At 33.0% G+C, this 57,671-nt stretch carries 54 protein-coding genes and 1 tRNA gene (1 of these 55 running past the window's edge); 33 read left to right on the top strand and 22 right to left on the bottom strand.

From position 1 onward, the window contains the following. Positions 1–840 precede the first annotated feature (840 nt). Entirely contained in the window at positions 841–1,518 is a 678-nt protein-coding gene (locus tag QLS31_RS10645) for a DUF4294 domain-containing protein (RefSeq protein WP_099715420.1), read from the bottom strand. Positions 1,519–1,600: 82 nt separating this feature from the next. Between QLS31_RS10645 and QLS31_RS10650 the strand changes: the two genes are divergently transcribed. From QLS31_RS10650 to QLS31_RS10660, 3 genes are all read left to right on the top strand, one after another. Next, complete coding sequence (locus tag QLS31_RS10650; protein ID WP_282743845.1) at positions 1,601–2,689, top strand: M42 family metallopeptidase; 1,089 nt, start codon at positions 1,601–1,603, stop codon at positions 2,687–2,689. Between the two features lie 144 nt (positions 2,690–2,833). Beyond that, positions 2,834–3,295 (top strand): DUF1801 domain-containing protein, encoded by a 462-nt coding sequence (locus QLS31_RS10655; protein ID WP_282743846.1) that lies wholly within the window; start codon positions 2,834–2,836, stop codon positions 3,293–3,295. Positions 3,296–3,318: 23 nt separating this feature from the next. Next, entirely contained in the window at positions 3,319–3,858 is a 540-nt protein-coding gene (locus QLS31_RS10660) for an SRPBCC family protein (RefSeq protein ID WP_282743847.1), read from the top strand. A gap of 72 nt (positions 3,859–3,930) precedes the next feature. Here the strand turns inward: QLS31_RS10660 and QLS31_RS10665 are convergent, their stop codons facing one another. The 4 genes from QLS31_RS10665 to QLS31_RS10680 form a co-directional block, all read right to left on the bottom strand. Further along, positions 3,931–4,884 carry a phosphoribosylaminoimidazolesuccinocarboxamide synthase gene (locus QLS31_RS10665; protein WP_282743848.1) on the bottom strand — a complete coding sequence of 318 codons (954 nt, stop codon included), beginning with the start codon at positions 4,882–4,884 and terminating at the stop codon, positions 3,931–3,933. A gap of 103 nt (positions 4,885–4,987) precedes the next feature. Next, positions 4,988–7,336, bottom strand: coding sequence for a prolyl oligopeptidase family serine peptidase (locus tag QLS31_RS10670; RefSeq protein WP_282743849.1), 2,349 nt, complete (start codon positions 7,334–7,336; stop codon positions 4,988–4,990). Positions 7,337–7,400: 64 nt separating this feature from the next. Further along, positions 7,401–8,216 (bottom strand): Cof-type HAD-IIB family hydrolase, encoded by an 816-nt coding sequence (locus tag QLS31_RS10675; protein ID WP_121342119.1) that lies wholly within the window; start codon positions 8,214–8,216, stop codon positions 7,401–7,403. 203 nt (positions 8,217–8,419) lie between these two features. Beyond that, a complete protein-coding gene (locus QLS31_RS10680; RefSeq protein WP_099716327.1) occupies positions 8,420–9,370 on the bottom strand; it encodes a PhoH family protein in 951 nt (316 codons plus the stop codon). A gap of 183 nt (positions 9,371–9,553) precedes the next feature. Between QLS31_RS10680 and QLS31_RS10685 the strand changes: the two genes are divergently transcribed. The 6 genes from QLS31_RS10685 to dnaN all read left to right on the top strand — a co-directional run bounded on the left by QLS31_RS10685 (position 9,554) and on the right by dnaN (position 14,991). Further along, positions 9,554–10,381 carry an SAM-dependent chlorinase/fluorinase gene (locus tag QLS31_RS10685; RefSeq protein ID WP_282743851.1) on the top strand — a complete coding sequence of 276 codons (828 nt, stop codon included), beginning with the start codon at positions 9,554–9,556 and terminating at the stop codon, positions 10,379–10,381. Positions 10,382–10,441: 60 nt separating this feature from the next. Then, entirely contained in the window at positions 10,442–10,756 is a 315-nt protein-coding gene (locus tag QLS31_RS10690; protein ID WP_282743852.1) for a DUF1493 family protein, read from the top strand. A gap of 221 nt (positions 10,757–10,977) precedes the next feature. Further along, on the top strand, positions 10,978–11,274 hold the full coding sequence (locus QLS31_RS10695) for an antibiotic biosynthesis monooxygenase family protein (RefSeq protein WP_282743853.1): 297 nt from the start codon (positions 10,978–10,980) through the stop codon (positions 11,272–11,274). 84 nt (positions 11,275–11,358) lie between these two features. After that, complete coding sequence (gene gldF, locus QLS31_RS10700) at positions 11,359–12,084, top strand: gliding motility-associated ABC transporter permease subunit GldF (protein ID WP_282718625.1); 726 nt, start codon at positions 11,359–11,361, stop codon at positions 12,082–12,084. Continuing rightward, a complete protein-coding gene (gldG, locus tag QLS31_RS10705; protein WP_282743854.1) occupies positions 12,084–13,769 on the top strand; it encodes a gliding motility-associated ABC transporter substrate-binding protein GldG in 1,686 nt (561 codons plus the stop codon). The genes gldF and gldG overlap by 1 nt, the downstream gene beginning before the upstream one ends. Positions 13,770–13,872: 103 nt before the next feature. Next, on the top strand, positions 13,873–14,991 hold the full coding sequence (gene dnaN, locus QLS31_RS10710; protein WP_099715409.1) for a DNA polymerase III subunit beta: 1,119 nt from the start codon (positions 13,873–13,875) through the stop codon (positions 14,989–14,991). 277 nt (positions 14,992–15,268) lie between these two features. On the opposite strand, the gene QLS31_RS10715 is transcribed toward dnaN, so the two are convergent. The 3 genes from QLS31_RS10715 to QLS31_RS10725 all read right to left on the bottom strand — a co-directional run bounded on the left by QLS31_RS10715 (position 15,269) and on the right by QLS31_RS10725 (position 18,853). Beyond that, a complete protein-coding gene (locus QLS31_RS10715; RefSeq protein WP_282743855.1) occupies positions 15,269–16,924 on the bottom strand; it encodes a DNA mismatch repair protein in 1,656 nt (551 codons plus the stop codon). A gap of 181 nt (positions 16,925–17,105) precedes the next feature. Then, the gene (locus QLS31_RS10720; RefSeq protein ID WP_282713355.1) at positions 17,106–17,939 is read right to left on the bottom strand and encodes a universal stress protein; all 834 of its coding nucleotides are present in this window, start codon (positions 17,937–17,939) and stop codon (positions 17,106–17,108) included. A gap of 83 nt (positions 17,940–18,022) precedes the next feature. Then, positions 18,023–18,853 carry a universal stress protein gene (locus tag QLS31_RS10725; RefSeq protein WP_282743856.1) on the bottom strand — a complete coding sequence of 277 codons (831 nt, stop codon included), beginning with the start codon at positions 18,851–18,853 and terminating at the stop codon, positions 18,023–18,025. A gap of 178 nt (positions 18,854–19,031) precedes the next feature. Here QLS31_RS10725 and mnmE point away from each other — a divergent pair, with 178 nt between their 5' ends. The 4 genes from mnmE to QLS31_RS10745 all read left to right on the top strand — a co-directional run bounded on the left by mnmE (position 19,032) and on the right by QLS31_RS10745 (position 23,175). Beyond that, positions 19,032–20,420: a tRNA uridine-5-carboxymethylaminomethyl(34) synthesis GTPase MnmE gene (mnmE, locus tag QLS31_RS10730; RefSeq protein ID WP_282743857.1), complete on the top strand. Its 1,389-nt coding sequence runs from the start codon at positions 19,032–19,034 to the stop codon at positions 20,418–20,420. Between the two features lie 264 nt (positions 20,421–20,684). Next, positions 20,685–21,167: a hypothetical protein gene (locus QLS31_RS10735; RefSeq protein ID WP_282743858.1), complete on the top strand. Its 483-nt coding sequence runs from the start codon at positions 20,685–20,687 to the stop codon at positions 21,165–21,167. 294 nt (positions 21,168–21,461) lie between these two features. After that, positions 21,462–22,604, top strand: coding sequence for a saccharopine dehydrogenase C-terminal domain-containing protein (locus QLS31_RS10740; protein ID WP_282743859.1), 1,143 nt, complete (start codon positions 21,462–21,464; stop codon positions 22,602–22,604). A gap of 10 nt (positions 22,605–22,614) precedes the next feature. Next, positions 22,615–23,175 (top strand): 2'-5' RNA ligase family protein, encoded by a 561-nt coding sequence (locus QLS31_RS10745; protein ID WP_282743860.1) that lies wholly within the window; start codon positions 22,615–22,617, stop codon positions 23,173–23,175. 5 nt (positions 23,176–23,180) lie between these two features. Here QLS31_RS10745 and QLS31_RS10750 read toward each other — a convergent pair whose 3' ends face one another. The 6 genes from QLS31_RS10750 to QLS31_RS10775 all read right to left on the bottom strand — a co-directional run bounded on the left by QLS31_RS10750 (position 23,181) and on the right by QLS31_RS10775 (position 27,465). Then, entirely contained in the window at positions 23,181–23,774 is a 594-nt protein-coding gene (locus tag QLS31_RS10750; RefSeq protein ID WP_099715357.1) for a 2OG-Fe(II) oxygenase family protein, read from the bottom strand. A 169-nt stretch (positions 23,775–23,943) separates the two neighbouring features. Next, a complete protein-coding gene (locus QLS31_RS10755; protein WP_282743861.1) occupies positions 23,944–25,401 on the bottom strand; it encodes an AAA family ATPase in 1,458 nt (485 codons plus the stop codon). Positions 25,402–25,439: 38 nt separating this feature from the next. Beyond that, the gene (locus tag QLS31_RS10760; protein ID WP_282743862.1) at positions 25,440–26,558 is read right to left on the bottom strand and encodes a VWA domain-containing protein; all 1,119 of its coding nucleotides are present in this window, start codon (positions 26,556–26,558) and stop codon (positions 25,440–25,442) included. 107 nt (positions 26,559–26,665) lie between these two features. Then, the gene (locus tag QLS31_RS10765) at positions 26,666–27,049 is read right to left on the bottom strand and encodes a YchJ family metal-binding protein (RefSeq protein WP_282743863.1); all 384 of its coding nucleotides are present in this window, start codon (positions 27,047–27,049) and stop codon (positions 26,666–26,668) included. Between the two features lie 30 nt (positions 27,050–27,079). Continuing rightward, positions 27,080–27,310 carry a hypothetical protein gene (locus QLS31_RS10770; RefSeq protein WP_282743864.1) on the bottom strand — a complete coding sequence of 77 codons (231 nt, stop codon included), beginning with the start codon at positions 27,308–27,310 and terminating at the stop codon, positions 27,080–27,082. A gap of 2 nt (positions 27,311–27,312) precedes the next feature. After that, complete coding sequence (locus QLS31_RS10775) at positions 27,313–27,465, bottom strand: hypothetical protein (RefSeq protein ID WP_099715352.1); 153 nt, start codon at positions 27,463–27,465, stop codon at positions 27,313–27,315. A gap of 372 nt (positions 27,466–27,837) precedes the next feature. On the opposite strand from QLS31_RS10775, the gene QLS31_RS10780 reads away from it, so the two are divergent. Both QLS31_RS10780 and QLS31_RS10785 read left to right on the top strand, forming a co-directional pair. Then, a complete protein-coding gene (locus QLS31_RS10780; protein ID WP_282743865.1) occupies positions 27,838–30,678 on the top strand; it encodes a PAS domain S-box protein in 2,841 nt (946 codons plus the stop codon). Then, positions 30,675–31,082, top strand: a complete 408-nt coding sequence (locus QLS31_RS10785) for a response regulator (RefSeq protein ID WP_282743866.1) — start codon at positions 30,675–30,677, stop codon at positions 31,080–31,082. Before QLS31_RS10780 ends, QLS31_RS10785 begins: the two co-directional genes overlap by 4 nt. Before the next feature lie 33 nt (positions 31,083–31,115). Here the strand turns inward: QLS31_RS10785 and QLS31_RS10790 are convergent, their stop codons facing one another. After that, on the bottom strand, positions 31,116–31,661 hold the full coding sequence (locus QLS31_RS10790; RefSeq protein ID WP_282743867.1) for a hypothetical protein: 546 nt from the start codon (positions 31,659–31,661) through the stop codon (positions 31,116–31,118). Positions 31,662–31,752: 91 nt separating this feature from the next. Between QLS31_RS10790 and QLS31_RS10795 the strand changes: the two genes are divergently transcribed. The 4 genes from QLS31_RS10795 (at position 31,753) to QLS31_RS10810 (ending at position 34,346) form a co-directional block, all read left to right on the top strand. Further along, a complete protein-coding gene (locus QLS31_RS10795) occupies positions 31,753–31,998 on the top strand; it encodes a hypothetical protein (RefSeq protein ID WP_035672083.1) in 246 nt (81 codons plus the stop codon). Positions 31,999–32,171: 173 nt separating this feature from the next. Then, positions 32,172–32,612 (top strand): KTSC domain-containing protein, encoded by a 441-nt coding sequence (locus QLS31_RS10800; protein WP_099715348.1) that lies wholly within the window; start codon positions 32,172–32,174, stop codon positions 32,610–32,612. A gap of 306 nt (positions 32,613–32,918) precedes the next feature. Further along, positions 32,919–33,686: a DUF4369 domain-containing protein gene (locus tag QLS31_RS10805; RefSeq protein WP_099715347.1), complete on the top strand. Its 768-nt coding sequence runs from the start codon at positions 32,919–32,921 to the stop codon at positions 33,684–33,686. Between the two features lie 579 nt (positions 33,687–34,265). Continuing rightward, positions 34,266–34,346 (top strand) — tRNA-Tyr (locus QLS31_RS10810). Between the two features lie 223 nt (positions 34,347–34,569). Here QLS31_RS10810 and QLS31_RS10815 read toward each other — a convergent pair. Next, positions 34,570–35,259 (bottom strand): SIMPL domain-containing protein, encoded by a 690-nt coding sequence (locus QLS31_RS10815; RefSeq protein ID WP_282718613.1) that lies wholly within the window; start codon positions 35,257–35,259, stop codon positions 34,570–34,572. A 50-nt stretch (positions 35,260–35,309) separates the two neighbouring features. Beyond that, positions 35,310–35,948 carry a rhomboid family intramembrane serine protease gene (locus QLS31_RS10820; protein ID WP_282743868.1) on the bottom strand — a complete coding sequence of 213 codons (639 nt, stop codon included), beginning with the start codon at positions 35,946–35,948 and terminating at the stop codon, positions 35,310–35,312. Between the two features lie 115 nt (positions 35,949–36,063). Between QLS31_RS10820 and QLS31_RS10825 the strand changes: the two genes are divergently transcribed. Further along, positions 36,064–36,933: a lysophospholipid acyltransferase family protein gene (locus QLS31_RS10825; RefSeq protein WP_282743869.1), complete on the top strand. Its 870-nt coding sequence runs from the start codon at positions 36,064–36,066 to the stop codon at positions 36,931–36,933. 93 nt (positions 36,934–37,026) lie between these two features. Here QLS31_RS10825 and QLS31_RS10830 read toward each other — a convergent pair whose 3' ends face one another. Then, positions 37,027–38,514, bottom strand: a complete 1,488-nt coding sequence (locus QLS31_RS10830) for an aminotransferase class V-fold PLP-dependent enzyme (protein WP_282743870.1) — start codon at positions 38,512–38,514, stop codon at positions 37,027–37,029. A 174-nt stretch (positions 38,515–38,688) separates the two neighbouring features. Between QLS31_RS10830 and QLS31_RS10835 the strand changes: the two genes are divergently transcribed. Together QLS31_RS10835 and QLS31_RS10840 are read left to right on the top strand one after the other, a co-directional pair. Then, complete coding sequence (locus QLS31_RS10835; RefSeq protein ID WP_282743871.1) at positions 38,689–39,108, top strand: DM13 domain-containing protein; 420 nt, start codon at positions 38,689–38,691, stop codon at positions 39,106–39,108. Positions 39,109–39,118: 10 nt separating this feature from the next. Then, positions 39,119–40,015 carry a hypothetical protein gene (locus QLS31_RS10840; RefSeq protein WP_282743872.1) on the top strand — a complete coding sequence of 299 codons (897 nt, stop codon included), beginning with the start codon at positions 39,119–39,121 and terminating at the stop codon, positions 40,013–40,015. 92 nt (positions 40,016–40,107) lie between these two features. Here the strand turns inward: QLS31_RS10840 and QLS31_RS10845 are convergent, their stop codons facing one another. The 3 genes from QLS31_RS10845 to QLS31_RS10855 form a co-directional block, all read right to left on the bottom strand. Then, a complete protein-coding gene (locus tag QLS31_RS10845) occupies positions 40,108–40,689 on the bottom strand; it encodes a porin family protein (protein WP_282743874.1) in 582 nt (193 codons plus the stop codon). 32 nt (positions 40,690–40,721) lie between these two features. Next, positions 40,722–41,498: a membrane metalloprotease gene (locus tag QLS31_RS10850; RefSeq protein WP_099715340.1), complete on the bottom strand. Its 777-nt coding sequence runs from the start codon at positions 41,496–41,498 to the stop codon at positions 40,722–40,724. A gap of 88 nt (positions 41,499–41,586) precedes the next feature. Then, complete coding sequence (locus tag QLS31_RS10855; RefSeq protein ID WP_282743875.1) at positions 41,587–42,630, bottom strand: hypothetical protein; 1,044 nt, start codon at positions 42,628–42,630, stop codon at positions 41,587–41,589. A gap of 258 nt (positions 42,631–42,888) precedes the next feature. Here QLS31_RS10855 and QLS31_RS10860 point away from each other — a divergent pair, with 258 nt between their 5' ends. From QLS31_RS10860 to QLS31_RS10870, 3 genes are all read left to right on the top strand, one after another. Then, a complete protein-coding gene (locus tag QLS31_RS10860) occupies positions 42,889–43,404 on the top strand; it encodes an RNA polymerase sigma-70 factor (RefSeq protein ID WP_282713392.1) in 516 nt (171 codons plus the stop codon). 61 nt (positions 43,405–43,465) lie between these two features. Then, the gene (locus QLS31_RS10865) at positions 43,466–44,380 is read left to right on the top strand and encodes a FecR domain-containing protein (protein ID WP_282743876.1); all 915 of its coding nucleotides are present in this window, start codon (positions 43,466–43,468) and stop codon (positions 44,378–44,380) included. Further along, positions 44,367–46,901 carry a carboxypeptidase-like regulatory domain-containing protein gene (locus QLS31_RS10870; protein WP_282743878.1) on the top strand — a complete coding sequence of 845 codons (2,535 nt, stop codon included), beginning with the start codon at positions 44,367–44,369 and terminating at the stop codon, positions 46,899–46,901. The genes QLS31_RS10865 and QLS31_RS10870 overlap by 14 nt, the downstream gene beginning before the upstream one ends. Before the next feature lie 82 nt (positions 46,902–46,983). Here QLS31_RS10870 and glmM read toward each other — a convergent pair whose 3' ends face one another. After that, positions 46,984–48,372 (bottom strand): phosphoglucosamine mutase, encoded by a 1,389-nt coding sequence (gene glmM, locus QLS31_RS10875; protein WP_282713395.1) that lies wholly within the window; start codon positions 48,370–48,372, stop codon positions 46,984–46,986. Between the two features lie 119 nt (positions 48,373–48,491). Here glmM and QLS31_RS10880 point away from each other — a divergent pair, with 119 nt between their 5' ends. The 8 genes from QLS31_RS10880 to QLS31_RS10915 form a co-directional block, all read left to right on the top strand. Beyond that, positions 48,492–49,076: an acyl carrier protein phosphodiesterase gene (locus QLS31_RS10880; protein ID WP_282743879.1), complete on the top strand. Its 585-nt coding sequence runs from the start codon at positions 48,492–48,494 to the stop codon at positions 49,074–49,076. Next, positions 49,073–50,758 (top strand): gamma-glutamyltransferase, encoded by a 1,686-nt coding sequence (gene ggt / locus QLS31_RS10885; RefSeq protein ID WP_282743880.1) that lies wholly within the window; start codon positions 49,073–49,075, stop codon positions 50,756–50,758. The genes QLS31_RS10880 and ggt (QLS31_RS10885) overlap by 4 nt, the downstream gene beginning before the upstream one ends. Before the next feature lie 14 nt (positions 50,759–50,772). Continuing rightward, positions 50,773–52,458, top strand: coding sequence for a gamma-glutamyltransferase (ggt, locus tag QLS31_RS10890; protein WP_282743881.1), 1,686 nt, complete (start codon positions 50,773–50,775; stop codon positions 52,456–52,458). 40 nt (positions 52,459–52,498) lie between these two features. Continuing rightward, positions 52,499–53,167, top strand: a complete 669-nt coding sequence (locus QLS31_RS10895) for a DNA alkylation repair protein (RefSeq protein ID WP_282743882.1) — start codon at positions 52,499–52,501, stop codon at positions 53,165–53,167. Between the two features lie 43 nt (positions 53,168–53,210). Continuing rightward, positions 53,211–54,995, top strand: a complete 1,785-nt coding sequence (locus QLS31_RS10900) for a chloride channel protein (protein ID WP_282743883.1) — start codon at positions 53,211–53,213, stop codon at positions 54,993–54,995. 61 nt (positions 54,996–55,056) lie between these two features. Further along, entirely contained in the window at positions 55,057–56,010 is a 954-nt protein-coding gene (locus QLS31_RS10905) for a Fic family protein (RefSeq protein WP_282743884.1), read from the top strand. Between the two features lie 171 nt (positions 56,011–56,181). Continuing rightward, entirely contained in the window at positions 56,182–56,931 is a 750-nt protein-coding gene (locus tag QLS31_RS10910; protein WP_282743885.1) for a LytTR family DNA-binding domain-containing protein, read from the top strand. Beyond that, a protein-coding gene (locus QLS31_RS10915) for a histidine kinase (protein ID WP_282743886.1) crosses the window boundary here: on the top strand, positions 56,915–57,671 show its 5' end (the start). Its footprint extends 2,237 nt past the window's final position; 757 of the gene's 2,994 nt are visible here — the first part of the coding sequence; the start codon lies at positions 56,915–56,917; its stop codon lies beyond the right edge, outside the window. The genes QLS31_RS10910 and QLS31_RS10915 overlap by 17 nt, the downstream gene beginning before the upstream one ends.

Below are 57,671 nucleotides of genomic sequence, written 5' to 3' on the forward strand. Positions count from 1 at the left end.
ACAACTTCTTTTTTAACTGGCAAGAAAATTTTGAAGTTTTTTTTGGAAATTTTTATCTCCGTTTTACTACCGTTTTCTTATCAGCTTGTCAAGGAACTTTGAGCGTTTTGCGGGGTGCAAATGTAATAAGCTCTTTCTAATCTCACAAGCTTTTCTGAATCTTTTTTGAAAATAAATTCCCTCTCTCAATCCAGTTTACTTGTCAGTCTTCTAAAGAATGTCTGCGTCATTGCGGGTGCAAAAGTAGCACCTTTATTCGCTTTTACAAGCTTTTTTAAACCTTTTTTTCATGTTTTCGCAACCCAATCTTTAACTCCCTGAAAACATGATTCTTGAAACACAAAAGTTTTTTATGATAAACTGCCTTTTAACTTCCCATCAACACTTTTTACTCGCAAAAACCCCATTTTTGTATGGTGAGACCCCTGTAAATTGAATTTCCATTCTTTATAAAATCTTGGGGAATTCTGGTTCTTTATCTTTTATACAGCCTAACACTTCACTTTGCTCCTTGGAAACAGCTTACCTTACTAGTACGCTAACAAAAAAAATGCTCTGGATTAATAAAATGGTTTTATACTATACCTTTATAATAACAAACTTCTCTTTTCTATTCTCTCCTATATATAAGGTCACAAAATATACATCAAAACAACAAAAAGCTCTACTTATCCAAAGTTCGCGTTAGGGATAGCAGCGAATAGCCCACAGTACCGCCTTATTTTTTGGCGGGACGAGGACTTGTAGCGAATAGCCCGCCTCCTTAATATAAAGAAAGGCGACTCTCCACTAAGAGAATCGCCTTTCTTTATATTAAGGAGGAACGCACAAATTGTTTTATTATTTTTTCAGCTTCTCAGCTCTGGACTCCCAGGAATCAGTTAGATTACTATAATCAACCGGTTTTGCAGGATTCTGGTTTTGCAATCTTCCGGAATCAAATGCCCGTACTAATATAGTTTCTATCAAATAGTCTTCATTAACATCGAAAGGCGCATATTTTGTTTTTAAATTAATATCAAACATACTTGCAGCAGTATTAGACCAAAATGCTTTCCAGCCACTTTTAAGGTTTCTCACCAATTCATAGGTTGTAGTACCTGTTTGGCGATGAATTAACTTTACCAATATTTGACCTTGTTTACGAGAAAGCTTTTTAAGTTTAGCTTCGAACTCATCACTCAAATAATTTTCTACTATCTTAAAGTATCTTTTTTTCTCCTTATTTGTTTTAAGGTTTGCCATTCCTTTATTTAGATTTGACAGTCTCTCAGAAGCCAGCTTTGCATAAGGATAGGTTTTATAAACACGATTTTGAAGGATTAGGAATTGCTTTCTTGCTTCGGGATCCATTTTCTCCTTATATATTAAGACTTCCGGTAATTGGATCGTATCATTAAGAATAGATTCGTCATCTTCTAACTCATACCCCATCTTTGTGGTATCCTGAGGTATTACCTGCGCATTAACCGACAGAGTGACAAATAGACAAAACAACAAAAATTTAATTAGCTTCATATAGGAAAATTTAATTGCCAAAATTATACATTATATACACAACTGTAATGCCAAATTTATAATTTAGCAAAAAAATAATTTTATGAGCACTAAATCAATATTAAACAAGTCATCGCTTGAGTTTTTAGAAAACTATCTTAATAATGCATCACCTACCGGATATGAAAGTGGTGGACAGAAATTATGGATGGACTATTTAAAACCTTATGTGGATACTTTTATAACGGACACTTATGGTACTGCTGTTGGAATTATAAATCCGGATGCACCTTATAAGGTAGTGATCGAGGGGCATGCTGACGAAATTTCATGGTATGTAAACTATATCACTGATGATGGATTAATCTATGTGATTAGAAACGGTGGTTCAGATCACCAAATTGCACCTTCAAAACGTGTCAATATTCATACTAAAGCAGGAATTGTAAAAGGTGTTTTTGGTTGGCCGGCTATTCATACTCGCAATAGAGGAAAGGAAGAAGTGGCAAAAGTTGACAATCTATTTATTGACATTGGTTGCGAAACCAAAGAACAGGTTGATAAAATGGGTGTTCATGTAGGTTGTGTAATTACGTATCCTGATGAATTCATGATTTTGAACGATAACAAATTTGTTTGTCGCGCAATTGACAACCGTATGGGTGGTTTCATGATAGCCGAAGTAGCTCGTTTATTGCACGAAAACAAAATAAAACTTCCTTTTGGATTGTATATCACGAATTCGGTTCAGGAAGAAGTAGGTCTTCGCGGTGCCGAAATGATTACCAAAACCATCAAACCAAACGTAGCTATTGTTACTGATGTTTGTCATGACTCCACTACCCCAATGATCGAAAAGAAAATTGAAGGTGACACAAAAATTGGTAAAGGTCCTGTAGTAACGTACGCGCCTGCTGTTCAAAATAATTTGAGAGAATTGATTTTAGAAACTGCTATGGCAAAAGAAATTCCGTTCCAAAGATTGGCTTCGTCACGTGTTACGGGTACAGATACCGATGCTTTTGCTTACAGTAATGGTGGCGTGGCTTCGGCTTTGATATCCTTGCCGTTGCGTTATATGCATACCACGGTTGAAATGGTACATCGTGATGACGTTGAAAATGTGATTAAATTAATTTATGAAACCTTATTGAAATTAGAAACCGAAGAAACATTCTCTTATTTCAAATAGCTTTTGGAGCTAATCCCGCTATCCGTTATAATCTTTTCCTTTAAAAAAAAGGAAAAGGATTTCCACTTTTATCGGGGCTAAAAACCGCAGTTCAAATTATGGATTGCGGTTTTTTTATTAACTTTACTCAAACAATTCTTAAAAATGCAATCAACCGCCACCACAGTTTCCGCTTATTTAGAAGAGATCCCCGAAGAAAGAAAAGATGCTCTTAAAAAACTTAGAGAAACTATTCTAAAAAATATTCCAAAAGGATTTGTTGAACAAATGACATACGGCATGATTGGTTATGTTGTTCCACATTCCATTTACCCAAATGGCTATCATTGCAATCCTGAATTACCATTACCATTTATGAGTTTTGCTTCCCAGAAAAATTTCATCGCGATATATCATATGGGTATTTATGCTAATCCCGAATTACTGAATTGGTTTGTCACCGAATATCCAAAACACAGCACACAAAAATTAGACATGGGAAAAAGTTGCATCCGATTTAAGAAGGCAGATCAAATTCCATTTGAATTAATTGCTGAGCTCGCACAAAAAATGTCTGTTCAAGAATGGATTACCTGCTACGAATCTCAAATTATAAAATCAAAATAACCATTAACTTAACATTAAAAATCATGAACATCATCAAGAAAATTCTTTTAGGATTATTTGGAATCATTGTTTTGGCATTATTAATTGCTTTATTTCTGCCAAAAGAATATGCAGTAGAAAGAGAAATTACAATCAACAAGCCCAAGGACAGTGTTTTCAACTATATAAAATATTTGAAAAATCAAGATAATTTTAGCGTTTGGTCTTCAAAAGATCCTGCAATGAAGAAAACATTCACCGGAACTGACGGAACCGTTGGTGCTATTGCGGGTTGGGATAGCAAAGATAAAAATGTAGGTGTTGGCGAACAGGAAATCAAAAAAATCGTTGAAGGCAAACGCATCGATTTTGAACTGCGTTTCAAAGTTCCTTTTGAGTCTAACGATAATGCGTATATGATAACCGAAGCTATTTCTGCAAATCAAACCAAAGTAAAATGGGGTTTTGAAGGAAAAATGCCTTATCCAATGAATTTAATGTTGCCAATAATGAATATGGAAGAAATGCTTGGAAAAGATTTGCAAGATGGATTGAATAACCTAAAAGCAGTTTTAGAAGAATAACCGTATTTTCAATAAAAACAAAAACCGTCTCGTTTTTAAAACGAGACGGTTTTTTTATTTGCAAAAAGTATATTATCTGTTGGCTAGATATTCCAAAACATTTTTCTCTATTCTTTCATCTATATTGGTGATATCTGCTTTTACAAATTTCTCTCCTAAAATATTTTCGTATAATTCGATGTATCTTTCAGAAACAGTTTCAATGTATTCGTCAGTCATATCTGGAATTTGTTGTCCTTCCAATCCTTGAAAACCATTTTCGATTAACCAACGACGAACAAACTCTTTAGACAATTGCTTTTGTTCTTCACCATTATTTTGTCTTTCTTGGTATCCTTCAGCATAAAAATAACGAGAAGAATCTGGTGTGTGTATTTCGTCAATCAAGACAATTACGCCTTCTTTAGTTTTACCGAATTCATATTTGGTGTCAACCAAAATCAAACCACGGCTTGCTGCAATTTCAGTTCCTCTTTGAAATAAATCTCTTGTAAATTTTTCTAAAACTATATAATCTTCTTCAGTAACGATTCCTTTCGATAAAATATCCTCACGAGAAATATCCGCATCGTGTTCTCCATTATCAGCTTTGGTTGTTGGCGTAATAATAGGTTCCGGGAATTTATCATTTTCTTTCAAATAGTCAGGCATTGTCACTCCACAAATTTCTCTTTTGCCAAGCGCATATTCACGTGCGGCATGACCTGAAACATAACCACGGATTACCATTTCTACCTTAAAAGGCTCACATAAATGCCCCACAGCTACATTAGGATCAGGAGTTGCAATCAACCAGTTTGGAACAATATCCTCAGTCAATTCCATGAATTTAGTAGCAATTTGGTTTAAAATTTGACCTTTATATGGAATTCCTTTTGGTAAAACTACATCAAAAGCCGAAAGCCTGTCTGTAGCTACCATAACCAAAAGTTCATCATTGATATTATAAACTTCTCTTACTTTACCGCGGTAAACCGATTTCTGGTTTGGAAAATTAAAATTTGTAGTTGTGATTGTATTGCTCATTATAATAGTTGTGTGTGTTTATTTTTTGTTCCTGCAAATTTAAAACTATTTCATAGAGTTTCGCAAAGAACAGAACTCTTAAATTTCATTTTTATCTCTAAAGTTATTTTTTAAGCAACGTATCGTTGAATAAATTTAAGATTCGGCTGTATTCATCAACCCAAGAATAGGTTTCTTTAAAACCATGCGCTTCCACTGGGAAACTGGATAAACTCCATTTTTTCTTGCCTAATTCGATAAAACGCTGAGACAAACGAACAATATCTTTGTACTCTACATTGTCATCTACCATTCCGTGAAGCATCAATAAATCTCCTTGTAAATTATCTGCAAAATAGATTGGTGAACTTTTTTTGTAGGCATCCGGATCTGTTTCCGGAAAATTAAGAATGTTTCCGGTATACCCATGATTGTAATGTGCCCAATCAGTTACAGAACGCAAAGCAGCACCCGAAGCAAACTCTTTAGGAGTAGTCAGCATTCCCATCAACGTGATGAAACCACCATAAGAACCTCCATAAATCCCAACTCTTGATGCGTCAATTCCATGATTTTCTACTAGATATTTCTTTCCGTCTATGTGATCTGTCAAATCTTTTCCGCCCATAAAACGGTAAATACCTGTTCTAAAATCACGCCCGTACCCATCACTTCCTCTATAATCAATATCCAAAACAGTATAACCCAAATCAACCAATAAATTATGAAACATGTATTCTCTGTGGTATGTACTCCAATAATTATGCGCGTTTTGCAAATAACCGGCACCATGAACAAACAAGATTGCAGCTTTATTCCCATTGGCAGTTTGTGGCTTGTATAATCTGGCATTTACAGGAGTTCCATCCTGCGCTTTGAAAGTAATTACTTCCGGTTCACGCCAAGAATATCCTTTGAAACTTTCCGAGGTTGAAGACGTTATCTGATTTAAATTTGTATTCTTTTTATTAGGCGCTACATACAATTCCCAAGGTTTATTTTTAAACGAATAACGCACCAATAATGTGCTTTCATCTGGAGACAAACTCACTTCATGAGCGCCATCTTTAGTTAAAATAGGTTGTAAAACGGCATTAGAAACTTCCAATTTATAGAAATTTCTGTTTCCCGGATGCGTAGTCGTTGTGGTCAAATAAAAAGACTTTTTATCTTTTGACAAACTCTCGTTACGCACTTCCCAATTTCCTTTGGTCAGCTGTGTTTTCTTTTTTGACTTTAAATTGTAAGTGTACAAATGAGAATAACCGGTTTCTTCAGATTGGAAATAAACAGTTTCGTTGTCGCCCAAAAATCCTAGCGTTCCTCTTCCGTATGAATTTGAAGGGATTCCGGGTCCGCCAATCCAAGCTTCATCATGTTGATAATCTAATTCCTGGAAAGTTCCATTTTCTAAATTTAAACTAACAATCCATCGGTCTTTGTTATCCTGACTTCTGATTTCGGCAATGGCATAAGAACCATTTTCATTGTAAACAGGTTCCTGAACCACAATTAGTTTGTTCTTTTTTTCTGTAGTTTTTGATTTTTCATACAACTCAAAATATTTAGGAACATCCTGAATGTGACTTAATGATGAAAAATTTACGAAATAAACAGAATCTTTGGCGATGTTATACACTCCGAATTTGGTTGCTAACAAATTATCTACTGAAACTTTCTCTTTAGTATCTTCAATTTGATTGTACCCATCGGCAGTAATGAAAAGTTCCATTTTTTCATTCTTACGTTCTGAATCTTCTATTAATCTGAAAGTCGCAAAATTACCTTTTGGATCTACTTTTAAGTTTCCAAAAGTGTTTTTTCCATAATAATACGGTTTTGGAAAATCAGATTTTGTAGTTTTCGATTTTGCTAAATTCCATTTTTTCAACGCTTCTTGATCTCTGACAAATTGGAATAATTCCTCTTGTTGACTTTTTAAAAAAGATTCTTTTTCAACAGCTATATCTTCTCCTTTTCCTCTTCTGAAATTAGTGATTTGAATAATCGATCCTTCATTGGTATTCAACTGAAAGAGGTTTTCATTTTGTCTGAAATAAAGTATTCCAGGCACAGCACCCATTTGTAAATTAGCAATCGGACTGCTTTGTTGGTAAAGTTTTTTTGAAGTTTTACTTTTTAAGGAATACGAAAATAATCTTCCTTTATCGATATAATAATACAAATCAGGGTTGGTCGTCTTTTTCAAATCTAATTTTGAAAAAGCAGCTTCATTTGGCGATGCTAATTCGGGTTTTGATAATCCATTTTTCCAAAAATAAGTACTTGTACCCAATTCATTATTTGGATTCCAATCAAAATAAACTTTTTGACCATCTAAAGACCATCTTTCATTTTCTGGTTGCGCACCAATAAAAGCATTGCCTTTCATAATTTCTTCCAGTTTTAGCGCTTGGCTTTGGAATGTTATGGAAAACAAAACACAGATAACAAGGATTATTTTTTTATTCATTTTACTGTTTTTATTAAAAAAAGGGATTCTAAAATCATTTTAAAAAGTACTTATTTAAAGACTTTTAACTATTTAATATTTGCTCTGCTATATATTTTGCAACTCCTTCATTATCATTAGTTGAAATCACTTCTAAATGAGAAAGTTTATCTTTCAAACTATCCGGTGCATTTCCCATAACTAAACCTTTACCCGAAGATTTAAGCATGTTTTCATCATTATATCCATCACCAAAAGATATTGCTTCCTGAAAAACAAGATTTTCTTTTTCTAAAATTTTTGCAATCGCAACACTTTTGTCTACTGATTTGTCCATAAATTCCAAACAAAGCGGAAGACTAAAAGCATGACTAAAAAGGCCTGTGTGATTTTCTAGAATTTGATCTCTTAATTCAATTAATTTCGAATGTTTTTCGTGTGTGAAGAATACTTTTATAGCGCTCAAATCTTCTAAACTATCAAAATCCACAAGTTCAGGATGATAGTTTACTTCTGGTTGAAATTTATTTAGTTTTTCATTATTCTTATTCGTTTGCCAAACATTTTCTCTGAACAATACTGTTGTAATTTCAGGGTCAATATCTAAAGACAAGACCGATTTAACAGCATCACTTTCCATATTAAAAGAAAAAAGAAGTTCTTTCTCAGGAGAATGGATGCGTGCTCCATTTGAGGTAACTAAATAAAGTGGAACATTCAATCCTGCAACGATAGGCATTGCATCCAAGTGATGGCGGCCAGTTGCTACAATTATTAAATAATTTTGATTGTGGAGCTCTTGAAAAACAGTTTTGGTATATTGGGAAATTTTGTGATCTGAATTGAGTAAAGTTCCATCTAAATCACTAATTACTACTTTAATTTTTTCTTTTAAAATCATTTCTTTTCGACTGACATTTTATTAATTCCAAATTTATTGCATTTTGAAGAGATACAAAAGGAATCGATTGATTTTTATTTTAATCCGTAAAGAAAATCCATTTTTACTTTAAAATAGTGAAGCGAAAAACAAATCATTTTTCTATTGAAAATGAACTTGCTTTCCGCTTCATAAAACTTTGTATCTAAGTAACTTATTTTTTCTTAATCGTTATTCTCAATCATCTTATAAGCATCAATCACTTTTTTGACTAATCGGTGACGTACAATGTCTTTGTCATCCAGATAAATGATTCCAATTCCATCAATATCTTTAAGAACCAATAAAGCTTCTTTAAGTCCGGAAATGGTTCTTCGTGGTAAATCAACTTGTCCAGGATCTCCGGTAATCATAAATTTAGCACTTTTACCCATACGTGTTAAGAACATTTTCATTTGGGAATGCGTAGTGTTTTGTGCTTCATCCAAAATTACAAAAGCATTATCTAACGTTCTACCACGCATGAATGCCAATGGCGCTATTTGAATAATTCCCTTTAAAATATAATCTTCCAGTTTTTCGTTAGGTAACATATCGCGCAAAGCATCATACAAAGGTTGCATGTAAGGGTCTAATTTTTCTTTCATATCGCCGGGTAAAAAACCAAGGTTCTCCCCTGCTTCAACCGCTGGACGTGTAAGTATAATACGTTTAACTTGTTTTTCTTTTAATGCTTTCACAGCCATAGCAACACCGGTATACGTTTTTCCGGTTCCAGCAGGTCCTACAGCAAAAACCATATCATTCTTTTCCATGGTATCCACCAACAATTGTTGATTGGGTGTCATAGGTTTGATGATTTTCCCTCCTACTCCGTGTACTAAAATTTTATCATGTCCCAAGGCTCTTCTCTCGTCTTGACCGTCGCTTAGAATAACACGTTCAATAACATTGTCATCAATAGTGTTGTAGCGTGTAAAGTGAAGCATTAACCGCTGAAAACGTTTTTCGAACTCGTCTAAAACCTCTTTTTCTCCAAAAGCTTTTAAAGTTGTTCCCCGAGCGACAATCTTTAATTTTGGGTAGTATTTTTTAATTGTTTCAAGATGAGTGTCTTGAGCGCCCCAAAAGTCTTTTGGAGCGATGTCTATGAGCTCGATTATTCTTTCGTTCAAATGAGGTAGTTTTAAATTAGAATTAATTTTTTTATAAATCAATTGGCTGTCGGGTATATTTCTTTTTTTTAAATAGAAATTGTTTTTTGTTTTTCGTTTTTTGAGTTTACTATTATTAGCTTTGCACTTCTCAAATTTAATAAAATTAGGTTTACATAACACCAAATAGTTATAAACAAATTTATGTCAATAATTACCCTAACTACCGATTACGGCTTGAAAGATCACTTTGTAGGTGCGTTGAAAGGGAAAATTTTGTCTGAGTATTCCGAAGCATTAATTATTGATATTTCACATGATATTGATCCATTCAACACGGTAGAAGCAAGTTACATTATTGGAGGATCCTACGCGAGCTTTCCAAAAGGCACGGTTCATCTTGTAGGAGTGGATATGGAATCGAATAAAGAGAATCAACATATTGTGATGCAATGGAACAATCATTATTTTATTGCCGCCGATAATGGGATTTTAAGTATGCTTTCGCAAAAAATTGTTCCGCAAAAAATGGTCGCAATCAATATTCACGATCGTTTGCCAAGTGAAGCTACTGATCTGGATGTATTTGTAAAAGTAGCCTGCCATTTAGCCAAAGGCGGTTTAATGAACGTCATTGGTAAAGAAATAAATACAATTAAGCAAGTTACAAATTTGCAAGCCACAATTTCGGATGATGGGAATTCATTAAAAGGTCATGTGATTTACATTGACCATTTCGGGAATGTAATTACCAATATTTCTAAAAAATATTTTATCGAAGTTGCCAAAGGAAGACCGTATGAAATTGTTTTGAAAACCAAAAATATCAAAACAATTTTGCCCAACTATTCCGCAATTGCAAGTTCTGATAAATATCCTATCAAGTCCTACGAAGGCGAAAAATTAGCCATTTTCAACGAAGCAGGTTTTCTTGAAATTGCAATTTTTAGAAGCAATCCTTCTAAAGTTGGTTCGGCAAATAGTTTATTGGGATTGAGTTATAGAGATATAATAAATATAATATTCAGATAATTTTTTTGATTTTTGATTGAAGATTAACTATTTATGATTTCAGATTTAAAGCAAGACAATATGAAAACAGTTATAAAAATAAGTTTTAAAAATCTAAAACAAAATTATCTTGAAGTGCAACAATTTCTTCAAAAAGAATCTGGAGAAAAAAAAATTTATAACAAATCAAAAGTTGCAAATGATTTAAGTCTTTGGGGAGATGACAATTATGATATGTTAGAAGATTTTATTACAAAATATAATTTAGATTTTTCAGATTTTAAATATTATGAACATTTTGAAAGTGAGGGTAAATTATTTAGTTTTTACTCCAATATATGCACCTTATTATTTTTGCCTCTTTATATTTTAAAATTTATTTTAAATTTATTTTAAATTTATTTTTTAAACCTTTTACAAAAAAATATTCAGATAAAATACATAGTTTCAATTTCTTTATTAAGGAATACAAATCAGATAAAATTGATTTAACAATGGGAGATTTAATTACATCTAAAATTCAAGGAAAGTTCCATTTAAGAGAAGATGTCACATTTGTTCTTAACTAATTGCAAAATCTGAAATCATAAATCGTTAATCTAAAATCATAAATCTAAATGTTTGTACGAATAGTAAAATTGAGTTTTCACGAGGAACATATCCCTGCTTTTTTAGAAAACTTTGATTTAATGAAAGATAAAATACGAAATGCGCCCGGAAATCGTTTCTTAGAATTGTATCAGGATAAAAACAATAAAAGCATTTTCTTTACCTACAGCTATTGGGAAACCGAAACTGATTTAGAAAATTACAGAAATTCCGAACTTTTTTACGATGTTTGGACATTCACCAAGAAATTATTCAACGACAAACCAGAAGCGTGGAGCGTGGATAAAATAGTTACTTTAGAATAAAAAATAGTTTAAAGTTTAAGGTTTAAAGTTGTTGGATTGGGAACTTTAAACCTTAAACATTTGAAACTTTAAACAAAAAAACAAATGAAATCAATAGTATTACGAGAGATAAAATCCTTTTTCGGTTCGCCTATAGGTTATTTAGTTATTGCCATTTTTCTAATTATTAACGGATTGTTTCTTTGGGTTTTCGAAGGAGAGTACAATATTTTGAATACCGGTTTTGCTGATTTGAGTCCATTTTTCACCTTGGCGCCCTGGATTTTGATATTCCTAATTCCCGCGGTAACCATGCGTAGTTTTTCGGATGAAAAAAAACAAGGAACATTAGAGTTATTGCTGACGAAACCATTGAGTATTTGGCAAATTGTAAACGGAAAATTTCTTGGCGCTTTGCTTTTAATTGTAATGGCAATTATTCCAACATTCATTTATGTAGCCGTTATTTCCAGTTTAGGAATACCGGAAGGTAATCTCGATATGGGAAGCACAATTGGTTCTTATTTTGGATTATTATTCCTGATTGCTGCGTATTCAGCTATTGGAATTTTTACATCAACATTATCTGATAACCAGATTGTAGCTTTTATTGTTGCGGTATTTTTATGTTTCTTCTTCTATTTTGGATTTGAAGGTTTGGCTTCTGTTGTTCCAAATGTATCTTCCATAATTGCCTCATTAGGAATGCAAGATCATTTCAAAAGTATGAGCAGAGGCGTATTAGACACAAGAGATATTCTTTATTTTACAAGCATAACCGTTGTCTTTCTTTCATTTACTGTTTATAATCTAAAATCTTTCAAATCGTAATGACTACTTCTAAGAAAAATAACCTAAAATCAGTATTGATTATCCTTGCAATTGTAGTGCTTGCGAATGTAATAGGAAGTTCCTTTTTTCATCGTTTTGATTTGACAAAAGATAAAAGATACACACTTTCCCCTACTTCTTTGAATATCATCAAGCAAGTACAAAATCCGTTGTCTATAAAAGTATATATGCAAGGTGATTTGCCGGCTGAATTCAAACGTTTACAACAAGAAACGAAGCAATTATTAGAAGAATTCCAAGCATACAACAAAAATATTGTTTTTGAATTCGTAGATCCTTTGGAAAACGAAGACGCCAGCATGGACAACATTAAAGAGTTGTATCGAAAAGGGCTTACACCAATAAACATAACCGTTGACGACAAAGGAAAGCAATCCCAAGCAATGGTTTTTCCTTGGGCAATTGCCGTTTATGACAATAAGGAAGTTAATATTCCATTGTTGAAAAACATTATGGGCGCAACAACTACCCAAAAAGTGATTGGATCTGTTCAGCATTTGGAATACTCAATTGCAGAGGCTTTGAATAAAGTTACTAAAGCTAAACAAAAGAAAATCGCTGTTATCAAAGGAAATGGAGAATTGCAAGATGTTTTGATGGCTAAATTTCTTTTGCAAGTACGCGAAAGTTACCATATTGGCCCATTTACATTAGATTCGGTTGCCAAAAGTCCAATAGAAAGTCTGGAAGCTTTAGAAAAATATGACTTGGCTGTTATTGCAAAACCTACCGAAACATTTACTGATGCGGAGAAGCAGGTTTTAGACCAATTTATCATCAACGGCGGAAAAACATTGTGGTTGATTGATCAAGTTACGGCAGAAATGGATAGTTTGTACGATTCATCCGGAGCCACTTTGGCCTATCCAAAAGATTTGAATTTGAATGATATGTTCTTTAAATACGGAATCCGAATCAATCCTGATTTAGTAAAAGATGAACAAGGAAGTTCCATAAAACTGGCCACCGGGGAACAAGGAAGTGCTACTCAATTTCAGGAATTCAACTGGAAATTTGCTCCACAGGTTTATCCAAACAGTTTGCATCCGATTGTGAAAAACTTAGGTGGAATCAAATTTGATTTTGCGAATCCAATTGACACCTTAAAAAACGGAATTAAGAAAACCATTTTGTTGCAATCGTCACAGTATTCTAAAAAAATAGGAACTCCAACAGAAGTCAATTTGAATATCGTTACCGAAGAAACTTCGCCTGCTGATTACTTGAACAAAGGAAAGATTCCATTATCGGTTTTATTGGAAGGCTCGTTCCATTCCATGTTTGAAAATAGAGTGTTGCCTTTTGAACAAAAAACATTTCAAGCCACAGGAAAAGAGAACAAAATGATTGTAATATCAGATGGAGATTTGATAAAAAACCAATTGGATAAAAACTTTCAAGCGATAGAATTAGGTTATGACCAAAGATCCGGTAATTTGTATGATAATAAAGATTTCCTCATAAATTGCGTGAATTATCTATTGGATGATACTGGACTTATTAACATTCGAAGTAAAGATCTTGATTTGCCTTTATTGGATAAAGAAAAAGTTTATGAAAACTATACCCGAACACAAATCCTAACTATCGGGCTTCCAATTCTTATTTTAGGTCTTTTTGGTGTCGTATTTACTTTCCTTCGGAAAAGAAAATACAGCAAATAGATGTTAATAAAAAAGTTTCCAAACTAGAATAGTTTACGATATATTTGTAAAATGTATCGTATTTCTGAATTAAAGAAATACCTTAAAAAATAAAACAAAACAGATGAAATTTATAGTATCGAGTTCGTACTTATTGAAACAATTACAAGTTTTAGGTAACGTTATCAACAGCAGTAATACTTTGCCTATTTTAGATAACTTTTTATTTGATTTAGACCATAATGTGCTAACGGTTTCTGCTTCTGATTTAGAGACAACCATGTCTGCTACTTTAGGAATTGATTCAGAAAGTAAAGGAAGCGTTGCTGTCCCTGCAAAATTGCTTTTGGAAATCCTTAAAACATTCCCGGAACAGCCTTTAACTTTCACGGTTGAAGAAAACAGTACGATAGAAATCAGTTCTAATTCTGGAAAATATGCTTTAGCTTATGCTCCTGGAGACGAATTTCCAAAATCGGTAAACTTAGACGATCCATCTGTAACACTTGTTCCTGCTGATGTTTTGGCAACAGCCATAAGCAAAACTATTTTCGCTGCCGGAAATGATGATTTACGCCCGGTAATGTCTGGTGTATTCTTCCAGTTTTCGCCACAAGGATTGACTTTTGTAGCCACTGATGCTCACAAATTAGTGAAATATGCGCGTACTGATGTAACCGCTTCTCAAGTGGCTGATTTCATTATGCCAAAGAAACCTTTGAACATCTTAAAAAATATTCTTGGAACTTCAGATGCTGAAGTAAAAATTGAATATAACGATTCAAATGCTACTTTTTCTTTTGACAATTATGTTTTAATGTGTCGTTTAATTGATGGAAAATATCCAAATTACGAAGCGGTAATTCCAAAAGAGAATCCAAATAAATTGATGATTGACCGTTCTCAATTTTTGAGTTCTGTGCGTCGTGTTGCCATCTTTTCAAATAAAACAACACATCAGATTCGTTTGAAAATCGCTGGTGCAGAATTGAATGTTTCTGCTGAAGATATTGATTATAGCAATAAAGCCGAAGAAAGATTGACTTGTGATTATCAAGGGGATGATATGCAAATAGGGTATAATTCTCGTTTCTTGACTGAAATGTTGACTAACTTGCAATCGGATATGATTATGCTTGAAATGTCATTACCAAACAGAGCTGGAATCCTTACTCCTGTTGATGGATTAGAAGAAGGTGAAACTGTTACCATGCTTGTAATGCCAGTAATGCTGAACAGTTAACATTATATTTTTAAATTGTTATATTTTGATTTTTAAAATTGAAATATAATACTTACCATTGCATAACAAATACGCTATTAACCAAACCATTTTTATATTTAAAAAACCGTCTCGATTTATTGAGACGGTTTTTTGCTTTTATTACTTTTGTATTTTTGTCATTCCGACGAAGGATGAATCTCATATCGTATTTACATCTTCAATGATTAGCTATGATTGCTCGTGTTAGTGGGTTTGCTTCGTTCCTCGCAAAGACAAACTGAACACTGAATACTAACTAAATCACTCCCATTTTTTTCATCAGGAACGTAGCGCTTCTGTTTTTACAGATTCCGTCTCGAAGTTTGTAATCAAAATGAAGTTCATTATTGATAATTTCTACTTCAAAACATTTATTAGTCAATATATTTGGGTATTCATTTGTAGTCAGGCAAACTTCAATATCGTGTGTAGCAATGGCTCCAACTGCTTTTTTACCAATCACTTTTTTAACTACTTCGATTGTTCCATTTCGTTTATCATCTGAATTGGTTCCGCGTAATATTTCATCTAGCAAAACAAAAGCGGGTCTGTCTTCCAGTTCATCCATAATTTGCTTTAAGCGTTTTATTTCTGCAAAGAAATACGATTCACTATCAGACAACGAATCCGATAATCGCATGGAAACTAAAACTAGTAACGGATGCACATTTGCTTGGCTGGCACAAACCGGTGAACCCATTCCTGACAATACCATATTGATTCCCAAACTTCTCAAAAATGTACTTTTTCCTGACATATTAGAACCCGTTAAAATCATAAATGATTGCGGTTGAAAACACACGTCATTCCCTATTCTGGTTTTTTTATTTAGTAATGGATGACTTAAATCTGTAAAATCAATTTCAAAATTCGTGTTCAATGTTGGATATACAAACTCCGGATTATTATAAGAAAGATTGGCCAAACTGTTCAACATTTCGAATTCACCGATAACTTCTAACCAATCTTCCAACGCCGCCCTATGGTCGTTTTTCCATTTAATTAAAGATTTTAAAACATGCAGATTAAAAAGAAAAGTTCCATTGAATACAACAGCGGTTACTAAATTCGAGATACTGTCCATTTTCGAAAATAAATCGGCTAATTGTTTGAAATGAACGCTGGCATTTTCTTTTTTAAAGGTTAGTTTTTGTTGCAAATCGATTAGTTTTTCCGACTGAAAAGACTCTTCTTCAATCTTCTGAAGCAACAAACTATATTGATGAATGGTTTTATCAATATTAGTAGAATTGGCAATTTCGATTTGAATTCGCTTTATAAATCGACCCAAAACGATTAAATTAAATACAAACAAATACGATAAAACAGAAGCAAAAATGATATTAGAAGTCACTAAATAGACAATCAAAACCCCAAGAAAAAGAAGTGGTGAAAAGTAAGATATAAAAATACTGATTTTGGATAAAGGCGAACTATTAAATATACTCCACTTGAGCAAAGTCTCATAACTCGATTGACTATCATTACTTATTTTGGCGAAAGCCAAAAATTCCTGACGCCAATCTATTTTTTTAGATAATTCTTTTACTGCTTTATGATTTCTGACAATTTCGTCATTTGGTAAAAGCGTTAAAAGTTGGTTTGCCAATGTTTTTTTACCAATATAAGTAGCAGTTCTATTCAGGTTTTGGAACAAAGAATGTTCTCCAAAAATATCTAAATCATACGCATACGGATGGTGAAAATCATTGAATTCCTGTCCGTTTTCGAAAGGGATTTTGTTTCTTTCCAGATAGGAAATTTCATTCTGATTGAGTTCTAATAGCGCTTTATTGACTTGCTTTCGGAAAAGTAATTTGGTGTGAATGCGCATCAAGAACACAAACAATCCAAAAAGAAGCACTGACAAAACAATGAAAATAATTTCACTGTTTTTGATGTAATAATACATAGATACCAAAAAAAAATACAATAGCCAGCAATCGTAATATGCTTATACTATTGTACTTTTTATTAATTCCATTTAATACTGCTGAAAACGCTTCTTTTTTGACTTTGTATATTTCCATAATTCATTTGAATGAATGACAAATATAGCAAATTAGATCTCGGGTGAAAGCCAATTTAATACACTAATCAACATGAATCGCTAAAATTGGAATATCAAAATTTGTCGCTATTTTTTTCGTTAGACTAGGTTTGAAAATCGCTTCAAAAAAACCTCTTTTATAGGTGAGCATCGTCAAAATATCAATCTCTTTATACATGATAAAGTCCAAAATTGTTTCTTTGACTTCATCGCTCGTTATCACAAAAAACTCTACTGGTTCATTAATAAATTCTTCTTCCCATTTAGCCACAGTATCTTTTGAAACATCAGAATCACTGGTTTTTACATAAAGACATTTCACTTTGGCTTTTGTTTTTTTAGCAATATCCAAAACCATTTTTAGTGCTTTTTTATCTTTGGTTCTAAAACGGGTTGTAAATCCGATGATTTCTATTTTTTTGAATTTTGCTTCAGCTGGTACACATAACATTGGGACATCAATTCCTGAGATTACAGCTCCCGCATTTGTGCCTACAAAAAAAGCATCCCATCCGGTAGCTCCAGAAGTACCCATTATTACAAAATCTATTTTGTCTTCTTTAATCGATCTTTTGATGTTAAAAAGTAAATCTCCATCCATAAGCCTGTGTGCCATTTTAATTTTATCCAAATGACGTTCTTCGGCTATGGCGCGCAATTTTGGGATTTCGTCCTTAAACATATCAAATTGGGACAACTCTAAAGAATCATAAATGACAGCATAATTTTCAGGGAAAAACTGGTTGTCATATATTGGCAATTCAAATGTGTGCAATAAAACGAGTTCTCCCTGAACTATTTTTGCAAATTCTAAAGCATGGACAAAAGCATTTGTGGCGACTTCAGAAAAATCTGTTGGAAATAGAATTTTTTTCATTTTATTAAGTATTAAAATGGTTCATTTACTAAAATAAATTACTGAATTATTTTTTCGATTCTTTGAATATATCAAAATTAAATTCACTCGTGAATCGCCAGAATAGGCACATTGACATGAAATGCTAATTTTTTTGAAAGACTGATTTCAAATAATTTTTGAAAGAAATTTTTATGATACACATGCATTGCAATCATATTAATTTTATGTAAATCCATGAAATTTAATATTATACCTTCAACATCATCGCCTGAAATGGAATGCAAAGCAATATTGTGGTTTTTAATTAAGTCATTCCAATCCTTCATGTAATCATTCTTATTTTCACGATGTGGCGGTTCTACACGCAAACAATCAATATGGGCCTGAAATACTTTGGCCAAAGCCATAACCCGTATAAAGGATTCAATATCTTCAGGTTTATATTCTGTAATGAAAAGTAAATTTTTTATGGGTTGGTATTTACAACGCTCAGGAATAGCTAAAACAACTGCTTTTACGTCATTCATCACTTTTGTGGCGACAGTCCCTAAAAAAGTCTCTTTTAAACCCGTCGCGCCTTTAGTACCCATTACTATAAAATCTATATTTTCATGCTTTGTAATTTTTTGGATTTCATCAATTAAATTTCCTAAAATTAAAACATGGCTAATTTTTACTTTACCTAAATTATTTTCTTCGGCAATATGCCTTAAAATGGGAACTTCATCTTTGTAGTTTTCAAAATTACTCAACTCTGTAACATCATAAATTTCATGTAAGTATTCTGAAACATTAACATAGTTCGCCTGTGGCAATTGATAAACGTGCATAGTAATAATTTCAGCATCTAAGGAATCTGCCAATTTTAATGCGTAAATAAATGCATTTTTAGATACTTCTGAAAAGTCTGTTGGAAATAGGATTTTTTTCATAATATTTACTAATTTACTGCAAATCAATAATCTATATAAATTTACGAAAGAAAAAATAAAATAATATGATAATTATCAGTTTGGCTAATTTTTAACAAAAAATAAAGTTAATGGTTTAATAAGCAGGTCTTGTTGCGTTGTCAATTTTACTTACTTTTGCATAAAATTGAATAAAAATATGATAGCTCAAGATTCCATAGTAGCACTGGCAACTCCTTCGGGAGCCGGAGCAATAGCCGTAATTCGAATTTCCGGTGAGGATGCCATTACTATTGGTGATTCTGTTTTTCGATCCATTAAAAACAAAAATTTAATAGCACAAAAAACACATACGTTGCACTTGGGTCATATTGTGGACAATACCAAAACTTTGGATGAAGTCTTGGTGTCCATTTTCAAAGGACCAAACTCCTATACTGGCGAAAACACGATTGAAATTTCCTGCCACGGTTCGACCTATATTCAACAACAAATTATTCAGTTATTACTTCGAAAAGGTTGTCGCATGGCAGATGCTGGTGAATTTACGCTACGAGCATTTTTAAATGGAAAACTCGATTTATCACAAGCAGAAGCGGTTGCCGATTTAATCTCATCAGACAATGAAGCCTCGCACCAGATTGCGATGCAGCAAATGCGTGGTGGTTTTTCTAATGAAATAGCGAAACTGAGAGAAGAACTATTGAATTTTGCGTCACTAATCGAACTCGAATTAGACTTTGCTGAAGAAGATGTAGAATTTGCCGACAGAACACAATTTCATGAATTATTAAACAGAATTGAATTTGTTCTAAAACGATTAATCGATTCGTTTGCGGTGGGAAATGTCATCAAAAATGGAATTCCAGTAGCTATTGTTGGCGAACCTAATGTAGGGAAATCTACTCTTTTGAATGCTTTATTAAATGAAGAACGTGCCATTGTTTCGGAAATTGCAGGAACTACACGTGATACTATTGAAGATGAATTAGTGATTGGCGGAATCGGATTTAGATTCATCGATACGGCTGGGATTCGGGAAACTCAAGATGTGGTAGAAAGCATTGGAATCAAAAAAACGTTCGAAAAAATAGAACAAGCTCAAGTAGTCGTTTTTCTGTTTGATAGTTCGGAGTTTAAAGTTTCAGGTTTAAAGTTGAAAGTAGAATTGGAGAAAATTAAAAATCAATTTCCATTGAAACCGCTTGTAATTATTGGTAATAAAGCCGACAAACTAGAAGACAGTGAAATCCAAAATATAAAATCTGAAATTCCCGAAATCTTACTTATTTCTGCAAAAGAAAAACTGGGCGTTGAGGATTTAAAAAATCAATTGCTATCATTTGTCAACACTGGAGCATTACGTAATAATGAAACAATTGTAACTAATACAAGACATTACGATTCATTACTGAAAGCTTTAGATGAAATACAAAAAGTAAAATACGGACTGGAAACCAACTTATCCAGCGACTTAATGGCTCTGGAAATTAAAGAAGCCTTATATCATTTTGGGATGATAACCGGGCAAGTAACCAATGATGAATTACTTGGTAATATTTTTGCTAATTTCTGCATCGGGAAGTAATTACCCAAATTTAAATGAATTAAGGAATAGTAATTTAGAAACCTTATTCGAAGCAAATGAGAAATCTTTAGAAAAAATCTTTTGACCTTAAAAAAAGATATCACAACTACTAAATATTTCTATAAAAAGGTATTAGATTGACAGAAAGAAATGAAAAATTAATATCATTCATTATTAAATGCCATCAAATCTTTACTACTACAAGCTATTTATGCGTAAATTAGCAATCCTTATTACTTTTTTATAAACTAAACATTTACTATTATGAAAACTCCAGTTCTTTTTTGTTTGATGTTTGCTTGTATAGGATTCCAAAGCTGTAAAAAAAATAAAAACGAAGAAGTCGTTAAGGCTAAACAAATCCTGGCTGAAAAACCGATAAGTGTCCAATGCTATAAAGCTTTGTATGAAAAGGATACTATAGATTTAAAAATGAACACTTTAAAAAACGGAAAAATAACCGGCGATATGGTGATAAAATTTTTTAACACGCCCCAAAAAGTTGGCAAAATTGCAGGAGAATTCAGTGGAGATACATTATTTGCCAGCTATACCTTCATTCAGGGCGATAATAAAAAAGTAACATTTAAAAACCCAATGGCATTTCTAAAACGAGGTAACCAACTTATTTTAGGTAATGGAGAAATGCAAACCACTATGGGTGCCACTTATTTTGTCAAAGGCTCTCCTATAGATTTTGAACGTGTAAAATTTAAATTCACAACTATTGATTGTATCTCTGAATGATAAAACAGATAAGGGAATTCTATGTTTTTTCTGAAACAAATAATTAAACTAAACATATAAAAGTACTCTAGAAATAGAAAAAAGTTATAATTATACTTCTATTTAGTTTAGTATACAACTTATTATGTTTATTTTACTGTACTACCAGGCTATTCAATACAAGTCCGCAGGAATAAGTCCATACTCCTTTACGGGCTTTTCTTTACTATCCTTGACAGAGAAACTGCACACCCAAACAATCTGATTACCATAAAAATCAAATGATCAACCACGAAAAAACAGTATCTTTAGTATATGAAAAAACATCACACTATTATTATAGCCGGAGCCGGTGGCATTGCCGAAGCTGTAGGCCTATTATTGATGGAATGGAGCGGAATAACTCCTAGTCTTTTTATTGGTGACAGAACCCATTCAAAAGCAAAAAAAGTTGCCCAATGGATTCAAGAAGGAACTACAAAATCGGGATTTATTAAAGATTTTCACCTTGCCGAAAAAGACCTTACGGATGAAATGATAGCAATCTTACGTCAAGGAGATATCATTCTAGACTGCTTACCGGGTAGCCAGGCACCACGAATAGCACAGTTTGCCAAAGATTATAAGCTTCATTACGCCAATCTGACGGAATATGTAGCAGAAACAGCAGAAATAATAGCTTTGGCAAAAGATGCCAATACCGGGTTTATACTCCAAACGGGGTTAGCTCCTGGTTATATCGATTTACTAGCAAATGGTCTTTTTCAACAGTTTTGTACTGACTTTGAAGTAGATAAAATTGATAAATTAGAATTTAAAGTTGGCGCACTGACCAATCATGCCGTTGCACCACATTTTTACGGATTTACTTGGAGTCCTGTGGGCGTTGCTACCGAATATATGGAAGATACCATTGTACTTAGAAACTTTATTAAAACAACCTTACCCTCTTTATCCGAAAGAAAAAACATTATAATTGATGGAATCACCTACGAAGAAGACCTGACTTCTGGAGGAGCGGCAGATTTGCCTGATGCATTATCTGGAAAGGTTTGTTCACTTGATTACAAAACCTTACGACATCCGGGACATTATGCTTGGATACAAGAGCAAATTACTAATTTAGGAAATACTGCTGACGCAATTAAAGGTTTACAAGAAAAAATGGAAGCTGTAATTCCCCATATTGAAGATGACAAAATTGTTTTGTATGCGGCCGTAGAAGGCAAAGATGCAACAGGAATTTTACGCAGACGAGAGATTGCAAAATGCATACTTCCACAAAAAGTGGGAAAACATCAATTGAGAGCCATCCAAACAACAACCGCAGCACCACTAGCGCAAGCAGCACAATTATTACTCGAAACTCCTCATGACGGAGTTATCTTGCAAAGCCAAATAGATTCAAAATCTTTTTTAAACGGTAATTATATTTTAAACGTTTACGGAAAAATATAAATGGTAAAGTATGGAAAAACAATATTCTGTTGCGATATATCCTTCGGAGGCAGTTATAGCTTTAGTTAAATCGATGAAAGAACAATTGGCCGAGGAAGTGGGCTGGTTTAACAGTAAAAATTCTGTGACTCATATTACGATTTGTGAATTCATAGCTACTGACGCTTCAATTGAAATTATCAAAAATAAACTAAACCTGTTATGTGATTCTTTTGAACCTTTTGAAGTTTACCTGAATGATTTTGATTCATATTCCAATGGCGCTTTTGTTATTACTCCCAATGAAGATTCCAAAATCAAGCTAAAAGTGATAATGAAAAAAGTTATTCAATCGCTTCGTTCCCTAAAAATGGAAAAAAGTAGTAATCCTCATATATCAATTGGCCGCAAACTTAAACCTGAAAATCTTGAAATAGCAAAACACTTATTTACGACAATAAACACTTCTTTTTTATGTGATACTATTGTTTTTCGAAAATTTGATGATACTACAAAACAGTTTGTAGTAACTGATTCCTTTAAATTCAACAACAATCCAAAAACCGAAGGTATACAGGGAACACTTTTTTAGGAAAATTAATCACTCTTCAACCAACCTGTAATACTCATTCTGGTATTTTGGGTTAGCAAAACTTCGTGAACCAGTTCATCACTTTTAAAGAAAACAGTTTTTCCTTGTGTAGGAGCAATTTTTTGATTGTTATCTGCTTGATGAATCAGCAATTCGCCACCGTCACTTTCTTGCCAATTGCTATTTAAATAACTAATCATAGAGTATTTTCGGCTGGGATTGTTTTTGAATTGATCCAAATGCTTTAAATAAAAATCACCCGATTCATACAACGAATAATGAAATTCATAACCCGTTATTCCTGCATAACAGCTTTGGTTCAGATAGATAATAAATGCTTCTATTTGCGCAAAAAATTCGTTTTCGAATGCGTTGTTGTGCTTTTTATCCAACCAATAAATAGAATCACTTCGTATCGCACCATCATAAGAAACTTTCTCAGAATTGCCAATTCCTGCTTCCATCAACAGACTTTTCTGATTCAAAACAATCAAATTTTGTTTTAGATTATTGGCCAAATTGGTACTCAAAAAATGTTCGGATATACCTACCTTATTTTCAATATAAGTAGCAATCAAAGCTTCAAAGCTATTTTCCATGTCTGTTTTATTGACTGCTTAGACGGCCAACGGGACAAGGTAGACTAATAAAAACCGTTAGAGACTGATTATGAAATAAATAAAATTATTTATTTCTAATTCATTCTTTTCATTGTAATAAATTATAAGAAAAAAGGGTTTAGAAATGAATCCAAACCCTTTTAAATACTTATAATTTACTGATGAAGCTTCCGTAAATATCCTTGAACTGATAGCCTTCGGAGAAACGGTCTTTACTCAGTTTCTTGTATTCTACCAATCCCCAAAGAATAAATTCTTTCATGAAAAATTTATCTTCTTTTTCCAATTGCGGTTGGTATTTCTTGATTAAAACTTCAAGTGGCACAATACTTCCAAGGATTCTTTCATATTCCTCATCGGAACAATCATCTAATAATTCGAAACCACTTTCAGCAAAAAACCATTCAATGATATCTGTGTAAGGTGTTTTCTCGTCTTGTTTCTCTAATTTCTCAATTTTTGGAAAATAAGCAGGGAAAAAAGTATGAATGGCATCACCTAATAAATGCTGCGCCACAGCGGCCGCTCCTTCCTGCTCTCCTTCATAAACCAATTCTACTTTACCAGTAATGGCAGGAATAATTCCCATAAAATCAGACAAACGCAAAGTAGTTTTATCCGCCCCTGACTTCAAGGCTCTTCTTTCTGCTGTGCTTAATAAATTCTCAAAAGCCGTGATACTCAATCGGGCACTCACGCCACTTTTGTTGTCAATGTATTCGCTTTCTCTTGCTTCAAAACTAATTTGTTCCAATAAATCCCTTGCCAAAGAAGGAACGTAAACCATATCATTTTGTACTACATCCAGTTTCGCTTCTTGCTCCGTAATAGTTCTCGCAATTTTTATTGTATCTGGATAATGCGTTAAGATTTGGGAACCTATTCTGTCTTTTAATGGTGTCACAATACTGCCACGATTGGTATAATCTTCGGGGTTTGCGGTGAAAACAAATTGCATGTCCAGTGGCATTCTTAATTTGAAACCACGAATTTGTATATCTCCTTCTTGCAGAATATTAAACAACGCTACTTGAATTCTCGCCTGTAAATCAGGCAATTCATTGATTACAAAAATACAACGATTGGCTCTTGGAATCATCCCAAAATGAATCACACGATCATCAGCATAAGAGAGTTTCAAATTGGCTGCTTTTATAGGATCGACGTCACCTATTAAATCCGCAACGGTTACATCTGGTGTGGCTAATTTTTCAAAAAAACGATCGCTTCGGTGCAACCAGGAAATTGGAGTTTCATCACCTTTAATCTCAATAATATCTTTAGCAAAACGCGAAATCGGTTGTAAAGGGTCGTCATTAATTTCTGAACCAGTCACAAACGGAATGTATTCATCCAATAATTCAATCATTTTGCGTGCTAATCTTGTTTTGGCTTGACCGCGAAGACCTAATAAATTGATGTTGTGACGAGACAAAATAGCTCGCTCTAATTCCGGAATTACGGTGTTTTCAAAACCGTGAACGCCTTCAAATGTTGGTTTTCCTGATTTTATTTTTTCTCTAAGATTAGAACGCAATTCATCTTTTATAGTTTTGCTTTCGTAACCTGATTTTTTTAATTCTCCGAGTGTTTTTATAGTATTCATTTATTATTTTTTATTGATATTGATATTGCAATTGACCTTTATTTTATCCGCTTCTTTCTATTGGTTTCGTAATCTTGAAAAATCATTTCGCCCAAACTTTTCAATCCGGTGTAAAACGCTTTTCCTTGATTGGCTTCTGTAAATCGATCGACAAATTGCTGTAAATACGGATCGCTGGCAATCATAAAAGTTGTTATTGGAATATGTAATTTTCTTGCTTGTTGCGCTTGGGAATAGCATTTATCGACAATATATTCGTCTAGTCCATTACTGTTCATATAATAAGAACCGTCTTTTTCGCGAACACAACTTGGTTTTCCATCGGTAATCATGAAAATTTGTTTATTCGTATTTCGTTTGCGACGCAGAATATCCATAGCCAGTTGTAAACCGGCCACGGTATTGGTGTGAAACGGCCCCACTTTCAAATACGGTAAATCCCGGATTGCGATTGTCCAGGCATCATTTCCAAAAACTAATATATCTAAAGTATCTTTTGGATAACGTGTCGTAATCAACTCAGCAAGAGCCATTGCTACTTTTTTGGCTGGTGTAATTCTATCTTCACCATACAAAATCATACTGTGACTGATGTCAATCATCAAAACCGTACTCATTTGGGATTTGAATTGGGTTTCTTCAACAACCAAATCATTTTCGGTCAACATAAAATCAGCAACTCCATTATTGATTTGGGCATTACGTAAACTTTCGGTCAAAGAAATTCGTTCCAGTCCGTCACCAAAATGAAATTCCCGAAATTCTCCCGTATGCTCATCTCCGTTCCCGGAATGTTTTGTTTTGTGATTCCCGCTTCCCGATCGTTTTAAGTTACCAAAGATGTTATCTAAAGCTTGTTGCCGAATGGCACGTTCGGTTTTGGCTGTTATGCCAATTCCAGAAGTTCCATCATCTTTGAGTTCATCGCGGATGTATCCTTTTTTCTTTAAATCTTCGATAAAATCATCAATAGTATAATGTTCATCGGTAAGTTTATATTCTTTGTCCAATTCACGCAACCAGTCGATTGCTTCATCAAAATCTCCCGAAGTATGTGTAATTAATTCTTTCAAAATCCCAAAGAGCTTATCAAACGGAGACTGAAATGGGGCTTCGTATTGCTTGAAATAAAATCCTTTTTTATTGTCATTTTTCATAGACTTTAAAATTACATCATTTTAAAATGTTGTCTATACAAACGTTTATTAATTTTTAGTTAAAAACATAAAGACAAGATGTAAACTGGATTTTATTCGAAAAGAAACTAATCAAAAAATTTTCCGTCGACATAAAACCAACTTCCGTTTTCGAGTTTGAAAGTAGAAAATTCGTGATGAATTTGTTTTTGTAGTTTGTTGTCCAAGAAATAAGCTTTGAATTCCACCGTATTTTCTGTAGCAGCGACAATTTCTAATTGAAGCCATTGATTTGAAGTTGCCCAATTCAGAATTTCAGATTTCGAATAGTATTTTCGCTCTGAAATATGGGTTGTTGCCAATAGGTAATCTGCAGCATGAGTTGCGTAAGCCGAGTAACGGGAACGCATTAATTCTAAAGCTGTTGGTGCTTTTTCAGTTCCATTAATAAATGGTTCACAACATTCATCAAAGTTTTTTTGAGAACCACAATAGCATTTTATTTTTGTCATTTTATATCAAAAACTATTAAGAGCGATACGTTACACTTGTCCGTCAAGCGCAATTATCTTTTGCTGCAATTGATTTAATAGTACCTGATACTTACTAATTTCGATTAGATCTTCATCTTCTTCTGCAAAATCCAGCAGTTCATCTAAATCTTCACTGACATCAACTAATTTATTATTAGCCTCTCTCCCATTTCTACTGGCAATCAAATCAATTATTTCCTGAACACCTTTTTTTAGATCCCCAAATTTATTGTTTCCCATCTTTAATTATTTTCTGAATCCTTAGTCTCGTTAAACTTTTTGGTAATTTGTTTTAGCTTTTCTTTGCGCAACATTTCGGCTTGTTTTACTTTGTCCTGCGCTTTATGCAACTTGTCATTGTGCTTTTTTATATTTCTTTCGTTATTTCGACCCATGTCATTTTTTTTTAAAATTATCAAATTAACTATCTAATCTAAGAACTCCTGCAAAGTTCGGGTTATTTATTGAAATTCAAATTGTTTTTAATTGGAGAGTTTAACATTTTGAAAATACTCGATTTAATTCTCTTTTGTATTGACTCTGATTATTTCTGTTTTTTTTAACAAGACATTATAATTTTTCTTAAAAATATTAGTTTTCATATAATTTTTGATGTGACAATGGATATAAACAATCACATAAGACATTTTAAAAGGCTAAAAACTAAGAATTTAACTATAATACTAAAATATTATGGTGTTCTATTATTTTTATCTATATTTATTTATCAAAAAATTAAGCTTTTTATATCCCTCCAACTAGCACAAATGGACAATAAAAAATACCCTAAATTTATCAGTTGGTTCTTAAATAAACCGAAAACTACGGGCTTCATTACGTTCTCATTTCTCAGTTATGTTGTAGGATTTCTTGTGTATCAACAATATCAACTTATAAAAGAAGATGAGCAACGGGAAATGAACAATATCCTTCATATTGTTAATCAAAATTTAGAGCAATCGCTAAAAAACTGTTACACAACCACCTTAACATTAGCATTAACCATCAATGATAAAGGTATTCCTGAAAACTTTGATTGTGTAGGCAAAAAGCTGATGGAATCAAATAATAGTATCAGTGCCGTACAATTGGTTCCAAACGGAGTGATAAAGTATATCTATCCTATGAAAGGTAATGAAGCAGCAATGGATTTAAATATCCTAACAACTCCTCATCTTAAAGAGGAAGCTTTGAAATCTGTTGCCTCTCAAAAAATGTATTTTGCCGGTCCTTTAAAACTAAAACAAGGCGGAATGGGAATTGTGGGAAGATTTCCCGTTTTTCGAAACAATATTTTTTGGGGATTTTCTGCTGTAATTATTAAATTAGAAGATTTATTGAAATCTTCAGGAATTAATACTGTTGATGATTCAAAATATTATTTTCAGTTTTCAAAGGAAAATATAGTCACCAAAAAGGAAGTTTTTTACTTGCCCAACAAAAGTGATTTTTCTAAAAAATACAATATCTCTACAATTATTCCTGATGGAGATTGGAAATTATACTTAATATCTAAACATCAGAATTATTTTTATGCCCAGATTATAATTCCTGGTATTATAGGTCTGATTTTAGCGGCGCTTTTTGGTATTTTGATTTATACTTTATTAAAAATTCCAGAAGAACTGCAGTCTCTGGTAAATATTCAAGCTACAAAACTTTTTAATTCTGAAATAAAATTTGAAGCAATTTTTGATCAGGCAGCCGTAGGAATAGCGCATATAGATTCATTTACAGGTAATTTTATTGAGATAAATAATCAATATTGTAAATTATTGGGGTATTCAGAACAAGAAATGAAAGAGAGAAATTTTCAATCGATAACACACCCAGAAGATTTAGAAGAAGATTTAATGAATTTAGAAAAACTCCGAGATGGAAAAATCAAAGAGTATTCTATGGAAAAACGATATTATACAAAAGCAGGTGCCATTATCTGGATAAATCTTACTGTATCGCCACTGTTTAAAAAAGACAAAAAAGTAACGACTCACATTTCTATAGTTGAAGATATTTCATTAAAAAAAGAAGCTCAAAAATTAATCAAAAAAAGTGAAACCCGATTCCAAAGTCTATTTGAAGATTCCCCAATCCCTTTGTGGGAAGAAGATTTCTCTGAAGTTAAAAACTATCTTCAAAAATTAAATCTTATCAATGAAAGTCCGGAGACCGTTTCTCTTTATCTAAAAATGCATCCTGATGTGGTTCATCAATGTATTGATTTAGTAAAAATCATTGATGTCAATACAATGTGTTTGAGCCTACACAAAGTCAAAACTAAAAACGAATTGATTACTGATCTTTCACAAATCATCGATAAAGATTCGATTCCCGATTTTACAAAACAACTGATCGCCATAACACAAGGTGAAAAACAATTAATTATTGATACCAAAATAAAAAATAAAGATGGCGAATATCGTGACGTAAATTTAAGATGGAATGTAATTCAGGGATATGAAAAATCACTGGAAAGAATCATAGTTTCCACAGAAGACATTACAGACCGAAAATTATCCGAAAACATAATTCTTTCATCGCAACAAAGAATTGAGTCCTTAATAAATACTATTGATGGAATCGTTTGGGAATGTGATGCTAAAACATTTGCCTTTAATTTTATAAGTCAAAAAGCCGAAAAAATATTAGGCTATACCGCAGAAGAATGGCTGTCGAGTAAAACTTTTTGGTCAGACCATATTCATCCGGAAGACAGACAGTGGACAATCGATTATTGTACTTTAAAAACAAAAGAAAATTTAAATCATGATTTTGAATATCGGATGATTGCTAAAAATGGAGCTGTTGTCTGGTTAAGAGATATTGTAAATGTAATTTCAGAAAATGACCAAGCTCTTAGTTTGCGAGGTATAATGATTGATATTACAACTACAAAAGAAGCCGAAAAAGATTTAAATGACTCTTTCAATTTAGTGACCGAGCAAAACAAAAGACTGCTTAACTTTTCCTATATAGTCTCACACAATTTAAGATCGCATACCAGTAACATCGCATCTATTATGTCCCTCATAGAATCTTCGGAATCTGAAGAAGAAAAAGATGAGATGATTCAATTATTAAAATCTGTTTCGAATTCCTTAAACGAAACCATGATTCACCTAAACGAAGTCATAAATATAAGAACCAATATTGGTCTGGTGTCAGAATCATTAAACTTACAGCAATATTTAGAGACTGTTCAAAGAGTCCTATCTGAACAAATAAGCTCAAAAGATGTTTCTATTTCTACTATCATGCCTGATGATGTCATGATAAATTATAATCCGGCATACCTTGAAAGTATCCTTTACAACATTATTTCTAACTCTATCAGATACAGTCATCCAGAACGAAAACCCACGATAATCATTAAGTGGATAACTGATGACGAAAACAAAATCCTTCAGATTTCAGACAATGGTGTTGGGATAGATCTTGTTAAGAATGCTGATAAAATTTTTGGAATGTATAAAACATTCACTAATAATGCCGATTCAAAAGGGATAGGATTATTTATTACAAAAAATCAAATTGATGCCATGGGCGGAAATATCACTGTGGAAAGTGAACCCAATATAGGAACAACATTTAAAATCTATATCCAATGACAAAAAAAGCAATCTGGGTAATCGACGATGATGCAATTTATCAAATCATAATCAATAAAATCATTCAAAGATCTGAAATGTTTTCAACCATTACTTCTTTCAAAAATGGAAAAGAAGCAATAGATGCTTTGCATGATACGGTACATAATAAACCGGATAACACTGACCTACTTCCAGACATAATCCTATTGGATATTAATATGCCAATTATGGATGGATGGGAATTCATGGAAAAAATGGGACTGCTAAAATCTAAATTCAGCAAAAATATCATCGTATATATTGTAAGTTCTTCTATTGCCACTGAGGACAAAAACAAATCAAAAACGTATTCTGATATTTTAGGTTACTTATCTAAACCAGTTACCATGAATGATTTAGAATTAATTAATTCGAATGATTAAAAGACACCTATTTGAATAAATCATTACTCACCTTTATTTCAATTCTCTTTTTATTTCTTCCAATGATTTATTGGTAAAGATTAATTCATCAATGATTTTTTTTCTTAAAATATCCAAATCATCATAATCAAAATACTTAGCCCAAGAAGTCAGCATAAATAAATTACGAACTTGCTTAATTCTTTTTGTAGTTTCAAAACTAGTTCTAAGAATGGCTTTATTATCATAATTTGGGTTCTTTTTATGCTGATAATTAACCGTTTTCTTCAGATAATTTGCCTCTAAATAATATAATTCATCGAGAGCATTATCAGGATAAAAATTAGTCCAAGGTGCAAAACCTAATTTTATTTTAGAATCGGTTTCTGGTTCTAATGGTTCTAAACGCCATTTGCTGTTCGCCAATCGTCCCCAATGATTTGACAATCGATACATTCCATCTTTAGTATAAAAATATTTACTTCCTGATTTGCTGTCATATTGAAGTTCTAATCCTTTTATGCTCTCCAAAGACGCTTCGTGAAAGACACAAAAAGTATTTTTGAATGAATTGGGGTTGGGACGAAATATTTTTTCCATTAAACAAAGGTAATCAGAAAGTCTAAAATTGAACAAGACAAGTAATATTTGATTAACTTTGCCAACTAGAATTAGTAAAAATAAATTGATTATGACCAAAGCTTCTGAAGAAAGAATGTTACAAAAAGGTGTTTACACCGGAATTATGGAAAAAGATGAGAACAACAACTTTTTTTGTGGTGAATATCTTTTAGACTATAAAATGGCACAAAAACATACTGTTGGTGATTGGATTACAATAAAATCAATAATTGAAAACCCAAGCGATATCAGTTATAACAAATATCCAAAAAAATCGAAAAACTTCGATAAAGCCAATAATAAACCTCAGCAATAATATTTTTGCATGCTACTTTTTTAAGCAAAAAATAGAAATCAAATTCTTTTTTTTGAATATTTTTTTGTCACAAACTAAAAATTTAAAAAAAAGTGTACCTTTGCAAAAAATTTGTCGATTTTGAAATCAAATTACATTGATTTAATAGTAAAAGACAAGTAGTTACCTTATTTATGAAAAAAATAGTTGAATACCGAAAACTGCTAAATGTAGATAAAACTGCAGAGCTGAAAGATTTGAAAACGATTTATCGTAACGCTATGAAAGAAGCGCATCCTGACAAATTTCAGGGCGATGAAGATGGATTGAAAGCTGCAGAAGAAAACAGTAAAAAAATCATTGAAGCATACCATTTCTTGGTAAGCATCAATCCTGAAACGATTAAACAAAATTTACCAGAATATACGGAGACGATCTCAACTTCTACCATTACAGATTATAAATTTGTTGAAGGTAGATTGATTATCAACTTTTCAAATGGTAGTGTTTACGAATACATTAGTGTGCCTAAAGCGACGTATGTAAAAATGGTAAATGCTGATTCTCCTGGAAGATTTGCAAAAAGACATATCCTAAATTCTTTTACTTGGAGAAAAACAATCAACCAAGACTAGTTTTTACAAAATCAAAAAAAACAACTAAGCATCCTTCATCAGGATGCTTTTTTTTATTTCACAACTTTGGGTTTTTTTAATTTAACTTACTTAAAAACAAATAGTTAAAATAATAAAATATACGTTTTGAATCAAAATTTAAAATAAAAGGAATCATCATTTACTTTACAAAACACCTACAAATAAAATACACGATACCTTCTAATTAAGAATGAAAAATTATAACAAAAATTTAGGTTGCAAAATAATTTGTATTTTATATTTTTTAAATACTTTTGCAACCTTAACTTAATTAACTAATTAATAATGAAAAAAATAATTTTATTACTTTCGGCTGCTGTTGTTTTAATTTCTTGTAGCAAAGTTGGCAAAGATGAATACATCATTTCGGGGACTGCAACAGGAATTGAAAATGGTAAAACAATTATCTTGGAAACACAAGATGCGAGTGGAATGATGTTACCAAAAGATACTGTAAAGGTTGAAAATGGTAAATTCGAAATGAAAGGAACCATAACAGAACCTGCTTTCTACACGATTCAATTAGAAGGAGCACAAGTAAAAATACCTTTCATATTAGAAAATGCAGAAGTAACTATCGCCATTAACAAAGACAGTATCCAAAAATCTAAAGTTTCAGGAACTTATAACAATGACGAATACGTAGCATTCAATGAAGAAATCACTAAAGTTCAAAAGAAACTTATGGATTTCCAAAATAAGAACATGAAAGCTATGGAAACTGCTCAACAAACTAAAGATACAGTTGTTATCAATAAGTTGATGCAAGAATTTTCTAAAATTCAAGAAGAAGTTGGTGTAGCTTCAAAAGCTAAATATGTAACTTATGCTGAAACACATCCTAAAGCATTCATTTCTGCTTTGATTATCCAAGGTATGTTAAATGATCCAACTGCTGATGTTGCAAAATCTGAAAAATTATACAACAGCTTAGAAGAGTCATTGAAAAAAACTAAACCAGGTATTGCTATCAAAGCTAAACTTGCTGAATTGAAAACGCCAGCTGTAGGAGCTGCTCCAGTTGCACCAGCACCAGCTGCTGAAGCTAAATGAAGAACAGATTTTTCTGGTCCTAATCCTCAAGGGAAAACAATTTCTCTGAAAGAAAATTTAGGAAAGGTTACAATCGTTGATTTTTGGGCTTCATGGTGTGGACCTTGTAGACAAGAAAATCCAAATGTTGTAGCAATTTACAAAGAGTTACACAGCAAAGGTCTTAACATAATTGGCGTATCTTTAGATAAGGATGCCAAAGCTTGGAAAGATGCTATTGCAAAAGATAAGCTAACTTGGAATCATGTTTCAAATTTAAAATTTTGGAGCGAACCAATAGCTGCTCAATATAAAGTAGAATCAATACCAGCTACTTTCATTCTGGATGCGTCCGGAAATGTAGTCGCAAAAGATTTAAGAGGTGATGCGCTTAGAGCAAAAGTTATTGAACTTCTAGCAAAATAATTGCATTTATACCTATAAAATAAAAAATCTCCCTAGTGGAGATTTTTTATTTTATTCAATACCAATGCATTAAAAATAATAGTAAAATTAAGTGTAAAATTAGTTTGCAGAAACCAAAACTGTTTCTATATTTGCAACCGCTTACAACAAATAAGTGTTGTACTCAAAGGCTTCGGGGAGATACTCAAGCGGCCAACGAGGGCAGACTGTAAATCTGCTGTGTAAACTTCGCAGGTTCGAATCCTGCTCTCCCCACTAAAACGTTTCAAGCAATTGAAACGTTTTTTTTGCAAACAATTTAGCAGGTTCTCCCGAAGCTTCGGGACTGCTCTCCCCACTAAAACGTTTCAAGCAATTGAAACGTTTTTTTATTTACACTAATTGATACTTTTATATATTTAGGATATAGTTGATTCAAAAAAAATCCCATCTCATTTTTATCTGAGATGGGATTTTTAAAATATAATTTACAGCTTCTTTATTCTAAAATAAAACTCACTGTCACATTAGCCGTAATATTGATCTCTCCTACCGCTAACGTTTCTCTTGGAGCACTAGCATCACTACTTTCCATTGTTTTCATTGCTGCATACATCGGTTGCGGATAATAGGTTTGTGAATTATCAGATATGGTCATGGCACGCCCTACTTTTTGTCCTAATACGGAAACATAATCTTCGGCTTTCAATTTTGCATCCTTCATCGCTAATTTTCTAGCTTCGGATTGATATTGGGCTAATTTTGAAGATTGAAAAGTAACATTATCAATTCTATTAATTCCTTGGTCTACTAAGCCTTCCATCAATTCATCATATTTTGATAAATCTCTCAATAGAATTTCGATTGTTTGAGTGGCATTATAACTGTGTTTCTTTTTTTCATAATCGTATTGTGGATTCAATGAAACACGTTGTGTCTTATAATCTGCCGGCGCCAAGTTCATTTTTTTGATAAACTTTAGAACAGCATCTATCTTTTCATCATTTTGTTTTTTTACATCTTTGGCATTATTCCCTTTTGTTTCAACTGTTACTGCTATTGTAGCCTGATCCGGAATAACTTTTACTTTTCCTTCTCCACTTACATTTATTTGAGGAACTTGCTTAACTTCTTGTCCATAAGACATTGAAATAAATAGAACAGACAGAATTAATAGTGCTTTTTTCATTTTTATATAATTTAATTGTTTGTACTAATTCCTTTTCAAAAGTTGTGCCATTATAGTTTTCCCATTTTTTCCATCACGAAAAGAATGACTATTGGAATAGCTAATAATATCACCATTAAAGTATGATCTACTAACAATGTAGGTTCTTTTAGTAAAGTAATCAAATAACCTCCTACAGCGCCTCCAAAATGGGCAGTATGACCAATATTATCATTCTTAGCCTTCATTCCGTAAATGGAATACAATAAATAAAGGATTCCAAAAATGTATGCAGGCATTGGAATAACAAAAAAGATTCCCAACATCATGTCTGGCTGCAATAATATTGCCGAATATAAAACTCCCGTTACCGCTCCAGATGCTCCTACAGCCCTGTAACCATAATCATTTTTATGAAAAACCATCGTTAGTAAACTTCCAAAAATCAAACTCCCGAAATAAACCAATATAAATGAAAAATCACCCAAATAACTAATCACTACCGGAGTAAAAAACCAAAGTGTCAGCATATTAAAAATCAAATGGGTCATATCAGCATGAAGAAAACCAGAGGATAACATCCTAATTTGTTCTCCGGAACGAATACTTCCAACATGGAATTCATATTTTCTAAAAAAAGAAAGGTCATTAAACCCTTTGTAACTAATTAAAACATTTACTACAATTATTGCTATTAAAACGGTATTCATAAAGTATATTTATTGTGAATTGTAAAGATAGTCATTCTCAAATACCGATACAGTAAGCTGTCAAAATTTATATCAGTCTATATTTTTGGCTTATATTTGCAAGAAAAATAACGGCATGCAATTTCTTATTTTTATCTTAACTTTTCCGTTTTTATGGATTATTTCCATTCTCCCATTCCGGATTTTCTATTGGTTTTCTGACTTCATTTATCTAATTGTTTATTATATCATTGGCTACCGCAAAAAAACCGTAAAGGAAAATCTAGCTCTGGCATTACCTCATCTTAGTGACAAGGAACGTCTTGTAATCGAGAAAAAATCGTACCACCATTTGTGTGATATGTTTTTGGAAATGATTAAAACGATGACTATTTCAGCTGATGAGATGAATAAAAGATTTGTGGTTACCAATATCGAATTGGTAAAAGAATTCGAGAATAAAAACAAAAGCTCCGTTTTATTAGCCTCTCATTACGCGAGTTGGGAGTGGTTATTGTCTATCAACGAGAAAACAAAATTTAAAGGAATTGGTGTTTATAAAAAAATTGCCAATAAATACTTTGATAAACTAATACGAGACATTCGATCCAAATACAACGCTGAATTAGTAGAAACTAAAAAAGCGATTCCGTTGATGGCAGAAAACCAAAAAAATGGAATTCTCAGCATGTACGGACTTGCCAGTGATCAATCTCCTAAATTAAACAGAGCTTTTCATTGGGATAAATTCATGGGTGTAGAAGTTCCCGTTCATACAGGAGCCGAAATGCTTGCCAAAAAATACGATTTGACTGTTCTTTTTGTAAAAGTAAAAAAAGTAAAAAGAGGTTTTTATGAAGCTACTTTTGTTCCCATTACAGATAATCCCAGATCAATTCCTGATTTTGAAATTACCAACACCTTTTTACGAGAAGTAGAAAAACAAATTCTGGAAGCTCCTGAATATTATTTCTGGACGCATAAAAGATGGAAACACAGAAGATAATAATTAGTGTTTTTAGTAAAAATAAAAATCCCACATTATAAATGCTATTGTTTATAATGTGGGATTTTTTAGTTTATTAAAGCTTCAAATCTCTTATAAAGAAAACCAGTTTTTCACTAATTCATCTTCTAAAGGTTGTGCATTCTTATTTACAAACTCGTTTGTAGCCGAATTATAATCATAATCCAAAGCCCATGTTTTATGGTTTTCAGCCAATGCTTTTATTCCGTTACAAACAAATTCAATTTCAGCATTTGTAGTTGTAGGATGAATCGACATTCTAATCCAACCCGGTTTTCTGATTAAATCTCCAAGACTAATTTCATCAATTAATTTATGGGAGGTTTCCTGGTCTACGTGTAATAAAAAGTGACCGTAAGTTCCGGCACAACTGCAACCGCCACGAGTTTGGATTCCGAATTTATCATTCAGCAATTTTACGCCCAAGTTAAAATGCAAGTCTTCCACAAAGAAAGAAATCACTCCTAGCCTATCCTGATGCTGTCCTGCAAGGATTTTAATATTGGAAATAGTTCCTAATTCCGAGAAAATATAATCTACTATTTCGTGCTCTCTTTTTAGGATATTTTCAATTCCCATTTGTTCTTTCAACTGAACTGCCAATGCGGTTTTTATCACTTGAAGAAAACCCGGAGTACCACCATCTTCCCTATCTTCGATATTATCGATGTATTTGTGTTCTCCCCAAGGATTTGTCCAACTTACCGTACCACCACCCGGATTATCAGGAACTAAATTTTGATATAATTTTTTATTAAAGACCAAAACGCCACAAGTCCCAGGTCCGCCAAGGAATTTATGCGGTGAAAAGAAAATGGCATCCAAATAACTTTCGGCATCTTCAGGATGCATATCAATTTTTACATAAGGACCTGAACAAGCAAAGTCTACGAAACAAAGTCCGTTGTTTTGATGCATTATTTTTGCCACTTCATGATACGGAGTTCTAATTCCCGTAACATTCGAACACGATGTAATCGAAGCAATTTTAAAAGGTCTTTCTTTATATTTTTCCAATAATAATTCCAGATTTTCTATGCTGAACAATCCGTCTTCAGAAGAAGGAATAACCTCAACATCGGCAATAGTTTCTAGCCAAGACGTTTGATTAGAATGGTGTTCCATGTGCGAAATAAAAACAATTGGTTTCTTTTCGGCTGGAATAGTGATGAAATTTTTTAAGTTTTCGGGTACTTTTAAACCTAAGATTCGTTGGAATTTATTGACAACGCCGGTCATTCCAGTACCATCGGTAATTAAAACATCATCAGCACTTGCATTCACATGATGTTTAATAATGTGACGCGCCTGATGATACGCTTTAGTCATTGCAGTCCCGGAAACCGTAGTTTCAGTGTGCGTATTGGCCACAAAAGGACCAAATTGATTCATTAATTTTTCTTCAATAGGACGATACAAACGACCACTGGCTGTCCAATCCGTGTAAATAATTTGTTTATGACCGTAAGGAGATTCAAACCCTTGATCTATTCCGATTATGTTATCGCGAAACTGCTGAAAGTATTGCTCTAATTGTGTTGGCGCTTCTTTGGTAATCATTGTATGTTTTATTTGAGTTCAAAGATATTGATTTTTACTAAATAGTCTTTTTCAAATTTAGTGAATACTTATTTTTAAATAAATTTATAAACATGATCCAAATGTAAAGTAGCTGACAAAGTGTGATTTTGATTCGTTCTATATTTGATTAACGAATTAAAAAACATTTTAGCCATGAAAAAAATTGTTTTTACACTACCTATTTGCTTGCTTTTACTTTCTTGTGAAGTTGAAGGCGATTTGACCCGTGATGCTAAGTTAAGCACTCCAATTCCTGATAATACTCCTCCTGTGGCTACCGGTAATTTCATCCCAACCTCAGGAATTAAAGTTACCGGTTCTGCCAAAATTTATTTGAATGGAAATCAAAATGAAGTTCGATTGGAAGATTTCAGTGTTTCCAGTGGTCCTGATTTGAAAGTATACCTGTCTAAAAATGCAACCCCTACAGATTTTGTAAATCTGGGAAATTTGACATCTTCCACAGTGTATGCAATTCCAGCTCAGGTTAATGTTTCAGCCTATAAATATGTACTGATTCACTGCCAACAATACAGTCATCTTTTTGCAGTGGCACAATTATCTCAAAATTAAAATCTGATTTATGAAAAAACTACTGCTAATCATCGCTATTGGAATATGCTCTAACTCCTTTGCGCAAGGCTGCAGTGATGCCGGAATTTGTTCCATAGGAAACGGTTTTCAAACTACAGATAAGGAATTAAAAAACGGAATTGAAGTAGGAAGTATTTTTGGTGCAGGCGAAGCTGATGTCACTTATTTTTCACCTTACATCACTTATACTAGAACTATAAACGAACGATTGGCATTAAGTTCTAAAATCACATATTCCGTAGCCAGTGGAAGCTTTGGTCAACGAGGCGCTTTTGGTGATGCCTATTTGATAGGAAATTACAATTGGAAACCAAAAACAAATACACAATGGAGTTCACTTGTGGGTTTTAAAATACCTTTTACGAGTTCAAATCTTAAAATAAATGAGTTTTCTCTTCCTTTGGACTATCAATCCAGTTTGGGAACTTTTGATTTGATTGCAGGATTGAATCTTAACTATAAAAAATGGGATTTTAATACGGCAGTCCAAATTCCCGTTTTCAATAACAATAAAAACTCGTATTTCAAGGAGTTTTCTGATACGGATGATTTTCCTTCCACTAATTTATTCGAAAGAAAATCAGATGCTTTGTTTCGAACAACATATACGTTTCAAACCGCTAATAAAAAATTCACTTTTAAACCCAATGTATTATTCATTTATCATCTAGGAGAAGATAGTTTTGAAAATGCTTTTGGAAATAGAGAAACGATACAAAACTCTGATGGATTGACCATTAATGGAAATATAATTGGCGCGTATGCCATTAATACTAAAAACAGTATCGAATTATCTTTAGCCACACCGTTTGTAGTTCGAGAAGTTCGCCCAGACGGATTAACCAGGGAATTCACCGCAGGAATAATTTACAAAGTATCTTTTTAAAAAAGATAAATCAGAAATTTTACTTTCGAAAATACATAAAAAAATGCCCAAGAAATTTTCTTGGGCATTCTGCTTTTGATAATTATTTACGATTATAAATCAAATCCTAATGAGAATTGTAGCACTCTGTTCTGAGCTTTGCCTTCATCGTATAAATCTCCTAAACCTAAATGATAACGTACTCCAAAACTGATACCGGAATCCGTTTTAAATCCTCCTCCAAAGTTCATTCCCCAATCAAAATTATTAGGATCATATTCTTGTGAACCGCTAAAAAGTCCATCGTATTCTTCTTTGTGCGAAACTGCTAATCCAATTTGTGGTCCCGCTTCCAAAAAGAAATTTTCAGAAGGATAGGCTTTAAGCATTAATGGCAAGTTTATGTAATCTAATTTTTGGGTAAAAGTTCCACTGCTATTTGTTATTTCGTATCCTTGTTGCGAATACATTAATTCAGGTTGAATAGAAAAGCTTTCGCTAATAAAGGACTCGCCATAAACTCCTATATGAAAACCATGTCGTTGCTCCGTTTCTCCATCTCCGTCAAAACTTACGGCTGCTAAATTATAACCTCCTTTTATTCCTCCATTCGATTTAGGAATAGTATTGTCCTGTGCATTCATTGATGTTATTACACCAAAGAATAAAGCTATTGTTATCTGTTTTATTTTCATCTTTTTTGTTTTTGATTAATCAAATTCTACTTTTATTTCCCTCCATTGGCACGAAGATCTGCAATACATTGAGCATCTAATTGTGGAGCTGCACCGCCTGAAACCATATTAGAAATACCGCCTCCTGTTTCTGAAGACCAATACATTAAACATGTTTTTTCAATACAATGTTTTGGATGTTCTGCATCTTCGTGATTGCTTTGCAAGGCTGTACCAAGATTTGTCAACCCTAATATATGTCCAAATTCATGGGTAATTACTGTTGTTTCTAATAAACTTCTGTTTGGTTCAAATGGACTGTCACTCAAACTATGAATAGTTTGTTCGTAAATAACAAAAGAAGTATTTCTATAAGCCGTTCCAAGAATAACTGATGTATCAGTGTCTTTTGAAGATTTCCCATCTGTAAAAAAAGCCCAAACCGCTATTTGATCCGAAGTGTTGTATTTTGTTCTGTTTGCATCTTCAATACTTACAATCTCCTCATTCGTATAAGGCGAAACTCCTGGAGATGGTATGGAACGTTTTATAACACTAATGCCATTTGGTTTGTATGTTCTTGCTGTAAGAAAGTTTACAAAATTATTGATAGCAGTACTGCTTGGTTCAAAACCCGCTACATACACCACTTCAATAACCATACTTTTGAACTTTTTATCAGATAACAAATCGTTCGAGGAACTTCCCGTTTGCTGTTTATTCGTGTTGGGATTTACTGCAACTGGATTATCTAAAGGATCATCTTCTTTTGAACAGGATGCTACTGAGAGGAACAAACCAATCGTTAGTAGAGAAATTACTTTTTTCATTATTATCTTTATTATTAAGTTTCTTTATACAAGAACAGCTACACTATTTTAGGTAGCTGTTCTTACTAAACTGCCAACTTAAATTCAGCTATATTTGTTTCAATACTAATGTTACTGCTGCATTAGTAGAGCTTTGCAATGTGATTGTCGAAGCAGTAAAACTTGTTACTTTCCAAGTATTATTCAATAAAGTAAACGTAGCATTACCTGAAAAATTTAGTTTTAGAAAAACATCTAATTCCGTGCTTACCGCATAAGTTCCATTTACAGTTGTGTTCACTAAATTTACAGCAGTTATCGATAAATTATTTGCAAAATCAATCGTAAAATCTTTATAACTCGTTGCTGAATTTACTCCTGCATTTATATAGGAATCTACCTTAAACTTTCCGTTAACTAAAATAGTTTCCAACTTTTTTCCGTTTTGAATAGCTGCTGCTATCGCTGCTTCTGTTTTTAAAGATGCACTGATGGCTGCTTGCAATTCAGCGTCACTAGAAATCGTCATTTTTGTTCCGTCCGCAATTGTCACTGAAATTGGATAGTTTACTGAAAATAATTCCGTACTGCTTACATTAGACATATACGCATATAATTGTTGTTCGGATGTGATGACAACACTTCCTGTTTGTTGTAAACTTAAATTATACGTTAAAATTGTAATTGGGAAACTGATATTTACTGAAGAAATAGCATCTTGACTAGAAGCTTCTGCTGATGTACATGCATTAAGAATCGCATTATACTCTGTTTGATTATTAACAGTCACCTCTGTATAATTACTTAATTTAACTTTTAAAGGAAATTGTAATACAACAGTATCTTGATCATTGTTAAGCTGTCCAAAAATAGAAATAACTTGTTGGTAGTCTAATTGACTTAGAATAGAAACCTGAACACCGTTAACTTTTGCGGTAGCTGGCAATACAATAGAGGAACAAGATGCTCCATCCAAGAAATCATCAAATGAACCATCGTACATCGAAGTACGTTTCAGGTTAGTTGTTGTAGTTGAATTAGCCGAATTCGTATTTGGATTTTCTCCTTGTACGTCATCAATTTCGCTTTGGCATGATGTAAAACCTAAGATAGCCATCAATGCAATTCCTGTAACAATTTTTAATTTTTTCATAATTTTCAAATTTAATGTATTTTTATATTTACAAGCGATGTTTTTAGCGCCTTTCTATTAGTAAGACAACTACGCTTATTTTTACCCTACGGAAATTTTAAAAAAAATATAAAATTTTACAAATTAATTTATAAAATACTACAAATCAATAAATTAAAATTTAAAATATTTTTCATAAAAAAGCAATTATAATTTACACAACTGCTTTTTGAAAAAATAATTTACATTTACAACCTACAAAAAATGAATTAACACTCCATGAGCGACGAAAAAAGTACCCTTTGCGAAGAAAATCACTTTAGAGACTTTTACTTAAAGCACGTGCAATCAGCAAATAATTTTGCTTATTACAAATGTGGTGATGATGAAGCTGCATTAGATTTAGTACAAGATGCGTTTACCAAAATTTGGGAGAATTGCTCCAAAATTGACTTTAGTAAAGTCAAAACGTATTTGTTTACCAGCATTAATAATTTATTCCTGAATAATATAAAGCATCAAAAAGTGGTATTGAGGTATGCTAAAGATGCGCCTAACTTAGATACAAATAATCAAAGTCCCGAATATTTATTTGAAGAAGATGAATTCAAACAAAAACTAACAAAAGCAATCGCATCATTAAGCGAAGTGCAACGGGAAGTCTTTTTATTGAATCGAATAGAGGGAAAAAAGTACCGGGAAATAGCTGAATTACTCGATATTTCTCAAAAAACGGTAGAAAAAAGAATGTCTGGAGCACTCCAAATTTTAAAAGCCCAAATAGAAAATATATAATTAATCATTTAGCTGTAGGGTAATTTAAAAGTTAGTTGTCTTATAAACATAGAGATATAAAATGAAAAACGAAAAAGAGATATTAAAATGGTTCAATAATGAGCTTTCAAGCCAAGAAATTGAAGATTTAAAACAATCTGAAGATTTGCAAACACTTGAAAAGATTGCTCATTATGCATCACAACTGGAAGCTCCAAAAGTAGATGCACACGCTGCTTTGGAAGCTTTTAAGGCCCGAAACCATTCTAAAAAGAAAACAAAAGTAAGAACTTTAAACTTCAAAACATTTTATAGAGTAGCCGCAGTTCTTGCTGTCATGTTAACCTCTACTTATTTCTTGTTTTTTAATAACATTACCTCTTTTGAAACCCAAATAGCGCAAACAAAATCAGTAACGTTACCAGATAACTCTGAAGTAATATTAAACTCTGCTTCAAAATTAAGTTTTAACGAAAAAAAATGGGCTGACAAAAGAGCTTTAACGTTAGAAGGAGAAGCTTTTTTCAAAGTGCAGAAAGGGCAAATTTTTAGTGTAAACACAACTGCGGGAGTTGTTACCGTTTTAGGGACTCAATTTAACGTAAAAGAACGCAAAAACTATTTTGAAGTAAATTGTTACGAAGGTTTAGTGAGTGTAACATATAATAACGAAACCATTAAATTACCTCCCGGAAAAACCTTCCGAGTTATAAATGGAATTATCGAAAATGTTGAAGATTTTAACGCTCAAAATCCTTCGTGGATTCAACAAGAATCAAGCTTTAATAAGATTCCTTTAGATCAGGTTATTGCAGAATTTGAACGTCAATACGATATAAAAATTAAAGTGGAAGGTGTTGATACTTCAAAATTGTTTACGGGAAGTTTTACACATACTGATAAAGAAATAGCACTTCAAGCAGTAACAATTCCGCTTAAATTAAGTTACAAGATTCAAGGCAAAACCATTATATTTTACAACTATGGTGTTAAATAAATGGCTGATTTCTCTGTTACTTTGTATTGGGAGTATTTGTTACGGACAAAATACAACTAAAAAAACACCTTTAAGTGAGGTTATTGTTTCCCTCGAAAAACAATTTAATATTAAGTTTTCGTACGCAGTTGAAGATGTAGCCACAATTAAAATTGACAAACCAAATACTACTTTTACATTACAAGAAACAATTGATTATCTAAACTCAAAAACACTTTTAAACTTTAAAGCTTTAGACGATCGCTATGTTACCGTTTCGGTGCTAAACAAAACAATATCGGTTTGTGGAATTGTTTTATCCGATGAAAAGAAATCTCGTTTAGTTGGCGCTTCTGTACTGGTAAACAACATTGGAAGAAGCGCAATCACAGATGAAAATGGTAAATTTAGCTTCACGAATATTCCAATAAATGCAACGCTTACTGTTTCTTATGTGGGTTTTGAGTCCAGACAGTTTTCTGCTAAAGAATTGTTTTCTGCACAAAATAATTGCAAAGAAATTATCCTTTCCACAAAAAACGAAGAGCTGAATCAGGTTTTGATAAATGTTTATTTAACGCCCGGATTACAAAAATACCTGGATGGAAGCACCGTTTTAAACACTAAAAAATTCGGTATTCTTCCCGGATTAATCGAACCTGACATTTTGCAATCTGTTCAAGCGCTTCCCGGTGTGGAAAGCACTAATGAAAGCATTGCTAATATCAACGTGCGCGGCGGAACTAACGATCAGAATTTAGTGCTTTGGGACAATATCAAAATGTATCATTCCGGTCATTTCTTCGGGTTAATATCTGCTTACAATCCTAATCTTACCAACAAAGTTATCGTCAGTAAAAACGGAACAAGTGCTGAATACAGCGATGGCGTTTCCAGTACGATTAATATGTATACGAAAGATTTGGTGACCAATACCTTTTCTGGTGGCGCAGGAATTAACTCCATTAGCGCCGATGCTTTTTTAGAAATTCCAATAACTAAAAAATTAGAGTTACATATTTCAGGACGTCGTTCGATTACTGATTTATTTAAATCGCCTACGTATACAAAATATTTTGACCGTAGTTTTCAAGACACTGAAATCAATGCCGATAGCGATCAGCATGATACGTCTTCTGATTTCTACTTTTATGATTATACCGCTAAATTACTTTTTGATTTGAATGAAAAACATCAATTTAGAGTAAATATTATTGGTATCAATAACGCTTTGGATTATTCGGAACGTCTTACAAATTCAAACGAAACCCAATCCAAAACCAGTACTTTATCCCAGAAAAATATTGGTTATGGCGGAAACTGGAAAGCACAATGGAATTCAAAATTAAGCTCAAACTTCATTACTTACTTTTCCAGATACAATATTGATGCTAACGATTACAGGGTAGAAACGGATCAGCGCTTGACAGAAGCCAATGAAGTACAGGAAACTGGAGTGAAATTAAATACCTATTACAAAACAAATGACAACCTAAATTTCTTGTTTGGATACCAATTCAATGAAACGGGAATGTTAAACCAAACTACCGTTAGCGCTCCGTTTTATTCCAGTACTAAAAAAGATGTTTTATTAAATCACGCCTTATTTTCAGAAGTGGAATACAATAAAAACAATACGTATTTAAGAGTTGGAATGCGCTTAAATTATTTTCAAAAATTCGAAAAGCTTTTGGTCGAGCCAAGAATAAACATTCGACAAAAATTATCCGATCAATTTGCTTTAAAATTAGAAGGAGAATTCAAAAATCAATCTACTACGCAAATCGTGGATTTTGAAGATGATTTTTTAGGTGTCGAAAAAAGACGTTGGGTTTTAGTAAACGATAAAGATATTCCGATTGCGACGAGCAAACAAGGTTCTTTTGGTGTCGAATTCAATAAAAATAAACTAAATATTGAAGCTACAGGATTTTATAAGATAGTTGACGGCATCACAGCTTCTAATCAAGGTTTCTACAACAGCTTTCAGTTTAATAATGCGAATGGAAGTTACACCGCCAAAGGTTTTGAATTTTTAGCCAATAAAACAGCTCGTCAATACAGCGTTTGGGTAAGTTATACGTTTAGTACAAATGACTATGAATTTGATACTTTTACGCCTTCTACTTTTCCAAATAATGTAGATATAAGACATTCTGTATCGCTCGGTTTTTATTACGATATTCTTAAAAACCTAAAAATAGCGGTTGGTGGTATTTGGAGAAATGGTCAGCCGTATACAAAACCAATTGATGGGAATGAAACCGTTCAAAACGGGAATAATACCATGGTAAATTATGATTCACCAAACAGTGAAAACCTAGATAATTTCATGCGTTTAGATGCTTCTTTAAATTATAATTTCAATCTATCGGAATCTATTAAAGCTTCGTTTACTGCCGGAGTAATTAATGCTACCAATCAAGATAATGATATCAATCGTTATTATAAAGTCAATCCAAATAATTCTAATGATGCTATTCAAGTAGATAATAAATCGCTGGGCTTAAAGCCAAATGTAAGCTTTAGAGTAAATTTTTAATTTCAATTTTACTGTATTCTAAAAAACAAAACCCTTTCAAAATAGAATTCGAAAGGGTTTTGTTATATGAAGAAATACTATATTATATTCCGGCAATTGCTTTTATTTCGTCAATGATTCGTAATGCCAAAGCATCTGCTTTTTCCTGTGAAGCCGCTTCGGTATAAATACGAATAATAGGTTCAGTATTCGATTTTCTTAAATGAACCCAATTTTCAGCAAAATCAATTTTCACACCGTCAATGGTTGTAATATCTTCATTTTTGTATTTCTCCGTCATGGCAACTAGAATCGCATCCACATCAATTTGTGGCGTTAATTCGATTTTGTTTTTGCTCATATAATATTCCGGATACGAAGCACGTAAAGCAGAAACAGTCATTTTTTTGTTAGCTAAATGCGTTAAAAACAACGCCACTCCTACCAAACTATCACGTCCGTAATGCAGTTCCGGATAAATGATTCCACCGTTTCCTTCACCACCTATTACAGCATTATTCTTTTTCATCAATTCCACTACATTTACCTCTCCTACGGCACTGGCTTCATAGCTTCCGTTATGTAAGTTGGTCACATCACGCAATGCACGGGAAGACGACATATTCGAAACCGTATTTCCCGGTGTTTTACTCAATACATAATCGGCACAAGCCACCAAAGTATATTCTTCACCAAACATTTCACCGTCTTCGCAAATGAAAGCCAAACGATCCACATCAGGATCAACTACGATTCCTAAATCAGCTTTTTCTTTGACAACCAATTCTGAAATATCAGTCAAATGTTCTTTCAATGGTTCTGGATTATGAGGAAAATGTCCGTTTGGCTCACAGTATAATTCGACCACTTCAACGCCCATTAATTCCAGTAATCTTGGGATAATAATTCCACCTGAAGAGTTTACACCATCAACAACCACTTTAAATTTAGCTGCTTTTACTGCATCAACATCTACTAAAGGCAAGTTCAATACTTCATCAATATGAATATCCATGTATGCATCATTAATCATAATGGTTCCCAAATCATCCACATCCGAGAAATCGAAAGCTTCCGCTTCTGCAATTTCAAGAATTTTTAGTCCTTCTTCGCCATTCAGGAATTCTCCTTTTTCGTTCAATAATTTCAAAGCATTCCATTGTTTTGGATTGTGCGAAGCAGTAAGAATAATTCCACCTTCGGCTTTTTCTAACGGAACGGCCACTTCAACAGTTGGCGTTGTCGAAAGCCCCAAATCAATCACATCAATTCCTAAACCAATTAAAGTATTTACCACCAAATTGTGAATCATTGGTCCCGAAATACGGGCGTCACGACCTACAACAACAGTAATTTTTTCTTTTCCAATATATTTTTTCAACCAAGTTCCATACGCCGAAGCAAATTTAACTGCATCAACAGGTGTCAGGTTATCCCCAACTTTACCTCCTATTGTTCCACGAATTCCCGATATTGATTTTATTAAAGTCATTGATTATTATTTTAATTTTTGAATTATAAATTTTAAATTGCTCACAAATATAATAATTGACGGTTTATAAAAGTCATTTAGAATTCAAAATTCATCATTTAAATTCCTAAATTAGGCGAATGAATTTTCTAGCACACATCTATCTTTCCGGTGATAATGATTTAATCAAAATTGGTAATTTCATGGCCGATGGAATTCGGGGGAAACATTTTGAAAGTTATCCTTTAGACATTCAGAAAGGAATCATTTTACATCGCTCCATTGATACATTCACCGACGCTCATCCCATTTTTAGACAAAGCACCAAACGCCTTCATGAAAAATACCATCATTACGCAGGTGTAATTGTGGATGTTTTTTATGATCATTTTTTAGCTAAAAACTGGAATAAGTATTCCGATGAAAAATTAGAAGAATTTGTAGAACGCTTTTACCAATCATTACACGATAATCACAGTATTCTTTCGGAAAGAACTAAGGGAATGATGCCCTATATGATTGAACACAATTGGCTGGTGAGTTATCAAACAATCGAGGGAATCCATCGCATTTTGACGCAAATGGATCAACGAACCAAAAACGAATCTAAAATGCGGTTTGCTACCAATGAACTTTCTGAATTTTATTTAGAATTTGAAGAGGAATTCACCAATTTCTTTCAAGAATTAATCCTATTTTCGAATACTAAAATAATCACTTTATGAAAAAAATACTTTTTCTGCTTGCCTTTACCATTTTAGGTTGCAAATCGAATGAAAAAACGGTAGAACCAACTGGTTTAGTAACTTCAAAAGTTATGGTAGTATCCGCCCGTGAAGAAGCTTCACAGATTGGAGTGGAAATCATGAAAAAAGGTGGAAATGCTTTTGACGCGATGGTTGCCACGGAACTGGCATTAGCAGTTTCACATCCACAGGCAGGAAATATTGGCGGTGGTGGTTTTATGGTTTTCAGAAAAGCAAATGGTGAAACTGGAGCTATCGATTATAGAGAAAAAGCACCTTTAGCAGCCACAAAAGACATGTACTTGAATACAAAAGGAAATGTAATTGAAGGAAAAAGTACTGCAACGGCTTTGGCATCGGGAATTCCAGGTACGATTGCAGGAATATTTGAAGTCCACAAAAAATATGGCTCTTTACCCATCAATGAAATTCTGGAACCTGTAATTGCCTTGGCCGAAAGAGGTGTTGTTGTCACAAAATTTCAAGCCGAAAGTTTGGCTTATTACAGCGCTTCCTTTATCAAAAGCAATGGCAAGAATAGTTTGTTTTCTAGAGCATATAAAGAGAATGACACGATAAAATATACCGCATTAGCAGCAACATTAAAACGAATTGCCATAAACGGTCGGGACGAATTTTATAAAGGAGAAACAGCTCAAAAATTAGTTGCTTTTCTTGCCAAAAAAGGCGGAAATGCCACATTAGAAGATTTGAACAGTTATAATGCTAAATGGAGAACTCCAATTACTTTTCAGTATAAAAATTTAAAAATCACTTCTATGTCACCTCCAAGCAGTGGCGGAATTTGTCTGAATCAAATCATGAAAATGATAGAGCCATTCAACCTATCGCAAATGGGACACAACAGCGTAAAAACGATTCAAGTAATTACAGAAGCAGAACGAAGAGCGTATGCTGACAGGAATTATTTCTTGGGTGATCCAGATTTTGTAAAACTTCCAGTAAAAGAATTACTAAGTCCATCCTATTTAGAAAAAAGAATGAGTGATTTTTCATTCGATACAGCTTCAAAATCCTCGGATATTGCCCATGGAACAATCAAAGGATATGAAAGCAACCAAACTACGCATTATTCAATTGTGGATTCAAAAGGAAATGCAGTTTCGGCAACGACTACTTTAAATGATAATTATGGTTCTAAAATATATTGTGATGAATTGGGTTTCTTTTTGAATAATCAAATGGACGATTTTAGTGCCAAACCTGGTGTTCCTAATTTATACGGATTGACTGGAAGTGAAGCCAATAGTATTGCTCCCGGAAAAAGAATGTTGAGTTCCATGACACCAACGATTGTTGAAAAAGACAATAAACTGTTCATGGTTGTAGGTACGCCGGGAGGTTCCACCATTATCACATCGGTGTTGCAAACGATATTGAATGTGTATGAATTTGATATGAGTATGCAAGAAGCAGTAAATGCGCCACGTTTTCATCATCAGTGGCTACCGGATGAAATTACTTTTGAACCGAATTCATTTGATAAAGAATTATTAACTAATTTGAAGAAAAAAGGATATTTAATCAATGAAAAAAACAAAGAAATCATTGGTGAAGTTGATGCGATTTTGATGTTGCCAAATGGAAAATTGGAAGGTGGCGCAGACAAAAGAGGCGATAATAAAGCCGTTGGTTTTTAAATTTTACTATTCGAATGAAAAAAATTATTATTCTATTGAGTGTTCTTTCTATTGGTTGTAAAACCCAAAATGTAGTGGTTCAACCCACAGGACTTGTTGCTAATGAAGCAATGGTTGTTTCGGCACGTGAAGAAGCTTCAAAAATTGGAGTTGAAATCATGAAAAAAGGTGGCAATGCTTTTGATGCAATGGTGGCAACCGAATTGGCTTTGGCTGTTGCCTATCCGTTTGCAGGAAATCTTGGAGGTGGCGGTTTTATGGTGTATCGAAAAGCAAACGGAGAAACTGGTTCTTTAGATTATCGAGAAAAAGCACCATTGGCAGCTACAAAAGATTTGTTTCTGGACGAAAAAGGAAATGTCATTAAAGGAAAAAGCACAGAATCTCCTCTTGCCATAGGGGTTCCCGGAACAATTGCCGGTGTTTTTGCAGTTCATGAAAAATTGGGTTCCTTGCCTATCGAAGAAATTCTGAAACCAGTAATTGAGTTAGCAGAAAGAGGGGTTATTGTTACCAAAAAACAAGAAGATAGATTAGCTGCGTATCGCGACAAAATCATAAAAGTAAATGGCAATAAAACATTATTTGCAACTTCTTTCAAAGAAAATGATATCATCAAATATCCTGCGCTGGCAACTACCTTAAAAAGAATTTCAAAAAATGGCAGAGATGAATTTTACAAAGGAGAAACTGCTAAAATATTAGTCAAATACCTTCAGCAAAAAGGAGCGATAATCACTTTGGAAGATTTGAATAAATACGAAGCCAAATGGAGAACGCCGCTTACTTTTGGTTACAAAGATTTAAAGGTAATCTCTATGCCTCCACCCAGCAGTGGCGGAATATGCTTGGCTGAAATATTCAAAATGATAGCACCTTTCGACCTGACTAAAATGGGACATAACTCAACAGAAGCCATTCAAGTTATTGTAGAAGCTGAAAGAAGAGCCTATGCCGACAGAAGCTATTATTTGGGAGATCCAGATTTTGTGAAAATTCCTTTGAAAGCTTTAATGGCAGATGATTATTTGAAACAAAGAATGTCAAATTTTAGTTTTGAAAAAGCCACTTTATCATCGGAAATAAAAGAAGGAAAAGTAAATTATAATGAAAGTACAGAGACTACCCATTATTCGATTGTAGATCAGTTCGGCAATGCAGTTTCGTCAACTACAACATTAAACGACGGTTATGGTTCTAAATATTACTGTGATGAATTAGGCTTTTTCCTCAACAATGAAATGGATGATTTCAGTGCCAAACCGGGTGAACCGAATATGTTTGGATTAGTAGGAAATGAAGCCAATAGCATTGCACCGCAAAAAAGAATGTTGAGTTCCATGACACCAACAATTGTTGAGAAAAACGGAAAATTATTTATGGTTGTGGGTTCTCCCGGTGGTTCTACGATTATTACATCAGTATTACAAACAATATTAAATGTTTATGAGTATCATTTGAGTATGCAAGAAGCGGTAAATGCACCACGTTTTCACCACCAATGGTTACCGGATTTAATCACTTTCGAACCCAATACATTCGATACAAAAACCTTTGAAACCTTGAAATCAAAAGGATATCTTATCAATGAAAAAACAACACCAGTAATAGGAAAAGTTGATGCTATTTTGGTTTTACCAAATAAAAAACTCGAAGGTGGTGCTGATTTTAGAGGAGACGATAAAGCAGTTGGATTTTAATCTTTCGGCGGCGCTCAAGATAACGACAAATTTACTATTTATGAACTTTATATTTGCCTTAGAAACCGATTTTACAGCAAATAAAAATCCTGAAAATGCCTTTGCGATGGCAAAATACATGAAGAATAACTTTCCTTTTTTTGGAATAAAAACGGAAGAACGAAGACGTATTTTTAAGGAAATTTGGAAAGAAAACAAAAACGAGGTTTCAGCAAACGCAAGAGTAATAGCACTAGATCTATATTCAAAACCAGAACGGGAATTTCATTATTGTGCGATTGAAATTTTGATAAAAGAACTCAAGGGGAATTATATAAAAGAAGATATCCAACTTATTGAAAAATTGATACTAAATAATTCTTGGTGGGATAGCATTGATACGATTGCTAAGTACATTTTAGGAGAATATCTGTTGGAATTTCCCTTAGAAACCAAAAATGTAATAGAACGATTTTCAAGTTCAGAAAATATGTGGTTGAACCGAAGTGCTATTTTATTTCAATTGGGTTACAAACAAAAAACGAATGCTGATTTTTTATTCTCAGAATGTCTTAAACAAGCTCATTCTAAGGAGTTTTTCATTCAAAAAGCAATTGGTTGGGCGTTACGGGAATATGCAAAGTCAAATCCCGAAATTGTAAGGCAGTTTGTAGAAAACAGTAATTTAAAACCATTAAGTGTAAAAGAAGCGTTGAAAAATATTTGTTGAAATTAAAATAATAGTAGTTTTGCACCCCCTTTTAAAAAGTATCATGTTCAAAAAATATATTTCGAAATTAGAAACCATAATAGCTTTTGCACAATCCATGTTGACGCCCAAGCAATTTATATTTTTATCGGCGGTTTTGGTTGGTATTTCTGCAGCTTTTGCTGTTATCGTTTTAAAAACCTTTGCACACTGGGTATTTTCTTTTGCTACTTATGTCAGTGGAATTTTAAAATTGGGATTCATTAATAGTATCTTGCCGATAATTGGTATTTTGCTTACTGTTTTTGTTGTCAAAAGAGTTTTGGGAGGAACTATCCAAAAAGGAACATCACAAATTTTATATGCTGTTGCAAAAAAAGCGAGTATTATTCCAAAAAAACAAATGTATGCCCAAATCGTAACCAGTTCGTTAACTGTTGGTTTAGGCGGCTCTGCAGGTTTAGAAAGTCCTATTGTCATTACAGGAGCCGCGTTTGGTTCAAACTATGCACAAAAATATAAATTAAGTTATAAAGACCGAACGCTTCTCATAGGTTGCGGTGTTGCTGCGGGAATTGCCGCTGCTTTTAATGCGCCTATTGCCGGGGTTTTATTTGCTATCGAAGTACTATTGGTGGATGTGAGTATTGCAGCATTTACTCCCATTATGATTGCTGCTGCCACTGGTGCTTTGGTCTCTGTAATTGCATTAGATGAAGAAATTTTACTTTCGTTCAAACAGCAACAAAGTTTTGATTATCATAACATTGTTTTTTATATCCTTTTAGGTTTGTTTACCGGGTTTATTTCTGTTTATTATTCCCGAAATTTTCAGAGAGTAGAGCATTTTTTTGCAAGACTAAAATTATCACCTTATAAAAAAGCGTTGCTTGGTTCTTCGATTTTAGCCATTCTTATTTTTATTTTCCCAACGCTTTTTGGAGAAGGTTACGAAAGCATCAAAACATTATCAGACAATGATCCGGGGAAATTATTGGAAAACACATTATTCAGTGGTTTTCGAGACAATAGTTGGGCTTTATTGGTATTTGTAGGATTGACTATGATGCTGAAAGTTTTTGCAACAGGAATCACTTTAGGCAGCGGTGGAAACGGAGGGAATTTTGCTCCTTCGCTATTTTTGGGATCTTATGTTGGTTTCTTTTTTTCCAAATTTATAAATCTCACTGGACTTACTAAATTGCCTGTTAGTAATTTTACATTGGTTGGAATGGCGGGGATTTTAAGTGGTTTGTTTCATGCGCCTTTGACTGCAATATTCTTAATTGCAGAGATTACAGGTGGATATAACTTGATGATTCCTTTGATGATTGTGGCTTCCATTAGTTTTGCAATTTCAAAACGATTTGAAAAACATTCGATGGATGTTAAGAATTTAGCCAAAAAAGGCCATGCATTTACCAGCAATAAAGACACTAATATCCTTTCGACTTTAGAGACCACTTCTATTATACAAACCGACTATTTAACGGTTTCCCCTAATGAAAATTTAGAAAAACTCGTTGATCTCATTTCTCACTCCAACCAAGTGATATTTGCGGTAGTTGATACAGAACAAAACTTATTAGGTATTGTTCATTTTAATGATATTCGAGAAATAATATTTAATAATTACCGAGTTAAATACACTTTGGTTAGAGAAATAATGATAGAACCTGCAGAAATCATTTCTCCTGATGACAGCATGGAAATGGTCATGAATAAGTTTGAAAAATCAAAAAAAGCATTCTTACCCGTTCTCAAAGAAGGGAAATATTACGGTTTTATTTCCAAATCTGTTGCGCTTGAAGCTTATCGAACAAAACTAAAATCGATGACGATTGAATAATTTTAATATCGGATAGCGTTTAAATGTAAAATATCCGATAATAAGAAGTACCTTTGTGGTTATGTGGAAGATAGACGTAAACTATAGAGAAGAATTTCAAACAACTTTTGAAAGATTGTATGAAAAAAAGCAAGTTCTGCAAACCAGCAGACCATTGCCAAATATCGCCTTACATAAAATCAGGGAAAGCCTTTCCATTGAATGGACCTATAACTCTAATAGTATTGAAGGAAATACAATGAGCCTTCGAGAGACACAAATGGTTATTCAAGAAGGTATCACCATTAAAGGTAAATCGCTTAGAGAACATTTTGAAACTCACAACCATGATAAAGCCATTGACTACTTATATTCTATCGTAGATGACGATTACAATTTAAGGAGTATAGATATTTTATCTTTGCATGGTTTAGTTTTGCGTTCTATCGAAGATGACTTTGCAGGACGTATTCGTAATGGGGGTGTTCGCATTACAGGCGCTAATTTTACCCCACCAAATGCAAATAAAGTTCCGGATTTATTGGATGAATTGATTGATTTCATCAATACAAATCCTTTGCAGCTTAATGATATTGAGCTTGCAACCGTTTTTCATCATAAATTAGTTTGGATACATCCTTTCTTTGATGGAAATGGTCGCACGGTTCGGTTGGCAATGAATTTATTGTTGATGCGTTCTGGTTTTCCGCCTGCCATAATCTTGAAAAATGACAGGAAGAAATATTATGAAGCTCTTAACCAAGCTAATGGTGGTAATTATCAAAAATTAACCCTTTTGATGTGTCAATCTCTTGAAAGGACACTCAATATTTACATTAATGCTTTACCCGGAAATGACAAAGAATATGTAGCAATTTCAAATTTAGTTCAAGAACCTAATATGCCTTACGGTCAAGAATACATTAGTTTATTGGCTAGAACAGGAAAAATTGATGCTTACAAAGAAGCTAGAAACTGGCTAACGACCAGAGAAGCCGTTGAAGATTATATGGCAACCCGAAAAAGAAAACGCTAACTCTAATTAGCGTTTTTTTATACCCCTTTTTAACACAATCTTCTAAACTGTTCTATCGAAAGAATAAATCAAAATGGTAACTTTGCTTCCGACCATTCGGAATTTATATAAATAAGACATTTCAGTATAATTTTTTTTAACAGTTCAATAATTCAAAAATTTTTCTATTACATGATAATAAAAGCAATCATCGTTGATGATGATCTAAAATCCAGAGAACTCATTCATAGTTTTTGTAAAATCTACAGCGATGATAAAATTCAGATTTTAGACCTATGTAGTTCTGTTGATACGGCTATTATTTCTATCGAAACAAACAAACCTGATTTAGTTTTTTTAGATATTGATATGCCTGAAAAGAATGGTTTTGAATTGGTCAATCATTTCTCTACAATACCTTTTGAAATTGTTTTTGTAACAGGACACGCCAATCAATTTACTAAAGCGATTGAGATTAGTGCTTTAAATTACTTAATGAAACCAATTAATCCACTTAATATCAAATCAATTGTTGAGCGATTTGAAAACAAAATAGAGTTAGCCAATAGTATCAATCGGATTGAGGTTTTAAAAAACAATTTAAACGGCGACAAAAAATCCATTGTTTTTCCGAATAACGACGGTTTTAAAGTAGCATTGGTTTCGGATATTATTAGCTGTGAAACGGAAAACGGTAACGGAAAATGTAAAATTGAAACCATCAAAGAAACCATTGTAGTAACAAAATCATTAAAAGAAATGCTTCAATTGCTTCCTGAAACTGTTTTTTTGAAAGTCAGTGGCAGTGCAATAATCAATAAAAAAATGGTGGAATTTTATAACAGTAAAAATTTTAGTTTAAAAATGAACAATGGTTGTACCGTGAAAGTTTCTGAAAAATTTTACAACAAAACAGAATTAATGGATGCAATTTCGAATTAATTTTTTATTCCTTTTTTTATTTTTAAGCAGTTTCTTTTCGAATGCTCAATTCAAGCCTTCAAAAAATTATACCACTGCAGAGGGTTTGCCTAACAATGCCGTTCGATCACTATATTTAGATAAAAACGCTGATTTATGGATTGGTACTGAAAATGGAATTTCGAAATTAGAAAATGGTAGTTTTACCAATCTTATACTTCCAAATGCTATAACAAATAATAGTTGTTGGGATATTACTCAAGATGCAAACAGCGCAATGTGGTTTGCCAGTTATGGTGGTGGCGTTTACAAATTTGATGGTAGAAAATTTACGGTTTTCAACCATAAAAATGGTTTGCCAATTGATAGAACTCGAAAATTATTGACTCACAAAAACAATATTTACGTAGGTACAGAATTGGGTGTTGCCATTATCGATATCAAGACCAATAAACTTACAGTTCCAAAAGGGATTTTACCTCATTTCGGTGTTTTCTTAGTTTCTGATTTTTTTGTTTACAACAATGAAGTATATTTTTCAGCGATAAATGAAGGCCTTTTTAAAATCGTTTATAAAAATAATATTCCCGTAATCAAGCCGGTTTATAAATATCAATTTGCTTATAGTTTAGGATTTTACGACAATACCATTTTTAGCGGGAATAAAGGATTTGTGGACAGTTTCAAAATTCAAGATTTAATTTCAGGAAAAACAACTTCTAAAAAAATAGGGAAAACTATAGTTTGGGATTTTACAAAAG

Source organism: Flavobacterium sp. XS2P24 (genome assembly GCF_030010285.1).
GTDB lineage: Bacteria > Bacteroidota > Bacteroidia > Flavobacteriales > Flavobacteriaceae > Flavobacterium > Flavobacterium algoritolerans.

Coding starts and splice junctions, on each gene's coding strand:
- QLS31_RS10645 (WP_099715420.1), bottom strand. CDS start 1,518: ATGAAGCTAATTAAATTTTTGTTGTTTTGTCTATTTGTCACTCTGTCG.
- QLS31_RS10650 (WP_282743845.1), top strand. CDS start 1,601: ATGAGCACTAAATCAATATTAAACAAGTCATCGCTTGAGTTTTTAGAA.
- QLS31_RS10655 (WP_282743846.1), top strand. CDS start 2,834: ATGCAATCAACCGCCACCACAGTTTCCGCTTATTTAGAAGAGATCCCC.
- QLS31_RS10660 (WP_282743847.1), top strand. CDS start 3,319: ATGAACATCATCAAGAAAATTCTTTTAGGATTATTTGGAATCATTGTT.
- QLS31_RS10665 (WP_282743848.1), bottom strand. CDS start 4,884: ATGAGCAATACAATCACAACTACAAATTTTAATTTTCCAAACCAGAAA.
- QLS31_RS10670 (WP_282743849.1), bottom strand. CDS start 7,336: ATGAATAAAAAAATAATCCTTGTTATCTGTGTTTTGTTTTCCATAACA.
- QLS31_RS10675 (WP_121342119.1), bottom strand. CDS start 8,216: ATGATTTTAAAAGAAAAAATTAAAGTAGTAATTAGTGATTTAGATGGA.
- QLS31_RS10685 (WP_282743851.1), top strand. CDS start 9,554: ATGTCAATAATTACCCTAACTACCGATTACGGCTTGAAAGATCACTTT.
- QLS31_RS10690 (WP_282743852.1), top strand. CDS start 10,442: ATGAAAACAGTTATAAAAATAAGTTTTAAAAATCTAAAACAAAATTAT.
- QLS31_RS10695 (WP_282743853.1), top strand. CDS start 10,978: ATGTTTGTACGAATAGTAAAATTGAGTTTTCACGAGGAACATATCCCT.
- gldF (WP_282718625.1), top strand. CDS start 11,359: ATGAAATCAATAGTATTACGAGAGATAAAATCCTTTTTCGGTTCGCCT.
- gldG (WP_282743854.1), top strand. CDS start 12,084: ATGACTACTTCTAAGAAAAATAACCTAAAATCAGTATTGATTATCCTT.
- dnaN (WP_099715409.1), top strand. CDS start 13,873: ATGAAATTTATAGTATCGAGTTCGTACTTATTGAAACAATTACAAGTT.
- QLS31_RS10715 (WP_282743855.1), bottom strand. CDS start 16,924: ATGTATTATTACATCAAAAACAGTGAAATTATTTTCATTGTTTTGTCA.
- QLS31_RS10720 (WP_282713355.1), bottom strand. CDS start 17,939: ATGAAAAAAATTCTATTTCCAACAGATTTTTCTGAAGTCGCCACAAAT.
- QLS31_RS10725 (WP_282743856.1), bottom strand. CDS start 18,853: ATGAAAAAAATCCTATTTCCAACAGACTTTTCAGAAGTATCTAAAAAT.
- mnmE (WP_282743857.1), top strand. CDS start 19,032: ATGATAGCTCAAGATTCCATAGTAGCACTGGCAACTCCTTCGGGAGCC.
- QLS31_RS10735 (WP_282743858.1), top strand. CDS start 20,685: ATGAAAACTCCAGTTCTTTTTTGTTTGATGTTTGCTTGTATAGGATTC.
- QLS31_RS10740 (WP_282743859.1), top strand. CDS start 21,462: ATGAAAAAACATCACACTATTATTATAGCCGGAGCCGGTGGCATTGCC.
- QLS31_RS10745 (WP_282743860.1), top strand. CDS start 22,615: ATGGAAAAACAATATTCTGTTGCGATATATCCTTCGGAGGCAGTTATA.
- QLS31_RS10750 (WP_099715357.1), bottom strand. CDS start 23,774: ATGGAAAATAGCTTTGAAGCTTTGATTGCTACTTATATTGAAAATAAG.
- QLS31_RS10755 (WP_282743861.1), bottom strand. CDS start 25,401: ATGAATACTATAAAAACACTCGGAGAATTAAAAAAATCAGGTTACGAA.
- QLS31_RS10760 (WP_282743862.1), bottom strand. CDS start 26,558: ATGAAAAATGACAATAAAAAAGGATTTTATTTCAAGCAATACGAAGCC.
- QLS31_RS10765 (WP_282743863.1), bottom strand. CDS start 27,049: ATGACAAAAATAAAATGCTATTGTGGTTCTCAAAAAAACTTTGATGAA.
- QLS31_RS10770 (WP_282743864.1), bottom strand. CDS start 27,310: ATGGGAAACAATAAATTTGGGGATCTAAAAAAAGGTGTTCAGGAAATA.
- QLS31_RS10775 (WP_099715352.1), bottom strand. CDS start 27,465: ATGGGTCGAAATAACGAAAGAAATATAAAAAAGCACAATGACAAGTTG.
- QLS31_RS10780 (WP_282743865.1), top strand. CDS start 27,838: ATGGACAATAAAAAATACCCTAAATTTATCAGTTGGTTCTTAAATAAA.
- QLS31_RS10785 (WP_282743866.1), top strand. CDS start 30,675: ATGACAAAAAAAGCAATCTGGGTAATCGACGATGATGCAATTTATCAA.
- QLS31_RS10790 (WP_282743867.1), bottom strand. CDS start 31,661: ATGGAAAAAATATTTCGTCCCAACCCCAATTCATTCAAAAATACTTTT.
- QLS31_RS10795 (WP_035672083.1), top strand. CDS start 31,753: ATGACCAAAGCTTCTGAAGAAAGAATGTTACAAAAAGGTGTTTACACC.
- QLS31_RS10800 (WP_099715348.1), top strand. CDS start 32,172: ATGAAAAAAATAGTTGAATACCGAAAACTGCTAAATGTAGATAAAACT.
- QLS31_RS10805 (WP_099715347.1), top strand. CDS start 32,919: ATGAAAAAAATAATTTTATTACTTTCGGCTGCTGTTGTTTTAATTTCT.
- QLS31_RS10815 (WP_282718613.1), bottom strand. CDS start 35,259: ATGAAAAAAGCACTATTAATTCTGTCTGTTCTATTTATTTCAATGTCT.
- QLS31_RS10820 (WP_282743868.1), bottom strand. CDS start 35,948: ATGAATACCGTTTTAATAGCAATAATTGTAGTAAATGTTTTAATTAGT.
- QLS31_RS10825 (WP_282743869.1), top strand. CDS start 36,064: ATGCAATTTCTTATTTTTATCTTAACTTTTCCGTTTTTATGGATTATT.
- QLS31_RS10830 (WP_282743870.1), bottom strand. CDS start 38,514: ATGATTACCAAAGAAGCGCCAACACAATTAGAGCAATACTTTCAGCAG.
- QLS31_RS10835 (WP_282743871.1), top strand. CDS start 38,689: ATGAAAAAAATTGTTTTTACACTACCTATTTGCTTGCTTTTACTTTCT.
- QLS31_RS10840 (WP_282743872.1), top strand. CDS start 39,119: ATGAAAAAACTACTGCTAATCATCGCTATTGGAATATGCTCTAACTCC.
- QLS31_RS10845 (WP_282743874.1), bottom strand. CDS start 40,689: ATGAAAATAAAACAGATAACAATAGCTTTATTCTTTGGTGTAATAACA.
- QLS31_RS10850 (WP_099715340.1), bottom strand. CDS start 41,498: ATGAAAAAAGTAATTTCTCTACTAACGATTGGTTTGTTCCTCTCAGTA.
- QLS31_RS10855 (WP_282743875.1), bottom strand. CDS start 42,630: ATGAAAAAATTAAAAATTGTTACAGGAATTGCATTGATGGCTATCTTA.
- QLS31_RS10860 (WP_282713392.1), top strand. CDS start 42,889: ATGAGCGACGAAAAAAGTACCCTTTGCGAAGAAAATCACTTTAGAGAC.
- QLS31_RS10865 (WP_282743876.1), top strand. CDS start 43,466: ATGAAAAACGAAAAAGAGATATTAAAATGGTTCAATAATGAGCTTTCA.
- QLS31_RS10870 (WP_282743878.1), top strand. CDS start 44,367: ATGGTGTTAAATAAATGGCTGATTTCTCTGTTACTTTGTATTGGGAGT.
- glmM (WP_282713395.1), bottom strand. CDS start 48,372: ATGACTTTAATAAAATCAATATCGGGAATTCGTGGAACAATAGGAGGT.
- QLS31_RS10880 (WP_282743879.1), top strand. CDS start 48,492: ATGAATTTTCTAGCACACATCTATCTTTCCGGTGATAATGATTTAATC.
- ggt (WP_282743880.1), top strand. CDS start 49,073: ATGAAAAAAATACTTTTTCTGCTTGCCTTTACCATTTTAGGTTGCAAA.
- ggt (WP_282743881.1), top strand. CDS start 50,773: ATGAAAAAAATTATTATTCTATTGAGTGTTCTTTCTATTGGTTGTAAA.
- QLS31_RS10895 (WP_282743882.1), top strand. CDS start 52,499: ATGAACTTTATATTTGCCTTAGAAACCGATTTTACAGCAAATAAAAAT.
- QLS31_RS10900 (WP_282743883.1), top strand. CDS start 53,211: ATGTTCAAAAAATATATTTCGAAATTAGAAACCATAATAGCTTTTGCA.
- QLS31_RS10905 (WP_282743884.1), top strand. CDS start 55,057: ATGTGGAAGATAGACGTAAACTATAGAGAAGAATTTCAAACAACTTTT.
- QLS31_RS10910 (WP_282743885.1), top strand. CDS start 56,182: ATGATAATAAAAGCAATCATCGTTGATGATGATCTAAAATCCAGAGAA.